Origin of the sequence: Marinococcus halotolerans DSM 16375, assembly GCF_000420725.1 — a bacterium.
Classification (GTDB): domain Bacteria; phylum Bacillota; class Bacilli; order Bacillales; family Marinococcaceae; genus Marinococcus; species Marinococcus halotolerans.
The window spans coordinates 1-55,506 of record NZ_ATVM01000006.1 but is presented as its reverse complement, the minus strand read 5'-3'; the positions used below and the strand labels follow the sequence as shown (position 1 = coordinate 55,506).

At 48.7% G+C, this 55,506-nt stretch carries 61 protein-coding genes and 1 riboswitch (1 of these 62 only partly in view); of the genes, 18 read left to right on the top strand and 43 right to left on the bottom strand.

All coding sequences use genetic code 11. The annotated features are described in order from the left end of the window. Positions 1-16 carry the beginning of an ABC transporter permease gene (locus G548_RS0106300; RefSeq protein ID WP_022793307.1) on the bottom strand. Its footprint begins 1,211 nt before the window's first position, so 16 of the gene's 1,227 nt are visible here — the first part of the coding sequence; the start codon lies at positions 14-16; the stop codon falls past the left edge of the window. Continuing rightward, positions 9-905, bottom strand: coding sequence for an ABC transporter ATP-binding protein (locus tag G548_RS0106295; protein ID WP_022793306.1), 897 nt, complete (start codon positions 903-905; stop codon positions 9-11). Before G548_RS0106295 ends, G548_RS0106300 begins: the two co-directional genes overlap by 8 nt. A 254-nt stretch (positions 906-1,159) precedes the next feature. On the opposite strand from G548_RS0106295, the gene G548_RS17460 reads away from it, so the two are divergent. Beyond that, complete coding sequence (locus tag G548_RS17460; protein WP_022793305.1) at positions 1,160-2,347, top strand: MFS transporter; 1,188 nt, start codon at positions 1,160-1,162, stop codon at positions 2,345-2,347. Positions 2,348-2,383: 36 nt separating this feature from the next. Here the strand turns inward: G548_RS17460 and G548_RS0106285 are convergent, their stop codons facing one another. Both G548_RS0106285 and crcB read right to left on the bottom strand, forming a co-directional pair. After that, positions 2,384-2,734 carry a fluoride efflux transporter FluC gene (locus G548_RS0106285; protein WP_022793304.1) on the bottom strand — a complete coding sequence of 117 codons (351 nt, stop codon included), beginning with the start codon at positions 2,732-2,734 and terminating at the stop codon, positions 2,384-2,386. Beyond that, a complete protein-coding gene (crcB, locus tag G548_RS0106280) occupies positions 2,734-3,108 on the bottom strand; it encodes a fluoride efflux transporter CrcB (RefSeq protein WP_022793303.1) in 375 nt (124 codons plus the stop codon). Before crcB ends, G548_RS0106285 begins: the two co-directional genes overlap by 1 nt. A gap of 52 nt (positions 3,109-3,160) precedes the next feature. Continuing rightward, positions 3,161-3,224, bottom strand: a riboswitch (Fluoride riboswitch). An 81-nt stretch (positions 3,225-3,305) separates the two neighbouring features. Here crcB and G548_RS0106275 point away from each other — a divergent pair. Both G548_RS0106275 and G548_RS0106270 read left to right on the top strand, forming a co-directional pair. Next, positions 3,306-3,587, top strand: coding sequence for a hypothetical protein (locus tag G548_RS0106275; protein WP_022793302.1), 282 nt, complete (start codon positions 3,306-3,308; stop codon positions 3,585-3,587). A 19-nt stretch (positions 3,588-3,606) separates the two neighbouring features. Continuing rightward, on the top strand, positions 3,607-3,969 hold the full coding sequence (locus G548_RS0106270; RefSeq protein ID WP_022793301.1) for a DoxX family protein: 363 nt from the start codon (positions 3,607-3,609) through the stop codon (positions 3,967-3,969). Positions 3,970-4,018: 49 nt separating this feature from the next. Here G548_RS0106270 and G548_RS0106265 read toward each other — a convergent pair whose 3' ends face one another. From G548_RS0106265 to G548_RS0106245, 5 genes are all read right to left on the bottom strand, one after another. Continuing rightward, a complete protein-coding gene (locus tag G548_RS0106265; protein ID WP_022793300.1) occupies positions 4,019-4,627 on the bottom strand; it encodes a VanZ family protein in 609 nt (202 codons plus the stop codon). A gap of 122 nt (positions 4,628-4,749) precedes the next feature. Then, positions 4,750-6,741 (bottom strand): penicillin-binding transpeptidase domain-containing protein, encoded by a 1,992-nt coding sequence (locus G548_RS0106260; protein WP_022793299.1) that lies wholly within the window; start codon positions 6,739-6,741, stop codon positions 4,750-4,752. 69 nt (positions 6,742-6,810) lie between these two features. Beyond that, positions 6,811-7,131 (bottom strand): YrhK family protein, encoded by a 321-nt coding sequence (locus G548_RS17455; RefSeq protein ID WP_022793298.1) that lies wholly within the window; start codon positions 7,129-7,131, stop codon positions 6,811-6,813. 70 nt (positions 7,132-7,201) lie between these two features. Continuing rightward, positions 7,202-7,411 carry a hypothetical protein gene (locus G548_RS0106250; protein WP_022793297.1) on the bottom strand — a complete coding sequence of 70 codons (210 nt, stop codon included), beginning with the start codon at positions 7,409-7,411 and terminating at the stop codon, positions 7,202-7,204. A gap of 40 nt (positions 7,412-7,451) precedes the next feature. Further along, complete coding sequence (locus G548_RS0106245; RefSeq protein WP_022793296.1) at positions 7,452-8,192, bottom strand: alpha/beta hydrolase; 741 nt, start codon at positions 8,190-8,192, stop codon at positions 7,452-7,454. A 194-nt stretch (positions 8,193-8,386) separates the two neighbouring features. On the opposite strand from G548_RS0106245, the gene G548_RS0106240 reads away from it, so the two are divergent. Next, the gene (locus G548_RS0106240; RefSeq protein WP_022793295.1) at positions 8,387-9,196 is read left to right on the top strand and encodes an alpha/beta fold hydrolase; all 810 of its coding nucleotides are present in this window, start codon (positions 8,387-8,389) and stop codon (positions 9,194-9,196) included. A gap of 39 nt (positions 9,197-9,235) precedes the next feature. On the opposite strand, the gene G548_RS0106235 is transcribed toward G548_RS0106240, so the two are convergent. Both G548_RS0106235 and G548_RS0106230 read right to left on the bottom strand, forming a co-directional pair. Then, a complete protein-coding gene (locus G548_RS0106235) occupies positions 9,236-10,090 on the bottom strand; it encodes an SDR family oxidoreductase (protein ID WP_022793294.1) in 855 nt (284 codons plus the stop codon). A gap of 12 nt (positions 10,091-10,102) precedes the next feature. Then, the gene (locus G548_RS0106230) at positions 10,103-10,432 is read right to left on the bottom strand and encodes a tRNA-binding protein (protein ID WP_022793293.1); all 330 of its coding nucleotides are present in this window, start codon (positions 10,430-10,432) and stop codon (positions 10,103-10,105) included. A 162-nt stretch (positions 10,433-10,594) separates the two neighbouring features. Between G548_RS0106230 and G548_RS0106225 the strand changes: the two genes are divergently transcribed. Next, positions 10,595-10,930, top strand: coding sequence for a hypothetical protein (locus G548_RS0106225; RefSeq protein WP_156847910.1), 336 nt, complete (start codon positions 10,595-10,597; stop codon positions 10,928-10,930). A gap of 242 nt (positions 10,931-11,172) precedes the next feature. Further along, positions 11,173-11,913, top strand: coding sequence for an SDR family oxidoreductase (locus tag G548_RS0106220; RefSeq protein ID WP_022793291.1), 741 nt, complete (start codon positions 11,173-11,175; stop codon positions 11,911-11,913). Between the two features lie 47 nt (positions 11,914-11,960). Here the strand turns inward: G548_RS0106220 and G548_RS0106215 are convergent, their stop codons facing one another. Then, positions 11,961-12,647 carry a YqjF family protein gene (locus G548_RS0106215; protein ID WP_022793290.1) on the bottom strand — a complete coding sequence of 229 codons (687 nt, stop codon included), beginning with the start codon at positions 12,645-12,647 and terminating at the stop codon, positions 11,961-11,963. Positions 12,648-12,818: 171 nt separating this feature from the next. On the opposite strand from G548_RS0106215, the gene G548_RS0106210 reads away from it, so the two are divergent. Continuing rightward, positions 12,819-13,109 (top strand): hypothetical protein, encoded by a 291-nt coding sequence (locus G548_RS0106210; RefSeq protein ID WP_022793289.1) that lies wholly within the window; start codon positions 12,819-12,821, stop codon positions 13,107-13,109. Between the two features lie 54 nt (positions 13,110-13,163). Here the strand turns inward: G548_RS0106210 and G548_RS0106205 are convergent, their stop codons facing one another. From G548_RS0106205 to G548_RS0106185, 5 genes are all read right to left on the bottom strand, one after another. Next, a complete protein-coding gene (locus G548_RS0106205; RefSeq protein ID WP_022793288.1) occupies positions 13,164-13,919 on the bottom strand; it encodes a hypothetical protein in 756 nt (251 codons plus the stop codon). Between the two features lie 95 nt (positions 13,920-14,014). Beyond that, complete coding sequence (locus G548_RS0106200; protein WP_027847239.1) at positions 14,015-16,609, bottom strand: YfhO family protein; 2,595 nt, start codon at positions 16,607-16,609, stop codon at positions 14,015-14,017. 15 nt (positions 16,610-16,624) lie between these two features. Beyond that, the gene (locus tag G548_RS0106195) at positions 16,625-16,999 is read right to left on the bottom strand and encodes a GtrA family protein (protein ID WP_022793286.1); all 375 of its coding nucleotides are present in this window, start codon (positions 16,997-16,999) and stop codon (positions 16,625-16,627) included. Next, entirely contained in the window at positions 16,996-17,931 is a 936-nt protein-coding gene (locus G548_RS0106190; RefSeq protein ID WP_022793285.1) for a glycosyltransferase family 2 protein, read from the bottom strand. Before G548_RS0106190 ends, G548_RS0106195 begins: the two co-directional genes overlap by 4 nt. Positions 17,932-18,034: 103 nt before the next feature. Further along, complete coding sequence (locus tag G548_RS0106185) at positions 18,035-18,718, bottom strand: spermine/spermidine synthase domain-containing protein (RefSeq protein ID WP_022793284.1); 684 nt, start codon at positions 18,716-18,718, stop codon at positions 18,035-18,037. Positions 18,719-18,881: 163 nt separating this feature from the next. Here G548_RS0106185 and G548_RS0106180 point away from each other — a divergent pair, with 163 nt between their 5' ends. The 3 genes from G548_RS0106180 to G548_RS0106170 all read left to right on the top strand — a co-directional run bounded on the left by G548_RS0106180 (position 18,882) and on the right by G548_RS0106170 (position 21,564). Beyond that, a complete protein-coding gene (locus G548_RS0106180) occupies positions 18,882-19,763 on the top strand; it encodes an ROK family protein (RefSeq protein WP_022793283.1) in 882 nt (293 codons plus the stop codon). A gap of 77 nt (positions 19,764-19,840) precedes the next feature. Beyond that, positions 19,841-20,383, top strand: a complete 543-nt coding sequence (locus G548_RS0106175; RefSeq protein WP_022793282.1) for a M15 family metallopeptidase — start codon at positions 19,841-19,843, stop codon at positions 20,381-20,383. A gap of 113 nt (positions 20,384-20,496) precedes the next feature. Beyond that, positions 20,497-21,564: an SDR family oxidoreductase gene (locus G548_RS0106170; protein WP_022793281.1), complete on the top strand. Its 1,068-nt coding sequence runs from the start codon at positions 20,497-20,499 to the stop codon at positions 21,562-21,564. 50 nt (positions 21,565-21,614) lie between these two features. Here G548_RS0106170 and G548_RS17450 read toward each other — a convergent pair whose 3' ends face one another. Further along, entirely contained in the window at positions 21,615-22,553 is a 939-nt protein-coding gene (locus G548_RS17450; RefSeq protein WP_022793280.1) for an alpha/beta hydrolase, read from the bottom strand. A gap of 155 nt (positions 22,554-22,708) precedes the next feature. Here G548_RS17450 and G548_RS0106160 point away from each other — a divergent pair, with 155 nt between their 5' ends. Together G548_RS0106160 and G548_RS0106155 are read left to right on the top strand one after the other, a co-directional pair. Next, the gene (locus G548_RS0106160) at positions 22,709-23,641 is read left to right on the top strand and encodes a daunorubicin resistance protein DrrA family ABC transporter ATP-binding protein (protein WP_022793279.1); all 933 of its coding nucleotides are present in this window, start codon (positions 22,709-22,711) and stop codon (positions 23,639-23,641) included. A gap of 17 nt (positions 23,642-23,658) precedes the next feature. After that, a complete protein-coding gene (locus tag G548_RS0106155; protein WP_022793278.1) occupies positions 23,659-24,483 on the top strand; it encodes an ABC transporter permease in 825 nt (274 codons plus the stop codon). A 9-nt stretch (positions 24,484-24,492) separates the two neighbouring features. Here the strand turns inward: G548_RS0106155 and G548_RS0106150 are convergent, their stop codons facing one another. The 11 genes from G548_RS0106150 to G548_RS0106100 all read right to left on the bottom strand — a co-directional run bounded on the left by G548_RS0106150 (position 24,493) and on the right by G548_RS0106100 (position 35,411). Then, complete coding sequence (locus G548_RS0106150; RefSeq protein WP_022793277.1) at positions 24,493-25,356, bottom strand: alpha/beta fold hydrolase; 864 nt, start codon at positions 25,354-25,356, stop codon at positions 24,493-24,495. Continuing rightward, entirely contained in the window at positions 25,337-26,236 is a 900-nt protein-coding gene (locus G548_RS0106145) for an alpha/beta fold hydrolase (protein ID WP_022793276.1), read from the bottom strand. The genes G548_RS0106150 and G548_RS0106145 overlap by 20 nt, the downstream gene beginning before the upstream one ends. Before the next feature lie 119 nt (positions 26,237-26,355). Further along, complete coding sequence (locus tag G548_RS0106140; RefSeq protein WP_022793275.1) at positions 26,356-27,096, bottom strand: SDR family oxidoreductase; 741 nt, start codon at positions 27,094-27,096, stop codon at positions 26,356-26,358. A 122-nt stretch (positions 27,097-27,218) separates the two neighbouring features. Continuing rightward, positions 27,219-28,205: a ketoacyl-ACP synthase III gene (locus G548_RS0106135; RefSeq protein WP_022793274.1), complete on the bottom strand. Its 987-nt coding sequence runs from the start codon at positions 28,203-28,205 to the stop codon at positions 27,219-27,221. Between the two features lie 172 nt (positions 28,206-28,377). Next, positions 28,378-29,880 carry a phytoene desaturase family protein gene (locus tag G548_RS0106130; RefSeq protein ID WP_022793273.1) on the bottom strand — a complete coding sequence of 501 codons (1,503 nt, stop codon included), beginning with the start codon at positions 29,878-29,880 and terminating at the stop codon, positions 28,378-28,380. 18 nt (positions 29,881-29,898) lie between these two features. Then, positions 29,899-30,459 carry a methyltransferase family protein gene (locus G548_RS0106125; RefSeq protein ID WP_022793272.1) on the bottom strand — a complete coding sequence of 187 codons (561 nt, stop codon included), beginning with the start codon at positions 30,457-30,459 and terminating at the stop codon, positions 29,899-29,901. Positions 30,460-30,564: 105 nt separating this feature from the next. Then, entirely contained in the window at positions 30,565-31,872 is a 1,308-nt protein-coding gene (locus tag G548_RS0106120; RefSeq protein WP_022793271.1) for a (Fe-S)-binding protein, read from the bottom strand. Next, entirely contained in the window at positions 31,865-33,268 is a 1,404-nt protein-coding gene (locus G548_RS0106115; RefSeq protein WP_022793270.1) for an FAD-binding oxidoreductase, read from the bottom strand. Before G548_RS0106115 ends, G548_RS0106120 begins: the two co-directional genes overlap by 8 nt. Positions 33,269-33,388: 120 nt before the next feature. Beyond that, the gene (locus G548_RS0106110; protein ID WP_022793269.1) at positions 33,389-33,778 is read right to left on the bottom strand and encodes a tautomerase family protein; all 390 of its coding nucleotides are present in this window, start codon (positions 33,776-33,778) and stop codon (positions 33,389-33,391) included. Positions 33,779-33,800: 22 nt separating this feature from the next. Next, entirely contained in the window at positions 33,801-34,667 is an 867-nt protein-coding gene (locus tag G548_RS0106105) for a class II fructose-bisphosphate aldolase (RefSeq protein WP_022793268.1), read from the bottom strand. A gap of 168 nt (positions 34,668-34,835) precedes the next feature. After that, positions 34,836-35,411 (bottom strand): hypothetical protein, encoded by a 576-nt coding sequence (locus tag G548_RS0106100; RefSeq protein WP_022793267.1) that lies wholly within the window; start codon positions 35,409-35,411, stop codon positions 34,836-34,838. Positions 35,412-35,607: 196 nt separating this feature from the next. On the opposite strand from G548_RS0106100, the gene G548_RS0106095 reads away from it, so the two are divergent. Then, positions 35,608-36,543: an aldo/keto reductase gene (locus tag G548_RS0106095; protein WP_156847912.1), complete on the top strand. Its 936-nt coding sequence runs from the start codon at positions 35,608-35,610 to the stop codon at positions 36,541-36,543. Positions 36,544-36,589: 46 nt separating this feature from the next. Here G548_RS0106095 and G548_RS0106090 read toward each other — a convergent pair whose 3' ends face one another. From G548_RS0106090 to G548_RS0106070, 5 genes are all read right to left on the bottom strand, one after another. After that, complete coding sequence (locus G548_RS0106090; RefSeq protein WP_169435228.1) at positions 36,590-36,868, bottom strand: peptidoglycan-binding domain-containing protein; 279 nt, start codon at positions 36,866-36,868, stop codon at positions 36,590-36,592. A 188-nt stretch (positions 36,869-37,056) separates the two neighbouring features. Continuing rightward, positions 37,057-38,295, bottom strand: a complete 1,239-nt coding sequence (locus G548_RS0106085) for a C40 family peptidase (RefSeq protein ID WP_022793264.1) — start codon at positions 38,293-38,295, stop codon at positions 37,057-37,059. Between the two features lie 318 nt (positions 38,296-38,613). After that, positions 38,614-39,681 carry a tartrate dehydrogenase gene (locus tag G548_RS0106080; protein WP_022793263.1) on the bottom strand — a complete coding sequence of 356 codons (1,068 nt, stop codon included), beginning with the start codon at positions 39,679-39,681 and terminating at the stop codon, positions 38,614-38,616. Between the two features lie 217 nt (positions 39,682-39,898). Then, on the bottom strand, positions 39,899-42,388 hold the full coding sequence (locus tag G548_RS0106075) for a rhamnogalacturonan lyase (RefSeq protein ID WP_022793262.1): 2,490 nt from the start codon (positions 42,386-42,388) through the stop codon (positions 39,899-39,901). Between the two features lie 164 nt (positions 42,389-42,552). Then, complete coding sequence (locus G548_RS0106070; RefSeq protein ID WP_022793261.1) at positions 42,553-43,572, bottom strand: hypothetical protein; 1,020 nt, start codon at positions 43,570-43,572, stop codon at positions 42,553-42,555. A 183-nt stretch (positions 43,573-43,755) separates the two neighbouring features. Here G548_RS0106070 and G548_RS0106065 point away from each other — a divergent pair, with 183 nt between their 5' ends. Next, on the top strand, positions 43,756-44,787 hold the full coding sequence (locus G548_RS0106065) for an LLM class flavin-dependent oxidoreductase (protein ID WP_022793260.1): 1,032 nt from the start codon (positions 43,756-43,758) through the stop codon (positions 44,785-44,787). 47 nt (positions 44,788-44,834) lie between these two features. Here G548_RS0106065 and G548_RS0106060 read toward each other — a convergent pair whose 3' ends face one another. Continuing rightward, entirely contained in the window at positions 44,835-45,452 is a 618-nt protein-coding gene (locus tag G548_RS0106060; RefSeq protein ID WP_022793259.1) for a flavin reductase family protein, read from the bottom strand. 143 nt (positions 45,453-45,595) lie between these two features. On the opposite strand from G548_RS0106060, the gene G548_RS0106055 reads away from it, so the two are divergent. Then, complete coding sequence (locus G548_RS0106055; protein WP_022793258.1) at positions 45,596-45,958, top strand: VOC family protein; 363 nt, start codon at positions 45,596-45,598, stop codon at positions 45,956-45,958. Between the two features lie 29 nt (positions 45,959-45,987). On the opposite strand, the gene G548_RS0106050 is transcribed toward G548_RS0106055, so the two are convergent. After that, positions 45,988-46,524, bottom strand: a complete 537-nt coding sequence (locus G548_RS0106050) for a GNAT family N-acetyltransferase (RefSeq protein ID WP_022793257.1) — start codon at positions 46,522-46,524, stop codon at positions 45,988-45,990. Between the two features lie 14 nt (positions 46,525-46,538). Continuing rightward, positions 46,539-47,549, bottom strand: coding sequence for a S66 family peptidase (locus G548_RS0106045; RefSeq protein WP_022793256.1), 1,011 nt, complete (start codon positions 47,547-47,549; stop codon positions 46,539-46,541). Positions 47,550-47,681: 132 nt separating this feature from the next. On the opposite strand from G548_RS0106045, the gene G548_RS0106040 reads away from it, so the two are divergent. Further along, positions 47,682-48,626 (top strand): DMT family transporter, encoded by a 945-nt coding sequence (locus G548_RS0106040; protein ID WP_022793255.1) that lies wholly within the window; start codon positions 47,682-47,684, stop codon positions 48,624-48,626. 33 nt (positions 48,627-48,659) lie between these two features. Here the strand turns inward: G548_RS0106040 and G548_RS0106035 are convergent, their stop codons facing one another. The 5 genes from G548_RS0106035 to G548_RS0106015 all read right to left on the bottom strand — a co-directional run bounded on the left by G548_RS0106035 (position 48,660) and on the right by G548_RS0106015 (position 53,216). After that, positions 48,660-49,493 (bottom strand): 1,4-dihydroxy-6-naphtoate synthase, encoded by an 834-nt coding sequence (locus tag G548_RS0106035; protein WP_022793254.1) that lies wholly within the window; start codon positions 49,491-49,493, stop codon positions 48,660-48,662. Continuing rightward, positions 49,490-50,146 (bottom strand): futalosine hydrolase, encoded by a 657-nt coding sequence (locus G548_RS0106030; protein WP_022793253.1) that lies wholly within the window; start codon positions 50,144-50,146, stop codon positions 49,490-49,492. Before G548_RS0106030 ends, G548_RS0106035 begins: the two co-directional genes overlap by 4 nt. A 134-nt stretch (positions 50,147-50,280) precedes the next feature. Beyond that, positions 50,281-50,829, bottom strand: coding sequence for a GNAT family N-acetyltransferase (locus tag G548_RS0106025; protein WP_022793252.1), 549 nt, complete (start codon positions 50,827-50,829; stop codon positions 50,281-50,283). A 108-nt stretch (positions 50,830-50,937) separates the two neighbouring features. Next, positions 50,938-51,780: an arylamine N-acetyltransferase gene (locus tag G548_RS0106020; RefSeq protein WP_022793251.1), complete on the bottom strand. Its 843-nt coding sequence runs from the start codon at positions 51,778-51,780 to the stop codon at positions 50,938-50,940. Between the two features lie 257 nt (positions 51,781-52,037). After that, complete coding sequence (locus G548_RS0106015; RefSeq protein WP_022793250.1) at positions 52,038-53,216, bottom strand: MFS transporter; 1,179 nt, start codon at positions 53,214-53,216, stop codon at positions 52,038-52,040. A 101-nt stretch (positions 53,217-53,317) separates the two neighbouring features. On the opposite strand from G548_RS0106015, the gene G548_RS0106010 reads away from it, so the two are divergent. Continuing rightward, positions 53,318-54,646, top strand: a complete 1,329-nt coding sequence (locus G548_RS0106010; protein WP_022793249.1) for a dihydrolipoyl dehydrogenase family protein — start codon at positions 53,318-53,320, stop codon at positions 54,644-54,646. On the opposite strand, the gene G548_RS0106005 is transcribed toward G548_RS0106010, so the two are convergent. Beyond that, entirely contained in the window at positions 54,643-55,143 is a 501-nt protein-coding gene (locus tag G548_RS0106005) for a YfcE family phosphodiesterase (RefSeq protein ID WP_022793248.1), read from the bottom strand. The two genes, G548_RS0106010 and G548_RS0106005, sit on opposite strands and share 4 nt — an antisense overlap. 101 nt (positions 55,144-55,244) lie before the next feature. Here G548_RS0106005 and G548_RS0106000 point away from each other — a divergent pair. Continuing rightward, on the top strand, positions 55,245-55,506 hold a 262-nt coding region (locus tag G548_RS0106000), incomplete at its 3' end, for a helix-turn-helix domain-containing protein (protein WP_022793247.1).

The following is a 55,506-nucleotide window of genomic DNA, read 5'->3' as shown; positions in this document are numbered from 1 at the left end:
TCCACGTATTACGCATCGCTTTCACCTATTTTCTCTTTGAAAATCTCTTCCAGCGACGGGGGTTCCATCCGAAAGACGCGGACGTCTCCATATGTAAACAGCTGCTGCAGAATGTCCTGGGATCTTGATTTTGTATCTGTATAAATGTGCATTTTTTCTCCAGAGGTACGCACCTCCTGCACCCCTTCCCACATCCTTACCTCTTCCGGCGGGCAGGGAGCTTCAGCAACAATCCGGTTACGGTCCATGCGCTCCTTGATTTCCCCGAGGCGTCCACTCAAAATATCCCTGCCATTCTTAAGCATAACGAGCTTATCGCAGATTTCTTCCACGTGCTCCATGCGATGACTCGAAAAAATGATAGTCACGCCGTCCCGGCGCAGGTTTTGAATGGCCTCCTTCAAAATGTCCGTATTCACTGGGTCGAGCCCGCTGAACGGTTCATCAAGAATAAGAAAATCAGGACGATGGACAAGGGCAGCGATCAATTGAATTTTTTGCTGATTGCCCTTGGAGAGTGTGTTTAATTTCTGCTTTTTTTCCTTTTCGAGTTCAAACACCTCCAGCCAGTAGGCCATCGAAGTCCTCGCTTCTTTCTTGCTCATGTTTTTCAGGCCAGCCAGAAACAGCAGCTGCTGCTCGACCTGTTCTTCGGCAAACAGACCCCTCTCTTCCGGCAGATAGCCGACCTGCTCAAGCGGCAGATGATGGGCTTTTTTGCCCTCCCATTCTATCGTTCCATCTGTACGCTCCATCAGACCGAGCAGCATGCGGAATGTGGTTGTTTTTCCAGCTCCATTCTGTCCAATCAAACCGAGACTTTCTCCCGGCTGAATTGAAAAAGAAAGCTCATCGACAGCCTGCTTTTCTAGAAAACTCTTTGATAAACGACTTACTTCAAGCATATACGGCCTCCTCGAGGGATGAAAACTTCTCTTCCATAATAAACAATATAATATCCATTTTATACCATAAATTCCGTAATAGTTCTTTCGAAGACAGACCCTGACCTTAAAATGTTCGACAAAAAAAGCCTGTTCCCTTTGCCATTGTTTACTGAAATTAAAGGTAAGCGCTTATCTTTCAGATGGAATTGGTTTATGATGGAAACAACTGCTTTTTACGCAAATGATTGACTTTTTACATAAGGATGATAGCTATGACCATTACAAAACGTGATCACGCCCTGTTTTTAACCGCTGTTTTTTGCTTCTGGTTTGCAACCTACGTGTACGTACCGGTATTTAGTTTGTATTTGGAAAACAGTAATTTCACCTACACTGCCATCGGTATTATTCTCGGTGCCTACGGGGCGACGCAGGTGCTTCTGCGCTATCCGCTCGGCATTCTTTCTGATGCTTTGAAGGGGCTGTTGAAAAAACTGCTGATTGCAGGATTTGTCAGCGGATTTCTCAGTGGCGTACTGCTCGTCTTCTCTGATTCTTTTGCGGCGGTTTTCACTGCCCGGCTGCTTGCCGGGGTGACCGCCTCGATGTGGGTAATGGCGACGATTATGTATTCCCGCTACTTTGCTGCCGATCAATCCTCGAGAGCGATGGGTATCCTGCAGCTTTTAACAGTTTTTACTCAATTTATCAGCATGATGTTCAGCGGCTATCTGGCTGATCTGTTTGGGTTTACAGCGCTGTTCTGGATTGCCGCGGCCTTTTCTCTGATCGGCATTGGATTTACGCTTTTCACAAAAGAAATTCCGGTCCAGACCAAAACAGAGCCATTGAAAATCCGTTCATTGTTCAGCCGTACTCTTCGGCTGCATGACCTGCGCTGGATCACCTGCGCCAGCTTTATCGGCCACTCTATTATTTTCATGACAATCTTTGGCTTCACCCCGCTGTATGCCTCTTCGATAGGCGCTACCGAGCGGACGCTGGTCATTATTTTTATTGCCTTTTTTATTCCTCACCTTTTAGCCTCTTTGTTTTTGTCGTTTTACACCGTACCGGTCCGTCTGCATAAGCCGCTTCTTTATGTTTCCTTTCTCACCGGAGCGGCAGCGCTTGTTTGGATGCCGTCTACTGCATCTTTATGGGAGCTGAGTCTGAACCAGGCGGTGCTCGGCCTCGCCCTTGGAATTGTGCTGCCGCTGCTTTTGGGAATGGTGGTCCAGGTGAGCCCCGGACCGCTGAAGGCGAGTGCCATGGGTTTTTACCAGTCCTTTTACGCGGCAGGGATTCTTCTCGGCCCGGTCGTCGCCGGTTCTGTCGCCGAACAGATTTCTCTTTCCAGTGTTTTTTATTTTGGGGCGCTGCTTGCACTCGCCGGGATTTTAGTTACCTGGCTGATCCATTTTCATATCCAGCCGGACGGGGAAAATGGAGCGGGATAAATAAAAAACCGTTTCCAGGGCGGGAAACGGTTTTATTCATACTAAGAAATATCCGGCTGCTGCTGCCAAAAGCCCCAGCGCGTAGCTTCCGCCCCCGTATAATAAAGCAGTTCTTCCTTCACCGGCTTCTATTTTTTGAATCATTTCCATGTTAAAAGCGGAAAAGGTAGTGAAAGCACCTAAAAAACCGATGCCAATGCCCGCTGTTTCCGTAATGCCGGCTCCCCGGGCCACGATCAGACCGAGCACAAATGACCCCGATACATTTACAAACATCGTTCCAAGCGGGAGTGTCCGGTCCCATCCATTTTCTTTGGACCATGATACCAGAGCCGCACGTGCAGCAGCACCGAGGGCTCCTCCAATAGCGACAAGCAGCCATGTCATCAGCTTTTCCTCCTTCCTGCACGGTAACCAATGCCCGCAGTTACAAGCCCTCCGGCAGCACTGACTAAAACATATATTCCAGCCGCAAGCAGAGCCCCGTTTTCGATTAATTGAATCGTTTCCATACTGAACGTCGAAAAGGTGGTGAAAGCACCAATAACTCCCGTTCCTACTACAGCCTCCCACATAGACGGCCACGCTTTTCGCTGTATAATTCTCGAGGTAAACCATCCAAGTAAAAAACACCCGGCAATGTTTGCCGCCATCGTCTCCCATGGAAATACACCCGGAGCCGCTGCAAACAACCGGTCTACAAGGTAACGCAGCAGACTGCCGAGCGCTCCGCCGGCTGCCATCCATACATATAGTCTCATTTCGTTTCCTCCTCATTTAACGCAAAAAATCCTGTCTGCACACGTATCCCGTGGACAGACAGGAGTCATCAGCTCTTTTCAGAGCGGTTTCGGCGAACTCCATCGCCCTCTTTTCCTCCGCCCAGTATACCACAATCCTACACAAGAGATTGATTTTTTTATGAACGGGAAAACGAAAATCAGGGAGCGTGGTGGCTATGTTTATTGTCTTTCAGCTCATTTTAATTTTTCCTTTTCTGCTGCTGTTGTTCGTCACTTTAATGATCGGACTGAAAGAAGACGTTAACACATTAACTTTTACCAGGCAGCAGGTAGAAGAAGACACTTCCGGCATTATGTTCGTCTTCCACGCATTCGAAAAAAGAGTGCACCAGTGGACAAGCGGTCTCTCTTCTTTTTGGCAGCAGATTACCCGACGCCTCGTGTTTCTCGTCCTCGCTCTTCTTTGTGCCGGGAGCATCTACCTTATCTTATTTTAATCCAGAAAGGATATTTATCATGAAGCGATGGTTTCTCGCAGCAATTCTTCTTCCTGCCGGCATTCTGCATTTCACTTCACCTGAAAAATTCGAGCGTATTCTGCCGCCAAAGGTCCCCGGGAGAAGAGCTGCGGTATACGTATCCGGAGCAGCAGAGCTGGTTTTAGGCACTGCTTTTACAATGCGGAAATGGAGTAAATATGCCGGCAGACCGGCAGCTGTCTTTTTTATACTTATTTTCCCGGCCAACGTGTATATGGCTGTCAATAAGATTCCTTTGCGTCCAAACGGCAGGTCCTACCCGCTTTTATACTGGCTGCGCCTCCCTTTGCAGCTGCCGTTAATCCAATGGGCACTTGAGTGCAGCAGAAATGAACCCTGATATACAGAAGAAGCCGCCCTCTTCACACAGAAGAACGGCGGCTTTTCGTTTACAGTTTTTTAGCCGTTGCCGAGCGGTCCCTCGGAGCAATAGCATCCGGCAGCACCGGTTTGTTCTGCTTTCGCCGTGACCGCCGGTAATACTTAAAGATGGCATAGCCAATCATCGCGCCGATCGTATTCAAAATGATGGAATCAATGTCGGCCACTCTCGTTGGATAGCCAATAATTAAGTTAATGCCAAACTCCATCAGCTGTATGGAGAAGGATAAAAGCGTACCGATGGCAAAGGCCCAGATAAAATGAATATCATCACTGATCAGTATGCCAAAAAAGATCGGCAGCAGCAGGTACAGCAAAATCTGCCCTCCTATTACGCCTAACCATGTTCCCTCCTGAAACGATTCTACAATCGTATAGAATGGGAGAAATTGATAATATTCCCCCAGCTGAAGCCCGGGACCAATCGATCCTTCATAAGGTGCTGGAATCAATGTAAAACGAACAATTGTCGCCAGGTAGATCATAAATACTGCAGCTAGAATTTTTCGCCCAATCGGGTCATAGCTGCGCCGGAACCAGAAAAACAAAAATGTTATCACAATCAAAATTAAACCAATGGTGATCCATAAAAACGGATCAATAAACAGCCCTGTCATTCTTTCACCCCCTAGTCTGACATACAAAGAAATCCTTTTCTGTCCATACCCTTAATCCGTCTGATGTATGAGAAAACAACTAAATTTTTTCTTTGTGTCTCAATGACAATTTAGTGAAAAGGTTATTCTTCAAACAATGGCTTCGTCTGTTCTACCACATATTCGCTGCCCCCGCGGTCTTCGACATTTTGAATCATCGAAGCAATCAATAAATCCTCCGCTTCATTATCGTACGCCACAAACCAGCCGTTTTCCGTTCCTTCTTCTTCCCCGGCCTGCTTTAGTTCCGCCGTGCCGGTTTTGCCTGAAATCGAAATGTTTTCATTCACAGGCTCGTATGCAGAGCCGCGCTCATCCTCTACTACGCCTTCAAGGCCTTCCTGAATCGTTGAAATGCCGCTTTCAGGTACGACGTTTTCCTCCCAAATCTCCCGGTCAGAAGAAGCAAGCAGCTGCGGAGCAAGCATGTCTCCTTCATTCGTAAAGGCTGTAAACGCCGAAGCCAGATGAACCGGAGACATCTGCATCTGTCCCTGGCCGTAGCCGGTGTCAGCAAGCAGCACTTCAGAATCAAGACCTTCAGAAGCAATCGTCGATTCTCCTATTGGAAAATCATATGGAATCTCCTGATTAAAGCCGAAGTCTTCCAGACCAGCAGTGAAATCCTCCGCTCCGGTATTGAGCGCTGTGCGTGCAAAATAAATATTATCTGACGTAATTAATGCCTCGCGCAGGTTCACTTCGCTAAGTTCATCATCCACCCGGGTCACCGAATAACCGCCCCAAGAGCTGTCAGGCTGCCACTCAAGGCCTTCGATCGTCATCTCTTCGTCCGGCGTAATCGCTTCGTTGCTCAGACCGACCGAAGCAGTGATAGGCTTCACTGTTGAACCGGGAGCGTAGGTGCTGTTAAATTTAGCAGCGCGCGGACGATTTTCGCTGTCGTTGAACTCATTCAGCTCGTCTTCCGGCCAGCCGTAAATGTAATTGTTCGGGTTGTAGGAAGGAGCACTGACCAGTGCCCGCGTATCGCCGTTCTGCGGATCCAGCGCTACTGTTGCCCCCACGTCCTCCTGTATCTGATCATAAGCACGCTCCTGCAGGGAAGTATCAATCGTCGTCTGCACGTCTTCGCCGGCGACTGCTTCTTCTTCTGCTATCACGTCGTCCTCCGAAGTCGAGATAAGCATACCCGGCTCACCCCGAAGCCGGTCTTCATACACGTATTCCAGCCCGGCCTTGCCGATTTGGGATGACTGCATATACGTGCCGTCCCGGTTTTCAAGCTCTTCTCCCGAAATATTTCCAATGTATCCCGTTAAATGGGCAGCAGCTTCCTTTTCCGGATAATACCGCTGGTCCCCGGCTTCAGAAATCTGGACTCCGGGGAGGTCCTCTACCTCCGAGGCTGCTTCTTCATTATCAGGGGAGAGTGTCTTCACCGGGACCGAGCTTTCGTCTGTGACCCAATCCTGGTCGAGCGCTCCGGTAATATCTTCTTCCGGCATATCCAGTTCATCTGCGATCGTAGAAATTGTCTCATCACGCTCTCGCTCTTCTCCCAGGCTGCCGGGCACAAGGCTGACTCTGGTCGTTTCCACGTTCGTCGCAAGCGGAGCACCGCCTTCCGCCAGAATTTCTCCGCGTACTGGCTTCGTCCGTTCGACATTTACCGTCTCTTCCCACCCCAGTTCTTCAAATATGTACGAAGGCGACCAGTCCAGCTGCCACTCCTCTCCATCTTCCGTCTCTTCAAGGACCCAGGAGGCTTCCTGCTCAAAGGAAACATCCCCCGCACTCGTTGCCATGCTTACAGAGAAAGGAAGCGTTGTTTCTTCTTCTCCCTCAGCTTCCTCGTCGACTTCGCCGGTTTGAATATTCAGTTCTTCTGCATTGGTCTCTTCATAAATCGTTTCATGCCGGTTAATGAACGTTTCCTCATCGATTTGTTCACGTGCTTCCGAGCTTAAATATTCATACATTTCTTCAAAATTTTGATTGTTCCATGCATCCGTAAATTCCTGCATTTTGTCTTCTGCACTCTCGCGGTTATTACAGGCACTAAGTCCTCCAATGAGCATTATGGCGCCCGCAGCTGCAGCCGTCTTTTTCATGTTTTTCCCTCCGTTCTCCATTTCTACAGCCATATTTTAACATAAGTCAGGTGCAGGCGCCCTCTCTGACTACAGCTTATAGGTCCGACTCCCTTTCCGGACACGGACAGCCCGCGTGCCCTGCTGCCCGGCCTCCTCTTTTCTTTGTTTTCTGGTCCTGTTCACATGAACCTGGTGCGTCAAAGCTATTACCGGACGGATAAACATCTGCAGACTCCCGATCACAAACAGCCAGGTGCCATAAAAAGTTGTCGCCTCTGAGAAAAATAAAAAACTCCCAACTAAAAAAACGAGAGCAAACAGCAGATCATTGATATGATAAATCAATTGATAGACTTTCGTGATACGCAGTTCATAGCCGCCAAATACGAGGTCAATATTTTTCCCCATTGTTTTCCTCTCCTTTGCTTCGTTCTATCTGCTGACACAACATAAAAATCACCTGCAGCAGTGCAGGTGATTAAATATAGAGCGAGAGAAACCATATAAAAGCAAGAAAACCTGTCAGTACAAAGCCGTTACGAACAATTTTTGCCTGGCGTGCATTTTTATTTTCACTCCGGCTGAACCTTCCTCTTTGATGCACCCAGAAAAGCGTCAAATAAAAAATCAGACAGAATATAACCACCGCCGGCATAAGTATGGACCGAAAGAAAAACTCTGCTTCCATTCCCAGCTCCTCCACATGTGCCATTTCTCTTACTATACCGCTAATGCAGGGGTGGAAACAACCATGTGCACGCCGCGGGAAACTGGGAAATAAAATACTTTCTTTCATGCATCGCTTTTGGTTTTATATGGAGCGCCACCTGATTTTCGAGCTGCTTACGGAGCAGTTCATACATCATCTGCGTTCTTGGCACCATGTAGGGTTCAATGAGCGGCTGGCCGCTCCCTTCCCATTCCCCCACGTACAGATATACGTAATGGCGCAGGGTAAGAGAGAGTCTGTCTTTAATAAAAGACCCCATTCCTTCATACCACAACGAAGCAGAAAGCAGCCCGATTTTATGAAACACGTGGGGATACAGATCGGCAATATAAATTGAAACAAGCCCACCAAGTGAAGCCCCGATCAACCCGGTATGGGCAGCCTCTGTTCTCACCCGGTATTTTTCGTTAATATACGGGCGGATCCCGTTGGTCAAGATATACGCGTACTCTGTACCAAGCCCCTTGAAATCCGGAAGACGCAAAGAAAGAGCTTTTGCCGGCCACGGCGTATATTCATGAATACGGCTTTTCGGCTCCACTCCGACCATCACTACCGGCTGCATATATCCTGATTCCATCAGCGCTTCCCACACACTTCCCGAGTCCCGGAATAAATATGCCCCGTCCTGGACGTAAATAACAGGATAACGCTTCTGTTTGTTCCGGCTGTAATCCGGAGGCAGATATACATATACGTCGCGGTCCATAATCTGATGGTGAATGATTGTTCCTCTCACGGCCTGACTCCTTTTTGGTCCAATCTTCCAATTAGTTCTTCTTTATTAGTACCTTTTGTCTTATTAGCAACAGATTAATTGAAAAAGATTATCATTGTCAAATGAAGCGCCCAAAGTTTATCATACGGGAAACAAGGGTATTTTAAGTTATCCTGATTATTATCTTTTTAGCCAGTAAAGGAGGATTTGCTTAGATGGGACATTATGTCGCTGTAGAAGAAGATGTGCATATCTATGTGGAGGATATCGGTGAAGGGACTCCGGTCGTTTTTGTACACGGCTGGCCGGTCAATCACAAAATGTACGAGTACCAGTTCAATGAGCTGCCAAAGCACGGATACCGGTTTATCGGCATCGACCTCCGCGGCTACGGCCAATCCGACAAGCCGTGGAGCGGATATGATTACAATCAAATGGCTGACGATGTTAAAGGAGTTATTGACGCCATGGGGCTCGACAGCTTTGTCCTGGCCGGTTTTTCCATGGGAGGCCCGATTGCTCTTCGTTACATGGCCCGCCATAAGCAGCAGGGAGTTTCTAAATTGCTTCTGCTTGCGCCGGCGGCGCCAAGCTTTACGCAACGCGAAAACTTTCCGTATGGCATGGAGAAAAAAGACGTCGATGGCATCATTGATAACCTGAACACCGACCGTCCGAAAATGCTCGAGGATTTCGGAGGCATGTTCTTTGGCAGCGACGACGTTTCCGATGTATTTAAAACATGGTTCCATGGTCTCGGCATGGAGGCTGGAAGCTATTCGACGATCCATTCAGCAGAGGCGCTGCGGGATGAAGATTCCTTTGAGGATCTTGCTTCCGTCACGGTTCCTGCTGAAAGCTTCCACGGGAGAAACGACCAGATCTGCCCGTATGAATTTTCCGGAGAGCTTCAGAAAGGAATCAAGGACTTGAAGATTGTGCCTTTCGAAAACAGCGGCCACGGACTGTTTGTCGATGAAAAGGAAAAGTTCAACCAGGAGCTGCTCCGCTTTCTCAAAGAGTAGTATAACGATTAAAGGACACGCCGGCAGCGTGTCCTTTTTCTATGATAAGTGCCGCTCGAGGTACGACCGCAGCATTTCCGGCGGCTTTCCTGTAAGTCTCTCGACATCTGATGTAACCTCCTCCATCAACCCCATAGAGACTGCTTCATACAGAGAAGCATTCACACTGCCGAAGCCGGAGCCGTCATCATACGTCCGGGCAAATTCCTGAACCCCCATTGGTTCATAACGAATGCGTTCTCCCGTAATGTTGGAAAGCAGTTCACACAATTCCTCCATCGTATATGCCTGTGTCCCAGTCAGCGTATAAACACCTTCGTGCCTCCCGGGTGCTGCAGCTGCGGCAGCTATTGCCTTAGCCAGATCCCTTCTTGAAATAAAGGAAACAGCCCCTCTGCCTGCAGGATAAGGAAGCCTTTTAGTACGAACCAGCTCCTCCGTATAAGGAATCAGCGGATCCGCATATACTCCGTTGCGGATAATGGTGCCAGCCATCGGGCTCATCGCAATACGACGCACTGCATAGCCGAAAAACGGACTCATATGAAAAGGATTGTTCCAATGATCCGCCATGAATCCGATAAATATAAACTGCTTTATCCCAGCCTTTTCCGCTGCTTCGACGGAAATCTTAAATTCTGTAATCCGCTGCTCGGACGGATGTGTAATACTCGGAATGTAAAGCACAACGTCTGCTCCCTGAAAGGCGCTCACCTGCTCATCAAACGAATAGTAATCCATTTTTGCCGTGCTCACATTCTGCTCTCTGAACACCGCTGCTTTTTCAGGATTGCGTACTCCCAGGACCATCTGTTCCTTTGGGACAAGTTCAAGCATCTCTTCCGTTATTTTTTCTCCGAGATGGCCTGTGGCCCCTGTAATAACATACTTCATATCTTCACCCTCTCAGCCGATTTTTTCCCCGATCTTCGTTTCATGATCTGTTTGCAGAAGAGTCACTCCTTCATCCGTATAGACGCCCAAAATTAAGCATTCTGAAGTGAACGAAGCAATTTTCATTGGGGGAAGGTTCACAATACCAATCACTTTTTTCCCTTCGAGCTCATTTATTTCATATAAATCTGTAATTTGAGCACTGGACTGCTTCACTCCCACTTCTTTCCCAAAGTCCACCCACGCCTTATACGCCGGCTTTTTCGCCTCTGGAAATTCCTTTACTTGTACAATCCTTCCTACTCTAACATCCAGGTCGTGAAAATTTTCAATAGAAGCCACCGAAATACCCTTCCTTTCTCTACTTTGATTATGTATCATCGTATCATAAGCGGTTATATTATTTGTAATATCCTGGTACATTTTAGCCGGGAAACTCATTCGAGGTGAATTGACGTGCGGCGTTTTCTAACATTTTTGCTCGGAATTATTTTAGGTGCCGCCATGAATATACCTATTATCAGCATTGCCCGCTTTTCTGCTGAATTATTTATCGGGCAGGGGTACTGGCTGATCGGCATCGGGGCATCGGTTGTCCTGTGGCTTGTATTTAACCTTCCATTCATTCAATGGTTCGCTGCTTTTGCTGTGCGCTGGAGATGGATGAACCGTATCGGCATTGGCCTGCTGATGATCGGTGTAGTTACTATGTTCCAGTTGAACAGCGGTGAACTGTTCTGGTATTACATAGAAATTGGAATTATTATGGCCGCTTCCCTCTGTCTTTTGGTGCAAATTATTTTTACTCCAAAGAAAAGACCCCCACATGTAAAGTCGTAAACTTCCGGCAAAAAGCCGGGAGTTTTTTAATCCTCAAACGGAGAACCGAAAAAATTTGCCCGGCGCGTCCCCTAATTACCTCCTGTCATAGGCGCCTCCACATGCACCTTTTTATTTTTAGAAAAAATTGGATGATTGAAACCAGACATAACGGGTATCATACATTCTGATGCCACTTATTATTTTAAAGTAACTAACGTTATGGCAGAAACAGCTTACAGGAAAAAGGAGCGATACACGTCATGACAGAACTTCAAGGTAAAACTTTTATTATTACAGGAGCAAGCAGCGGTATTGGCAGAGCAACTGCTAAAAAACTCGTCGAAAACGGCGCTAACGTAGCACTTGCCGCCCGCCGTCTTGAACGCCTGAACGAAATTAAAGAAGAGCTTTCCGATCAGCCTGGCGAGATTATCGTCAAAGAGACTGACGTTACTTCCCGTGAACAGATGGAAGAGCTCGGACGCGAAGCAGTAAATCATTTCGGCAAGGTATACGGCCTCTTTAACAATGCCGGCTTAATGCCACTTTCTTTACTGAAAAATCAAAAGGTCGATGAGTGGGACCAGATGGTGGATGTAAACATTAAAGGTGTTCTTTACGGCATCAATGCCATCCTTCCACACATGATCGAAAACAACGACGGCCATATTATTTCCACATCTTCTGTGGCTGCCCACCAAATCTTCCCTGGCAGCTCCGTATACAGTGGTACGAAGTTTGCCGTGAAGGCAATTATGATGGGCTTAGAACAGGAAGTAGCCCAGACTAATATCCGTACGACTGCCATCTCTCCAGGCGTGGTTAATACAGAGCTGACTGAAACTATTACAGATAAAGAAGTAATGGAACAGTTCGATTCAGTACTGAACGTACAGCAGCTGAATTCAGAGGATATTGCAGAAGCAGTATACTATGCACTTACCCAGCCGGCTCACGTGGACGTCAATGAGATTGTTGTTCGTCCGGTGGATCAGCCATAAAATCATGAACGTATTTAAGCCTCTGCTCCGTATTCGGAAGCAGAGGCTTATTTTTTTCGCAGTCTCGCAGCTCCAACGCTTACGCCGGGGCTGACCATCACATGAGCAGGACGACCGTCTGACTGTCTGAATCCGCCGGCTGCAAGGAGTCCGTTTTCTTCCTCTTCATACTCCCCGTAGTACAGCTCCCACGGCTCATGGGCTACATCGCCGTACCATATCTGTCCGTTTTTGGAAGTATAAAAACGGTATCTTTCAGCAAGCCAGTTTTCGAGCGAGCCTGCTGCAGCCGGCAGCTGTTCTCCTGTCGCCCGGTATCTGGCACGAAAGCGCACGTTTCCCGACCTCCGGTGATGATTCCAATACGTCCAGCTTTGATGGCGGCGGATTGAAAAGCGTGCCTGGTAGTAAGGAATAGCAAAATTCCGTCGCGCGATCCAGACGCCAAGCGGTGACGCGGCATCTAAATTATAAAAGTAAATGCCCGGCACCCCGTCCACACGTACATACGTGCGCAGATTCAATTCTGGGAAGTTCAGGCCGGTCCGTCCTGGAAGAAAAAACGGACGAATGTCATGCATTGAAAACGAAACCACACCTACATACGCTTTGCCTTGAAACGTATCTACACCCGTATGATCCGGCAGGCTGCGGGCCACTTCGACGGGATCTTTTTCCCAATGTGCAAACAATGCGTCTCTCCATTTCATGCGTATCAGCTGAGGTTCTCTCATCTATGCTCCTTCTTCCTCTTCGTTTTATTTCACCCAATATACTACGGTTTGCCGCTGCTTTAAACTTAAATGGCTTCAACCATACTATTTTTTCCTGCTTCTTATTTTCCTCTCCAACAGGGTATGTGATACATTGAAGGAAGTTTATTATTCGTAAAGGAGCTCATATATATGGAAGACGCCAGAATGAAAATGTTCAGCAGCATGCTTTTAGCCATCTCTGCATTACTCGTCATCACCACTGATATTCTTCTGATTGTGACAGCCATCGTAGTGGGGGGCGGTATTTCGTTATACGTATACGCCGGCCTTGTTATTACCGCTCTGTGGGGCGTTGGCCTGGCGGCTCATTTTAAAGCCCAGAGCCGGATAAGCTTTCTTATCTTTTTTATTTTAACGGTGCTTCTTTTGATCAACTTGTTCAGCGGCATTTTAACCGGGCCGGCAGTAGAATTTTCATAATAAAAAAGGCCGCGCGAACGGCCTTTTTTTATTTCCCGGGAAATATGCATGAAACTAACTTTTCTCGCGCTCCGGCTTTAAACTCATAATAATACCGTAAGCGAACGCAGCCCCGACAAGTACAATATAAGTGATTAGATTGTAAGGAAATGGCAAAAGATCCACCGCAGAAATCACGAGCCATACCACAATCAGTGAGGCAATAATTATGGTGTACGCTGGCAGAAAGCTTTTTTGGAGAATCCGGACCGCCAGGGCAGTAGCCATGATTGCAGCTGGCACAAACCACCATTTAAATATTGTTGGAAAAACCATGTCTCCCTCAGGCACGTTTGTTATAAGATCACGCACAGGAATAACCAGTACGAGCGTTGCCGCTTGAGGAAGATATTGCAGGGTCTGCTTCACCCGCTTTGAACGAAACGCCCGAAGGGGTCTGCCGTAAATCGTCAAAACACTGACTATTAAAGCTCCCGGACCCAAAATTATAAAATACCAGAGCGAAAACACCTGCATTCCCCGCAGCAAATCCCATGACCATAAAATTAAAAAAAGAATCCATGCAACCAGTACTAAAAATGATATATGTCCGCCTGCAGCAGGCGGCACCTGCTCTTTAAGTGCTTGACTGTAGAATCTCGGCTCCTTCGGCACTATTTCATACATGGAACTTCCAGCTTCTTCCTTCACCTCGACTGCTTTTTTGTCGGGCTGAATGGAAAGTTCTATGTCCTCCGTTTTTCTTCCGTATAAATAAAGATAATCCCCGACCTCCCGAAAATACTCTTCAGCTTGTTTGGATAAAGACATAAGCCCTCCTTTTACATCCTTATTTTTCCATCAAACTGTATCCACTGTCAATACACATAAAAAAGCCCGTCCCGCCAGGCGGAACAGGCTTTACTTCAGTATTGTTTTTTTTTTCTTTTAACTCCCCATAATACGGCCAATATCAAAGACACAACCGACACTGCAGTCATCCACCAGAAATAAGGAGGATAGTACGTAAGAGAAAGATTGTTTTTCCCTTCCTCAAGCGGCACAGCGGTAAACGCCCCGTTTGCTTTTTCGATTGGTACACGTTCACCGTTCACCTTGGCTCTCCACCCTTTTTCATATGGAATCGGCATTACAGCGTACGTATCTCCAGCGTCGTTTTCAATAACCGCATCAACTTCATTGCCGTTCACGTCTACATTCCGGGCGGCCTCCTCTGCCCGGGTGCTTGCCTCGTTTAATTGTTCATATGTTTCTCCGTAAACGGCCAGTTCTTCAAGGTGATATTCTCCTTCAGGCATCCGCACTTCTATCACGTTATCCTCCGGATTCTCCACGCGGAACGTTAAATCATTTTCATCGGTGCGGTACAGCGAATCTCTCGCCTTACGGGAAGTCTCAAATTCGTTTACATTCATCCGGAAAAAGCCGACGCCGGGCTCCTGGCGGAGGAGGAAGTCCACGTAGTACTCCTCCACGTCTTCACTCTCCGGCACTGTAATATTAATTCCGCCCTCTTCCCCGGTAACTGTAAGCATTTCATCCTCGTAAGTGCCATTTACCGCCTCGACATCTTCACGGGTGATAACCGACTCTTCCTGCGGAAATTCGGCTGCTGTGTCCGGATTCTCGAGAATAACGCCGTTTAGCATAGCATGCTCCTTCGCGAGCGGCGCCGCTTCCTTTGCATCTTCGTAAGCATATACCTGATCTGTCGTCCGTACAAACGGCAGCACGTTTTCATTCTGATAAATAATATAATCATCATTTTCGACAAACGGAGTAAACCCGTATGGTACGTTTTCGTCCCCGTCTTTTTCGAACATGGCGTACTCTCCGCGCAGCAGACTGTAAATGTTTGCCCTTCGCCCGAAATCGGAATACCGGCTGATGCTCTCCCGTCCGAGATCGATCTGAAGGTCATTGTAATAAAACATGAGTATTTCTTCATTCAAAATACTTGAGTATGCCCCTGCTCCGTAAAAATCCAAATACAGCGGCGTATTCGTACGCTGAGGGTCTTTAATCCAAGTGGTGCGGGACAGAGCGTCCGGATCCTCCTGCGCAGCTTCATCAAGCAGTTCAATTTGATCTGCGTCCATGTAATCCTCGCTCATAAGAAATTCCTGCGTCGTTTCACTCATGCTTCCGCGTTCAAACAGCTTTTCATACTGGTACTGATTGGCGACTACTACACTCGTCATAATAGCAAAAACAGCAGTAATGATTCTTTTGCCGCGTACATCCGTCAGTGTTGTCACAATAAATGCCGCGAGCGATATGACGATCATGCCAGGCGTGAGCCATCCGCTCCAGTGATCAATGGAAAAATCGTCATCCAGCAGATAAAACAGAACATACATGCCTGTCGCAAAAATAAGCGAAGGAACCAGTTCCCGCCAGTCGAGCTTTCGGATATGCTGGACGCCTGCTGCCACTGCGCCGGCAAGTAAAAACGCAGCGATATACTCAAACCGGTTCCGCGGCGCGGAAAAGCCGTTAAATACGCTTCCTATCAGCGGACTGTAATGAAATACGATAAATAACAGCGATAGGATGGTAAACAGCACAAAGCGTGGATCCTTATACAGCTGTTTCCAGGCTGCAAACACTAAAAAGATGGTCGGCACAATGAGAAAACGGCTGTCGAGCAGAATATTGCTTGTGTTATCAAACAATACGATCTCCTGTTCAAAATCCGGCCGGTAATTGTTGAAGTACCCGTACACGCCGGCAAAAAAGCCGGTCAGCCCGATGCCAAACCCGAGCAGAGCGCTGCCCCCGAAATAAAGTATCTGCTTTCCAATCGTTGTTTCCCCGGGCCCAAGACGGATCAGCCACCTGGCTAAAATGTAAATACCGATAAAAATAAGCACAATATAGGAAAAGTAGAAGTTTGAAAAAACGGTTGCTGCGAGTGCAAAAATAAACAGCAGCGGTTTTTTCTCCCGAATAATTTTTTCCACCCCGTATACGAGCAGCGGGAGCCAAATGAAGGCATCCGCAAAAAACTCCCAAAATGCCGCGTGGCGGAAATACATTACACACGTGGCATATAACAGGGCTCCTGTCAGGGCTGGAACACGGCCTAGCTTCATATAGCGAAAGCAGGCGTATGCTAAAAAGGAAACGAGCGTCATCCGGACCATGCTGATAAAAATGACGGCCTCGGTCCAAAAAGCTGCGTCCGGCTCACGAATCAGTCCCAAAAGCTCCAGCATATACACCACTGCTATCTGGAAATAAAAGAAGAGGTTCGTCGAATAATAGTACCCGAGCTGGGTAAACATACTGCCGCCAAGCCCAAGCTGAAAGGAATAAAAAAATTCACCGCTCGTATAATGATCATACAGCAGCTGCTTGAACGGCCCCATCTGGTTCAATCCGTCATTAGGACCGGCCATATACGTATCATTGGTCCATTGGTATAAGAAAAATGCGTGCGCTGCAATGACCGCCAGAATGACCGCTGCCGCGACCCCCCATATTTGCTTTTGTTTCAACATTCTCTCCCCACGCTATCTTTTTAGTATTTTCCCTGTGACAATGAATGTGATCGGTATAGTAAAGATCACCGCTCCCAATGGAGCGATAGTGCTGTTAATATCAAGCCATTCCACGAATATATAAGCAAAAACGGATGAAGCCCCCACATTTACTACCTGGGTCAGCGGAAATTGAAAAAACTTTTTCCATGTAGGCCGGACCTGGTAGGTAAAGTATGTATTCAAAAAGAAAGAAATGACAAAGCTGATAAAAAACCCGGTAATATGGGCGATCATATATGGCACCGAAAGTACCACGTGAAGCAGTAAGTAGGCGGCGTAGTAGTTTAACGTATTCATACCGCCCACTAAAACAAATCTGGTAAACTCATTATCCAACTGTTTCATGCATCTCGCCTTTTCGTATTAGATTCCTGCACTAAATAATGCGGGCGTCTTTTCGTTTCATAATAAATGCGTCCGATATACTCCCCGAGCACGCCAAGACTTAACAGCTGTACGCCTCCTAAAAACAGTATAGCGGAAATTGTTGTAAAATAGCCTGGTACCTCTATTCCCATCCGCACAATCTGGACAAACGTAATACCAATATAAACCAGCGCAAGCAGCATCACGATCAGTCCGGTATACAAACAGAGACGCAGCGGCCGGTTATTAAAGGAAATCATGCCGTCCACGCCGTAATTCAGCAGGCTTGAAAACGACCATTTGGTTTCGCCCTCCTGGCGCTGAACATTTTCATAGTAAACCGTTTTGGACGGAAAGCCGATCCATGAAAAAAGCCCCTTTGAAAAACGATTGGCTTCACTCAGGGAAAGCAGAGCGTCCAGCGCCCGGCGGCTTAACAGGCGAAAATCCCCCACGCCGTCTTCAAGCTTCACATCCACCATTCTGTTAATAAATTTATAATACATCGAGGCCATGCCGGAACGGAATTTCGAATCTCCCTCCCGGTTCCGTTTTGCGATCACCTGATCATAGCCTTCTTCGTATCCTTCAATCAGTTCTAAAATTACCTCGGACGGATGCTGAAGATCAGCGTCAATGATTACTACTGCATCTCCATTTGCATGATGCAGCCCGGCAATCAGTGCTGCTTCTTTTCCAAAGTTGCGGGTAAACGAAACGTAGCTTACATTTTCATGCATTCCAGCAAGCTCTCTCATTTTCGCCAATGTCCGGTCTGAGCTTCCGTCATCTATATACAGTGCCTCTATTTCATAGGGCAGATGCCCCAAATGGTTCTGCAGTGATTCATATACAGACACAATGTTGTCCTCTTCATTAAACGAAGGAATTACGATTGATATCTTTTTCATTCTATTTCCTCCCTGGTCCCTTCATCTCCCACTGTTTTCACAGTACTTTCATATCGTACCCTTCTCTGTATCTTTTGTATCACTGTAGAGGGCTAAAAAAATCTCAAAAATTGTGTGATGGATGGATGCGTTCTGCTTTCCGGGCGTAAAAAATAACGTCCGGACCGCCGCGTCCGACCTCCACCTCCTCTATCCATACGTTATCAAATAATGCTTTCAGACTGTTTTCAAAGGTCCTGGAATAAGAAGCGCTCCAAAAAGCTGCCACTCCCCCTCGACGGAGCACGCCGTAGATCGTCTGAAGACCGTCAGGTTCATATATATGGTGGTTGCCTTCCCGGACAAGCCAGTCCGGGCCGTTATCTGTGTCCATACATATAACGTCCCAACAGACGTTTGCTTCTTTTTCCAGAAACACCTGGAAATCTTCCTCTACGATTTTCGTTTTACTGTTTTCGAGCGCTCTGCCGTTCCACTGTTGAAAATAGAAGCGGTTCCAACCAATAATGTACTTTTCCAATTCCACAACAGTGACGTAAACTGTAGCTGCATGCTGCACTGCCTCGTCGAGCGAAAAACCGACGCCCAGGCCTCCGATCAGCACCGATTCTGCTGAGAAAGCATGATACAGCGCTTCCTGCACCATGCGCCGCTCCGACTCTCCGTTGTGGGTCGCCATCAAAAATGTGCCGTTGCAGATGACTTCGTAATGACCGCTGCGGCGCTGCAGCTGCAATTCTCCGCTTTGTCCCTGAACGTTTGCTATTATTTCTCTGTCGCTGCTCATTCAAGCTTACTCCTTTCCCGTCCGGCAAGTATATTTCATATTTGCAAAATCAGAAAAAAAAGGTACGATTAAAAAGTGTGCAGCATTTTATCAACATGAAAATATTCTCTTATTTTATAGAAGGCTGTTTAATATTTCAGAATAAGACCAGGAGGTTATTTATATGCTCGGCGCCATTGAAGCAGGAGGGACTAAATTTGTCTGCGCGGTCAGTGAAAACGGCCGTGATATCAAAGAACGCATTTCTATTCCAACCACAACACCTGATGAAACTATGCAGCACGTGTACGATTTTTTCCGTGCTTTTTCTATCGAAGCTGTTGGCATCGGTTCCTTTGGTCCGATTGACATTAATACAAAAAATGATACATACGGCTATATCACCACAACGCCAAAAACAGCATGGCAAAACTTTAACATTCTCGGAGACGTACAAAAACACCTCGCTGTCCCGGCAGGCTTCACCACCGATGTTAATGCTGCAGCGCTCGGAGAATGGAAGCACGGCGCGGGTGCCGGAAAGACGAGCTGCCTGTATATGACAGTCGGCACCGGGATCGGTGTTGGTGCTGTGATTAACAACAATATTCTTGAAGGCCTGAACCACCCGGAAGCCGGACATATTATAGTCCGCCGGCATCCGGAGGACCAATTCACCGGCACGTGTCCCTACCACAGCGACTGCCTTGAGGGGCTTGCTTCAGGACCCGCGGTGGAACAGCGCTGGGGAGAAAAAGGCAGCGAACTGACCTCCCGCCCGGAGGTATGGGACCTTGAAGCGTATTATCTCGCGCAGGCCATAATGAATTACATTCTGATTCTTACTCCCGAGCGGATTATTATCGGCGGCGGCGTAAGCAAACAGCCTTCCCTGCTCGCAAAAGTACAGGAACAGACGCAGCAGCTGCTTCATGGATACGTTCAGGATCCAATGATCACTCACAATATCGATCAATATATTGTTACTCCGGGCCTCTACGATGATGCGGGCATCACCGGCGGATTTGCCCTGGCTGCCCAGGCCCTCGAAAACACTCCCGCCTAAAGGCAGACGGTTCGGGGCCCCAAATACTCGTTTATACTTCCTATACGCAGGTTGAAAAAAGAAAGGAAATCAGCTGAGTGAAAAAACATGTCTTGCTATTTATAACCGGGCTGCTTCTCATTTTGGTCGTACTCGGATGGAACAGCAGGCAGAATCCCCTTCCCGAGGTGGAAGCAAGCGAAGTTGTTGAACAGAACAGCCTTCACCCTGTCGTGGAGGAACGAAAAAATGAATGGATTCAGCGTGCAGAGCAGCAGGGGATCGAAGTTGTAGTAACGGATGAATACCGTTCGGTGGAAGAACAGGATGCTCTATACGCCCAGGGCCGGACGACACAGGGAGAAATTGTTACTCGGGCCCGGGGCGGAGAATCATATCATAATTACGGGCTCGCCGTTGATTTTGCGTTACGTACACCAGACGGAGAGCTTGTCTGGGATATGGAACGCGATGATAATGGTAACGGGGAAGCAGACTGGACGGAGGCCTTGGAGATTGCTAAGGAGCTTGGTTTCAGCTGGGGCGGGGACTGGCCCGGGTTTAAAGATTATCCCCACCTTGAAATGACCTTCGGCCTGAGTCTCGAAGAGCTTCGTGCCGCTGAACAGCAGAATACGTAATGACTATCGTCCGGACAGTCGTCCGGGCGTTTTTTCCGGGCAGGGTGGTTAGGTCTCCGGCGATTTGTGGTATACAGCTGTATTACCGTATATTCCGAAAGGAGTTCTCTTAAATGACTAAAACCGCCCTTGTCGTAGGAGCGACCGGCATAATAGGCAGCAGTATTTTAAAACATATTTCATCACTCGAAGACTGGACCGCTATAGGCATCTCCCGGCATCAGCCGGAGGACACCCACGGCGCCGATTATTACCTGGAGGCCGATCTCTTAAAAGAAGAAGAAATCACACAGGCACTTCAGGACGTGCCTGCCGTCACCCATATTTTTTACGCAGCCTACCAGGACTATGATCCCCTCTCCAAAGAACAGATCACCGTTAATACTGATATGCTCCGAAGTGCCGTTCAGGCCGTTGAAACGGCATCTGAGCAGCTCCAGCGTGTTGTATTGATGCAGGGAGCCAAAGTGTACGGGGCCCATCTCAGTGCCTTTAAAACACCGGCACGGGAAAGCGATCCGCGTCATATGCCGCCGAACTTTTATTACAATCAGGAGGACTACCTGCGAAATCACCAGCAAGGGAAAAGCTGGTCCTGGACAATTTTGCGTCCTGACGTCGTATGCGGCTATTCGGTAGGCACCCCTATGAATTTAAGCATGGTTATTGCTGTCTATGCCTCTATTTCTAAAGAACTCGGTCTCCCGCTCCGTTTTCCGGGAAAAGATATTACCTACCGGTCGCTCGCCCAGGTTACCGATGCCGGCCTGCTTGCCCGCTGCTCCGTCTGGGCTGCGCTGCACGAACCGTGCGCCTTTGAAACGTTTAATATTACCAACGGAGACTTTTTTCGGTGGGAACACATGTGGCCGGTTATTGCCGGGGAGTTCCAAATGAACACCGGGCCTGTGCAAACAATTACACTCTCTGATTTTATGCCGCAGCAGCAGGAGCTGTGGGAGGAGATGCAGGAAAAGTACAGTCTGCAGAATATTCCGTTTGATAAACTGGCTGCCTGGCCGTTCGGTGATTTCATTTTCAACGTAGAATACGACGTTATGTCTGATACTAATAAGGTGAAACAGTTTGGTTTTACTGAAGTAGTAAACAGCGATGATATGTTCCGGGAACTGCTTCGTGAATTTCAGGAGCAACGGCTGATCCCGGACTTTTCAGACTGACCTCTGATATGCCTGAAACACCCATCCGTATGCTGCCGGATGGGTGTTCATTATTTTCCAATATGCTTGTGTACGAATGCCCGCATGTAGTTCATCGCTTCCTGGCCGTCCTCTTCAAGTGGAAAATGGCTGATAAACCCATGAATCGTACCGTCCACCCGGTGATGATGAACCTCTGCATTTGCTTCTTTCAGCTGACGGGCCAATTCTTCGCCTTCATCCCTCAAGACATCATACTCTGCCGTTATGATAAGAGTAGGAGGATTTTCGCGTTTATCTTCATCCTGCATCGGTACAGCCAGCGGGTCTCTGCGCTCATCCCAGGCCGATAGGTAATGCGCCCAAAAGTCGCCTATATTTTTGGCCGTCAGGCCATAGCCTTCACTAAAACGGTGATACGACACGTACGCAGGATCTTCCTCCCGGTTGTAAAAATCAGCGACAGGATACAGAAGCATTTGTCCTTCAAGATACGTCTCTTCTTTTCGAAGCAGCGTAGATGCTGCGTATACAATATTCGCCCCGGCGCTGTCCCCGCAAAGGTAAAACCGGTCCTCCGTGTTCGACCAGTCCCGGTACTCGGAAAGTACCCAGCGTACAGCATCGAGGCAGTCGTATACTCCTGACGGAAACGGGTGCTTCGGCGCGAGCCGGTAATCCACCGCTACCACATAAGCCTCCAATTCATTGGCCAGCACCCGGCAGAAAGCGTCATGAGTTTCAAGGCTCCCCACAGCAAATCCGCCACCGTGGAAAAAAATCACTATAGGAAGCGGTTCTTCAGAAATCGGCTTGTATCTGCGCACGGTCAAGGGCCTTCCCTCTAAATCAATATCCTTATCCCACACTTCAGCTACGGCTGGTCGTTCCGACGGAGCGAGTGTCATTTCATTTCTTCGTCTGCGTTCATCGACTACTTCTTCCACTGTTTCCACTTCGAAGGAACTGTTTTGGTTCAGATACTGCTTTACATGGTCTCGAAGTTCCATTATTTCCGCCCCCTTCTTCTATAATAGCCCATACCCTGAATTTCGTTCGCCTACCCCTCAGCTCCGGTTTTCGTTTTCGTATTCATTGACGATAACTGCCTGAAGTTATATAGTTACGCTAACATAATGACTATGGCTAAAGTAGGGGTAAATGTATGGAACCTATCATTCAGGTGCACGAACTGCGAAAATCATTCAAAGATATGGAAGCAGTCAAGGGTATTCATTTTGACGTCGCGCAGGGAGAGATATTTGGCTTTCTGGGCCCAAACGGTGCAGGAAAAAGCACGACCATCAACATGATCTGTACAATGCTCGCTCCCACTTCCGGAAGCGTTATCATTAACGGCTACGACGCTTTTAAGCAGAAGGCAAAGGTCCGCGAAAGCATTGGTATCATTTTTCAGGAAAATACGCTCGATGAAAAATTAAGCGCCCTCGAAAACTTAAAGCTTCACTGCCGGTTTTACCGTGTTCCTAAACATAAACGGACTGAACGTATTCAGGAGGTACTTGAAATTGTAGATCTGATCGACAATCAAAAGAAAAAAGTGGAGGAATTCTCCGGCGGGATGAAACGAAGGCTCGAAATCGCCCGTGGGCTGCTGCACTACCCGAAGGTTCTCTTTTTGGATGAACCGACGGTAGGCCTCGATCCCCAGACGCGGGCCCATATTTGGGAATATATTCTCCGCCTGAAGGAAAAAGAAAATATCACGATATTTCTTACCACCCACTACCTTGATGAGGCAGAAATCAGCCACCGGATCGCTATTATGGACAAAGGCACCATCATTGCCCTAGATACACCTGAGCGCTTAAAACAGGAGGTGGGCGGGGACGTCATTGAACTTGGAACCGAGGACAATGACACTGTTGCCACACAGCTGCAGTCAGCTATGCCGGAAGCAGAAATAAAACAGGAAGCAGGCCTTCTGCGCATCCAGGTGCCAAGCAGCGACCAGTTTATTTCTACTTTTCTGCAGCAGATTCACGTTCCGATTACGAGCCTGAACATACGCCGGCCTACGCTCAATGACGTATTTTTGTCCTATACTGGACGCGATATTAAAGCCGGCCCCGCCTAAGAAAGGAGATCAAACATATGGAAGGTATTTTTGCCATCTGGCAGCGGGATTTAATGAAATTCGTCCGGGACCGCCCCCGTCTGCTCGGCTCTTTTGCGATGCCTATTTTATTTTTAATTATTTTTGGCGGCGGCTTCAGCGGAACGATGGAAAATTTGGTGATGAATCAAACCTCTGAAATCGAAGATTTTAATTATCTTACGTTCATTTTTCCGGGTATTGTCGCCATGACCCTTTTAATGACTTCGGTTTTCTCTTCTTTATCAGTTATCCAGGATAAAGAATTCGGCTATATGAAAGAAATTCTCGTGTCCCCGGTTTCCCGGGTGAACATTGCCATCGGCAAAATGCTCGGGGCCTCTACGGTTGCTTTTATGCAGGGAGTGCTGATGTTTATTTTGATCCCTGTTCTCGGCGTAACCTACGAATGGAGCAACGTACTGGCTGTGCTGCCGATTATGTTTCTGCTTTCCTGCACACTTGCTTCCCTCGGCCTGCTGATAGCGAGCCTTCTTCGATCGACGCAGGGCTTCCAGCTGATTGTGCAGGTACTTGTATTTCCAATGGTTTTTCTTTCGGGAGCATTGTTTCCGGTAACTAACATGCCGGCCTGGATGGATATACTTGTTAAAGTCAACCCTGTCACCTACGGGGTAGACGCTATGAAGAAAGTGATGACCGGGGCCGCTGATTTGCCGGTTGCCGCCCAGGACGCACTCGGACTAAACCTCCAGCTGTTCGGACGTACAGTGACAATCGCAGAGGAGCTGTTCTTTTTAGTCGTATTCACTTCTATTTTAATTGCGCTTGCCACTATAAGCTTCCGCAGAGCCAACGCCTGAGCGGCGGTTTCACGTTTGTTCTATAAATTCCGTAATCAAATGCTCCACAATATCCGGCTGCTCATGAACCACCCAGTGCGTCGCATCGGATACAAAAATCAATTCTCCGGAGCGGCAGTATTCAAGGCTCGTCCGGGCAGAGGCCTTCGATAGAAAGGCATCCCCCACGCCCCATATGATCCGTACCGGCGGGGTCACATGGCTTGATTCCACAATATCCTTCGGCCCTTTTCTCATCCCTCTGTACCAATTGATCATGGTCGTGACCGCATTTGGCTGCGACCATGCTTCTTTGTATCTTTCCAGGTCTTCTTCTGTAAAGCTTCCCGGCCTGCTTGTTTTCACGAGACCGTTGGCAAACTCTTCAAAGTCATTATAGGCGAGCAGTTTTTCCGGCAGCCTGGGAAGCTGAAAAAACAGCATGTACGAGCTTCTCAAAAGCTGGGTCGGATCTTTTTTCATACTGGCCGGCATCGCCGGGAGATGTGGGATATTGATAGCAATAAATTTTTCTACATATTCCGGCCTTGATGCTGCCGTATACCAGCCTACCGCCCCGCCCCAGTCGTGGCCGATGATCACTGCTTTTTCCCTGCCCATCGCTTTGATAAGCCCTGTCACGTCGTTACGCAGCTCATCCAGGGCATAGGCTTCAATCTCAAGCGGCTTGCTGCTTTGATTGTATCCGCGCTGATCCGGCGCCGCCACCCGGTACCCGCGTGCTGCAAGCGGCCCGATTAGATGTCTCCACTCATACCAAAATTCCGGAAAGCCATGGAGAAGCACGACGAGCGGGCCCTCCTCCGGGCCAGCTAGTGCCGTGTGTAAGGAAACGCCGTTTACTTTTATTGTCTCAAAGCTGATACTCTGCATACGTATTGCCCCCTAGTTGGTTTTCCTGAATAAAGCTTTTAATGAACTGCGTGACAAGCTCTGGCTGTTCATGATGTACCCAGTGCGTCGCTTCTTCAATAAACACCCCGTCTCCATCGCTGCAGTATTTCAGGCTTTCTTTAGCAGCAGCGGTGCCCAAAAACCAGTCGTGCATGCCCCAGATCATCCGTACGGGCACATTGATGGTTTCTGTGCTCATCGCTTCTGCCGGTCCGAATGGGATAGCCCGAAACCAATTGAACATGGCCGTTACGCTGCCGGGCTGGGACCAGGCAAACTGATACCCGTCCAGCTCCTGCTTTGAAAATGCTCCGGGGCAGCTTGTCACAGTCAGGTGAGCCTTCAATGCAGCATATTGGAACATGGAAGCTCCTTTATCCGGAAGAGCGGGAAGCTGGAAGGCCGCCATGTAATACCCCTTGAGCAGATCCAATGGGTGCGTGAGCATCGTCTTGGGCATAGCCGTTAAATGCGGCATGTTAACAGGGATAAACAGCGAAATGTATTCAGGACGGGTAAGCGCCATATACCAGCCCGCTGCCCCGCCCCAGTCGTGACCCACTATTACAGCCTTTTCTCTTTTGAAGTGAGAAATGAGCCCGATGATATCGTCCCGGAGGGCGTCCATCGTGTAGGGTGCTGTGCCGGAGGGCTTGGCGCTCAAATGATAACCCCTCTGATCAGGGGCCACGACAAAATATCCCTCCTCCGCCAGTTTATGCATCTGCTTTTCCCACGCCCGCCAAAACTCCGGGAAGCCGTGCAGCAGAATGATCATTTCCCCGTCCTTTGGTCCCGCAGTGGCGATATGAAGACGAATGCCGTTTACGTGTACATATTTAAATGATAGCTCTGCCATCAAAAACCTCCTTCACTCTATGAGTTTCTTTACCCGGAAACGCACTGATTCAATGGTGAAATTCGGTACGTCTCTATAAATGACAATGGCACCTGCCCAGGTGGACAGATGCCGTGGTTTTACATTTGCGCGGTCGGGCGTACGACAATCTCATTAACGGATACTTCCGCCGGTTCTTCAATCGCGTAACGAATGGTGCGTGCAATGCTATCTGAAGAGATGGCGTTTTTATACAGCTCATCTACGCGTGCTTTCACCTGATTGTCCGATATCGTTTCGGTAAGCTCCGATTCCACAGCCCCTGGTGAAATGATGGTGGAGCGGATGTTATTTTCCGGCGATTCCTCTTTACGAAGTCCCTCCGAAATAGCACGCACAGCGTATTTCGTGCCGCTGTAGACAGCGCCACCCGGAGACACCTGATGGCCCGCTACCGAGGAAACGTTAATAATGTGCCCTTCTTTTCTTTCCCTCATATAGGGAAGAACGGCGCCAATACCATAAAGTACGCCTTTAATGTTCACATCGATCATCTGGTTCCAGTCTTCAAACTGCCGGTTCCGCAGCATCGAAAGCGGCATCAGCCCGGCATTGTTTACGATAACGTCAATTTGGCCGTACGTTTCATTGGCAAACTGGGCGAGTTCGTCCATCTGCTCCTGGGAGGTGACATCCACTACTTTATAGGCAGCCGTGCCGCCGTCCTGTTCAATGTCCTTTTGAAGCTGCTGAAGACGTTCCTCCCGGCGGGCAGCCAGCACTACTTTAGCCCCTTTGCCGGCTAATTCTTTAGCCGCTGCTTCACCGATACCACTTGAAGCGCCGGTAAGTATAACTACTTTTCCTTCAACCTCTGCCATGCTATTTCCTCCAATGCTGTTCTGAATTGATTACGTACTCTCTATACCCGCCGCACTATAATCATAACCTTCGCTGCTCATCAAAAAAAGAGCCCCCGGCCCCGGGAGCTCCTTCAGTTCAATTATTCTGCATGCCAGCGTACTAATAACGCGGACTGTGCCAGACCGCCACCAAATCCGTAAATAAGCACGAGGTCGCCGTTTTTCAGCCGTCCGTCCTTCTGCGCTTCCCGGAGAGACAGCGGAATCGTAGCGGACGAGGTGTTGCCGTAATACTCCAGGCTCGTCAGCGTCTTTTCCACCGGAATACCAGTACGTTCGCAAATGGATTCGATCATTCTCATGTTCGCGCTGTGCGGGGCAAACCAGTCGATATCCTCAATCGTCACTCCCGCATCGTTCAGAAGCTTATCGATGCCCTGGGGCACGGTCTTAACCGCCCACTTGTAAACCTCCCGGCCGTTCTGGACGACATAGCCGTCCGGGTCCACTTCCTGTCCGCCAATTTGATTGGACAAATCCGTACAATACAGGTATTCCCCTTTTTTGCCGTCCGAGTCTGTGAGAGCAGCCAGAAAGGATGGATTGCTTTCATCCGCTTCCACAAGAGCTGCTCCGGCCCCGTCCCCGAACAAAATACATGTTGCCCGGTCCGTATAATCCGTGATTTTGGACAGTGTTTCAGCACCGATCACCAGCACTTTACGGTGAAGACCAGAGCTGATCATGCCATCGGCCATATGCAGCCCGTAGGAGAAACCGGCACAGGCAGCGTTTAAATCAAAGGCACCGGCTCCGGAAATGCCGAGACTCGCCTGTACCAGAGAAGCGACACTCGGCGTTTTGTGGTCCGGTGTCAGCGTACACACAATAATCAAATCCACATCGTCAAGCGTCTTCCCGCTTACCTGCTGCAGCTCCTCCGCTGCTTTCACGCAGATCGTGCTGGTGAACTCATCCTCTTCCGTGATCCGGCGTTCCTTGATGCCGGTACGGGACGTAATCCACTCATCGTTTGTTTCCACCATTTTTTCCAGATCATCATTTGTCAGTCGTTTTTCCGGAACAAAGGATCCTAATGCTGTAATTGAAGCTTTTGATTGTACCATCGGTATGTAACCCCCGTTTTATGTATAATTACCGCCTATGCGCTTTTATTTTCGTTGAATCTCATACTTAATTTATATTATCACAAAACTAAGGCTTATGCCTCCTTTGCTTTGTTCCCCCCTCGTTTTGAACAGACAAAAACCCTCCCTGGTTCAGGGGAGGGTTCACGGGTCATTTTTTTACTTCTGCCTGCTCGTGTTTTTGAATCAGATCTGCTGTCAGCTGGCCGGACAGCGTAACCATTGGTACACCGCCGCCGGGATGCGTGGAGCCTCCGGCAAAATACAGATTGTCATAAATTCTGCTTTTCGCCGGCACTTTGAATCCGCCGTTTACTTTTTGGTCAGAGGCTACGCCGTAAATCGAGCCTCCGTTGGCGCCGTAGAGTTCTTCAAGGCCTTCCGGGGTGAAGCGGTATTCAAATTCGATTGACTCCCGCAGGCCATCCAGGCCATTTCGTTCTAATTTATTCAAAATTGTCTCCCGGTATTTGTCCCAGTCAAAGGATTTTTTCTGTTTGGCGTCCATTGGAGGAACATGCGTCAGCACGAACAGGTTGTCTTTTCCCGCCGGCGCCTGCGTTTCATCCGAACGGGCGGAGATGCCGATATACACTGTCGGGTCATCGGCCGGAACCTTTTCTTCGAATACCTGCTTAAACTCAAGCTCTGGATCCTCGGAGAAAAAGAAATTGTGGTGGTGCAGCCCGTCGAATTTTTTATTCACTCCAAGCAACAGCACAACTCCGGAAACAGTGGGAATAAACGTTTTGCTTAGTTTTTTGGATTCTTTTTTCGCTTTCGCTTCCGGAGGAGCAATCGTGTTATAGGCAGGGATTGCTTCAAGATTCGACACGACCACATCTGCCTCATACGTTTCTCCGTCCTCTGTTTCCACACCGTGCACCCGGTCGTTTTCCACCAGGAGCCGGCTGACCGGACTGTTCAGATGAATATCAACCCGGAGCTCCTGCATCAGGCGCTCCATGCCTTCGGCAATTTTATACATACCGCCCTTCACATAATGAATACCGAGTCCAAGCTGCACATAAACGAGCTGGTTTAAAATGGCCGGGGCTGCGTATGGATTAGAGCCAACATACATAATGAAAAAGTTGAACATCTGCTCGAGGTATTTGTTGTCAAACTGTTTATGCGTCGCTTTGGCCACCGTATTCAACGGGTCCATTTTCATTAAGTCGCCCAAAGTGTGGTGGCTTTTTAAATCCTTTAAATCTTCGATGCTGTATTTATAAAAGCTTTTCATGCATAATTCATACATTTCTTCGGTATAGGATAAAAATTCCGTAATTTTACGGCTCGGCTGATCCGTTACTTTCGCTGCTTCTTCAATCATGCCGGGCAGATCACTCGTCACATTCAGCGATGTCCCGTCCTCGAAAAATGTCTTCCACTGCGGCTCGACCCGCTCTACCTGTATGTAGTCATCAAGGTAACGGTTCGCGCTGTGAAACAGCTGTTCAAGCACCCATGGCATTGTCAGAATAGACGGCCCGGTGTCAAAGGTGAATCCTTTCCCGCTGCGGCGGTTTAGTTTCCCGCCAAGGTTTTCATTTTTCTCCAGTAACGTTACCTCATATCCATCCGTCTGCAGCCGGATCGCTGCGGACATGCCTCCAAGACCTCCGCCGATGACAATTGCTTTTTTCTTCAAATAGCACACCTCCGTGAATTAGTACAAAAATGGGATCAACCGGTTTCTCTGCCGGCACCATAAACGATACGTATCGCCGTGCGTCTGGCGCAGCATTTCTTCTTCAATGCGGATACGGTAAAGAAGCGCCGGCACCATGACTCCTGTACTTATGACTGCTGCTCCGGGGCTATTCATGAATAAGCAAAAGCCAAGTACAATGAAAAATAAAGCGGTATACAGCGGATGGCACAAACGACGGTACGGTCCGCTGCTTACCAGGCGGTCCCCGTTTCTGACAGAAACGTCTCTGCTGAACTGGTCCCGCAAATGGAGAATTCCCCAATACCGCAGGGCAATGCCGGCTCCGTACAGACAAAGGCCGGCGGCCTGCAGCCAAACTGATGAGAGACTGAGAAAACCAGTCTCGCCAAATACCACCGCGGTCCCCACCGACAGAATGATGGCCGCAAGTATCCAGCGGAATGAGCGGCGCTCAGTACACTCCGGTTCCTTTGAAGGGGCTTTCCGCCTGAATAAAAAAAATTCGGCGATCCAGAAGAAGGTAACAACCACAAATATTGTATCAATCAACACCATGGTTTTACCTTCTCCCTTCACGCCTCGTTTCTTTTTACACTCGTTACCATTTCCCCCTTCTTGGCTGCCGCTAAACCAAAAGCCCCCTCCTGTTGTTTTTTCCTTTTACGCCTTCACCGTCTTTTTAGTTACCGGCTTTGCTTTCATCAAAAGATCCACAATATGCACCGTATCAATTTCTTCTTCAAGACCTTCCCGCTGCACTCCCAGCTTCATTTGAAGCATGCAGCCCGGGTTGGTCGTGACAATTCCTTCCGGGCACTGCCGTTTAACGTCTTTCATTTTCACATCCAGAATATCCATCGCATCCTCATGCTGCGTAATATTGTAGATGCCCGCTGAGCCACAGCAGAAATCAGGCCGGTCGAGTTCTTTAAGCGTAACCCCCGGCACGGAGCGGATCAACTGCAGCGGCGGTTCTTTTACCTTCTGCACATTCGTCATGTGACAGGAAGGCTGATACGTATAGGTTTCCTCGACTCTTTCGGTAAACTCCAGACCGTCAAGCTCCACCAGTACTTCAGTAATATCTCTAACCCTGTCGGAGAAAGCTTTTGCCCGCTCTTCCCACTCCGGATCACCGGCAAACAGCTCTCCGTATTTATGCAGCTGGGCTCCGCACCCCCCGGCATTGTTTACGATATAGTCAACCGGCTTCTCCTCAAACGCCTGTATATTTTGCTTGGCAAGCTCTACAGCTTCAGGCTCTTTGCCTGCATGGGCATGCAGCGCTCCGCAGCAGGTCTGCGTTTTCGGCAGCTGCACCTCTGCCCCGGAAAGCCGGAGCAGTTCCATCGTTTTCTCATTTTGTCTGAAAAATACACTGTCCATCACACACCCGGTGAAAAAAGCAACTACTGCTTTCGGTGGCCCGGCCGGGTGCAGGCGATTTTTCCTCGCATGCCTCTCTTTCGGGGAAGGGACCGGGGGCAGCACCTGCTCGAATTTACCGAGGTGAAGCGGTGCCGCAGACATTAAATTCAACCCCCGGGCCGCTTTTTGCAGACCGCTCACCTGATACAGCCACGTGGCATTTCCAAGCTGGTGCATCCATGCCGCAGAAGGAAAGAATGAGTGAAACAAAAAGTGCTCGGTTTTTTGCTGTACGAACGTTTTTTCTTCGTATTCATCAATTACATGCTTTGCACTTTCAAACAGCTGTCCATACTGTACATCTGTCGGGCATACAGTCGTACATGCCATGCATCCCAGGCATTTGTCGATCGGCTGTTTTAAATCCTCCACTGACGCTTTTCCCTCTGCTACCATTTTTATTAAATTAATACGGCCGCGCGGGGAGTGCGTCTCCCGCTCCATCGTTTCATAGGTCGGGCAAACAGGAAGACAGTAGCCGCACTGCACACAGTCAAAGGTCAAATCGTAGCGGAGCATGCCTTTAAGTGTATCAGCCATCACGCAGCACCAGCTTCTGCCCTTTTTCTGCGAAGATTTTCCCCGGATTCATAATGTTGTTGGGGTCCCAGGCTTCTTTAATCCGCTTAAGCATCGATACTCCCACCTCTCCCATTTCCTGTTCCATAAAGGGGGCTTTCATCGTGCCGATGCCGTGTTCTCCGGAAAGCGTCCCGCCAAGGTCCAGGGCCGCCCGGAAGATTTCTGCGACCGCTTTTTCAGCGCGGATCATTTCTTCTTCATCCCGCTGGTCACACATAATATCCGGGTGCAGATTGCCGTCCCCGATATGCCCGAATACGACGAGCTCCACCTGATACTCCTCCTTGATTTGCTTCAGCCGATCCATCATTTCAGGAATCCGGCTTCTCGGCACCGTAGCATCTTCAGAAATTTTTGTCGGTTTAATCGTCGCAATTGCCGGCGACACAAGCTTTCTTGCACTCCACAGCTTCTGTGCTTCCTCGTCGCTTTCCGCTGTAATAATTGGATCTGCCTGCAGCTCCTCGAGAATTTGTTTCACCTGTTCGGCTTCTAATTTAATTGTCTCCGGATGCCCGTCGAGTTCGATCAAAAGCAGTGCTTCCGAGGAGGTGGGAAGACCTGACGGGCGGTACCGCTCGACGGCTTCAATACAGGCCCGGTCCATAAATTCCATTTTTGCCGGAAGCACTCCTGAGGTGAGCGTTTTGGAGATAGCCTTCCCGGCTGTTGCCATATCTGTAAAAGCGGCCATCATCGTTTGTACGGCCGGAGGCTTTGGGACCAGCTTGAGCGTCGCTTTTGTAATCACGCCAAGCGTCCCTTCGGAGCCGACAAGCAGCTTTGTTAAATCGTAACCGGTTACATTTTTAATCGTTCGCCCGCCTGTATGCATAATGTCACCCTCGGGCGTAACAATTTCAAGACCGATCACAAAATCCTTGGTCACGCCGTACTTCAGCCCTCTCGGCCCTCCGGAATTTTCGGCCAGATTCCCGCCAATCGTTGACACGTGGGCACTGCTTGGATCAGGCGGGTACATTAAACCGTGATTTTCAGCGGCTGCATGAATATCAGCTGTCAGCACACTCGGCGTGACGACTGCAATCAAGTCATCAGCGAAAACGTTAATTTCCCGGGGCCATTGAGCCATGTCCAGCAGTATTCCTCCCTTAACCGGCAGCGGACCTCCGCTCAGACAGGTGCCCTGCCCTCTGGGCGTTACGGCCAAGCCGAACTGATTGGCAATTTTCATGATTGTCTGTACTTCTTCTGTCGTTTTGGGCTGTACGACCACTTCCGGCAGATGCTCGCCAAAAGAAGCATCAAAGCTGTAGCTGTATCGGTCGGCAAGCTCTGTAAACACCCGTTTATTACTTAAAAGAGCGCGCAGTTGTTCTTCCCATTCGTGCAATGAAAGCAGCTCCTTTCTCCCTTCTCTTTAACAACTTATCATTATCGTACTCCCCCACCCGAATGAATGCAATATTCTGGCAAAAGAAGGCCGGAGCTGCCCGCAGACAGCCTCCAGCCTTCACAGCTTCCCGTTTAAAAACTGGGCTTCTCCCAGTCCGAAGCTCCAATCTGCTTCTGTATTTTCAGTAATCGACACCATCACGTCTGCCGGATCGATATAACAGCGGCTTTGCAGGTGTCCGGCAATTTTTTGATACAGCTGTTTTTTCTGTTCTGCTGTACGTGTTTTACTGATCACCTGGATAACCACAACATTATTCGTCCGTTCAAAGCCGAGCCCGGTGTCTTCGATATACATTTCATACGGCTTATGCTGAGTAATTGTCTGATAGCGGTCCCTGGCCGGAACTTCAAAGCTTTCAACCACTGCGTCATGCACAGCGTCTGCGAGCAGCTTTAACTCCTCTTCCGTGCGCCCCTCGATAACATCAATCCGTATTAAAGGCATCTTACCCCTCCTTTAGGGAATTTCATTTCATTTTGACTTCAGAAGCTTTGCCTGCGCTGCCAAAAATATTCATATGCTTTAAAACGTTCGCCCTCGCTCCCTTCACTTCATCCTGGTGCAGATCAAAATAGTTTTGATAAGCTCCCTTCGAGGCGAATGTGTCGTTTACCTGCTCTGTCACCTGATTAAATGTCGATGTCGCTACATTGATCTTCCGCACTCCGGCCCCGATACACTGCTGAAACACCCTTTCACTGATCCCCGAACCCCCGTGCAGCACAAGCGGGACTGATGTGCAGGCCTTAATTTCCCGCAGACGGTCCACTCTGATGTCCGGCTCGCCTTTGTACATGCCGTGCGCATTTCCTATAGCTACTGCAAGCGCATCCAGACCAGTTTCCTTTTCCATCCGCTCTGCGTCCCCCACACTTGTCAGCTGCATTTCGATATTCTCGGAACCATCTTCGCTTCCACCCACTCTGCCTATTTCAGCCTCCACAGTGGCACCGTATTTTTCAGCCCTTTGAACAATTCTGGCCGTATTTTCAATATTTGTTTCCAGCTCGTGATGAGAGCCGTCGTACATGACAGAGCTGAAACCAATCTCGAGGGCCTGTTCAATGACCGGTGTACTCATTCCGTGATCAAGATGCACTGCTACCGGCACGTCCGACTTTCTGGCAGCTGCCACCATCAGTGGGCCAAGCAGATGCAGCGGCGAATGGTTCAGACGCACCTCAGCCACCTGCAGAATCAGCGGAGACTGCAGCTCTTCCGCTGCCTGCACAGCTCCCATTACCATTTCCATATTAGCTACGCTAAATGATCCAACTCCATAATTCCCTTCCTCCGCCTGTGATAATATTGTTTTCATCGGCACTAAACCCATTGGCCTCTTCACTCCTCCGCGTGTACTTATCGCATGTTTGATATCGCTTTCAAAATTAAACAAAAAACTAGTTAAGCGCTTAACTTATTATAAACATATTCAATTAGTGTTTCAATACTTCCATCTGCATATAAAAAGACTCCGAAGGAAATCTTCGGAGCCCGGGCATTATTCTCTTGCCGATTTGTTAATGTCTTCATCCATGTTTCCAGTGGAACCGATCGTTGGAAGATCGCTGTCGCTGTACTTCGAAGCATCGGTAGCGCTCTGATACTCTTTTGTTTTAGTATCATCGTCGTCAGAACCAGCAACCTCATCTTTGGCTTCTTTTACCTGGCTGCCGGCTTCTTTTAATTCTTCCCCGGCATCTTTAGCCGTGTCGCCTACGCCTTTCAGTTCTTCACCGGCTTCCTTCGCCGTTGACACCACTTCTTCTGAGTCGTCCTTCACTTTTTGAACCTGGGCGATTAGATCTTTGCCGTAATTATTGTATACATCCTGAAGCTGGGTACCAATGGTTTTGGCCAGCTCTGTAGCGTTCTGGATACGTTCCATGAAGTCATCCTTATTCACTGCGTCGCTGTTTTTGGCGTTTTCCTTATACTGACTGGCAGTTTCTTTTGCTTCTGAAGACTTTTCCTTCACCGTGTCACGCGCTGAACGATTTAGAAATACTGCCCCAATACCTGCAATGATTACAGAAGCTATAATAATTGGTAATTTACTGTTTTGCTGTTCTGGCATATGTTTCTCCCCTTTATTCTCAGTATCCTTCGTAATAGAACCTATCTATTCCTTACCTTTATCTTTTCTTTAGTAAACGTGAATTTCTGCGAAATTGTACACTTATTCATACGAACCAAAAAATGTTTAGCTTCTGGTTACAGGTGAAATATGAATAAGTGTGCTGAAATTACAAAGGAGTGACGTTTATATGGCAATGAATCGTGTAACACTTGGAAAATCTGAAGTCACTGTAAATCCTCTTGGACTTGGAACCAACGCAGTGGGCGGACATAATATTTATCCCGACATGCTCGATGAAGAGCAGGGAAAAGCGTTAACCGCCACTGCCATCGATAACGGTGTGGACCTGTTGGATACAGCGTTTATTTACGGACCGCGCCGTTCCGAAGAACTCGTCGGTGAAGTAGTAAAAGAAAAAAATGCCCGTGAACAGGTTGTTATCGCTACAAAAGCAGCCCATAAATTTCTCGACAACGGCGACACTGTTATGGACAACTCTCCGGAATTTTTAAAACAGTCCGTAGATGACGCACTCCACCGCCTGCAAACGGACTATATTGATTTATTTTATATTCATTTCCCGGATGAAGACACGCCGAAGGATGAAGCAGTCGGCGCCCTGCAGGAAATGAAGGAAGCCGGAAAAATCCGCTCTATCGGCGTATCGAATTTCACTCTGGATCAGTTGAAGGAAGCAAACAAGAATGGATATGTGGACGTAGTGCAGTCTGAATATAATCTGTTGAACCGCGAAGTGGAAAAAGACATTCTTCCATACACTGCAGAAAACAACATTACCTTCGTACCTTATTTTCCACTTGAGTCTGGCCTCTTAGCCGGAAAATACGATGAAAATACTACATTTAACGATATCCGTGCCCAAAAGCCTAATTTTCAGGGAGAGACATTTAAAGAAAATCTCCGCAAAGTAAACGAAGTGAAAAAAATCGCGGAACGTAAAGGTGAAGAAACAGCTCACGTCGTTCTCGCCTGGTATCTGCATCAGCCTTCGGTAGACGTTTTGATTCCTGGAGCCAAAAGCTCCGATCAAGTGGTTAATAACCTGAAAACCTCCGAAGTGGAACTGACGAAAGAAGAAGTAGAGCAAATCAGCAGCATTTTTTCCTAAAACAGAAAAGAAGCTGAAGCTACGTTGGCTTCAGCTTCTTTTTTTATCAGGAAAGCTTTCCAAGGGTCGCCTCTCCGGCCACACCATCTGTTGTTAATCCTTCATACTTCTGGAAAGCTTTCACCGATGAGGTGGTGACTGAACCGTAAACCCCGTCCGTTTTCCCGCTGTGAAATCCTTCCTGCTGGAGGGCTTCCTGAAGCTCTTCCACATCTTCTCCGCGGTCTCCCGGATGCAGGGTTTCACTACCTAAAGCGGCATCGGCATCGGCAGGCACAAATAATAATAAAACAGCGAGCATGAACGCTGACATTCTTCTTTTCATTGCAATCCCACGCTTTCTATCTGTTGATGCTCTTTTATTGTAAGCACCGGGCATGGGCAGAACAATGGCTATTACAGAGTTGTAAACAATACGTAACTCCCTGTTCATACGTGTAATTTTATAAACTTTTTCTGCAATCCTGAATAAGAGGCCGCCGTTTCTGCTGAACGGCGGCCTCTAAGTATAAGTCAGAAGCTTCCGGCCCCTATGTAGCGCGGAGCCCAGTATGGATTACTCATGCTGCTAATAGTAACGCCTGTTGAGGATCCTGCGTGAATAAACTGGTTGTTTCCAATGTATATTCCGTTATGCGATGCTCCCGCCTTGTAGGTGGTGAAAAACACCATATCCCCCACCTGCGGGCTAGATACCTTTTTACTTGCAGCATACTGCTGGGCCACCGTACGTGGAAGACTTGTGCCGTTTTGCTTGTATACATACTGGGTGAATCCGCTGCAGTCGAATCCTCTCGTCGTCGTGCCTCCCCATACATACGGAACACCTATAAACTGCTTCGCTGTACTTATCAGCCCTGATACACTTCCTGAAGATCCTGAGCTGACTTTTTCCGGAGAGGAGCTGGTTCCATTTTTCACAGAAGAATCGCTTAATGCTTTCCATGTATTAGGACCGACGATCCCATCAGTGCTCAAACCAGCTGCCCGCTGCAGGGCCTTCACTGCCCCTGCTGTCTGCGGACCGAACTGGCCGTCGACTGCTCCTGAAAGGAATCCTTTGCTTTTAAGCGTCTGCTGCATGCTTTTCACACTATTGCCCGTATCTCCCTGCCGGAGCGTTTTGGTTCCGGTTTCCGAAGAGGAAGTATCCGACTTGGCAGGGTTTGAATCATTCGTACTGCCTGAGGATGATTTAAAGTTGCTTAACGCTTTAAATGTATTCGGGCCTGCCACACCGTCAACACCGATTCCCACTGCTTTTTGAAACGCAATAACTGAAGACTTCGTGACCGGGCCAAATTCTCCGTCAAGCGATCCGGTATGGAATCCTTTGCTTTTCAGCTTTGCCTGGAGATCCCGGACATCGCTGCCCGAAGCACCTGCCTTTAATACACTTGAAGACGAGCTGGTGGAGCTGTCAGAAGCTTTAGAGCTTTTTTCGGGTGAAGCTTGTTTTTGGTTTAAACTCATTTTGGAAAATGTGTTCGACCCGGCTATACCATCCGAGGTAATACCCGCTGAACGCTGAAAGGCCTGCACGGATCCCGCGGTGGCCGGTCCATATATTCCGTCCACTGCTCCGTTATGATAGCCGTTCCCCTTTAACCAGTCCTGCAGTTCTTTAACTTCCGAACCCTTCGAGCCCTGACGTAGTGTTTGATCGCCTAACGCAGCATCTGCTGCAGCCGGCGCTGCAAAAACTACTGTTGCCGCAGCAACAATCGCTGCTGGATATGCATATTTTTTCATACACGTTCGCCCTAAGCTTCTGGCACCGCTGCGCTGAATAAGCGTAATGCGAAAAACCCCGGCGAATCCACCCCCTATTTGATCATGTGCTGCGATGTCTGACTCTACTGTTGTGTATAAAGTAGTATATAAGTGCCAGGGGGTACAGACAATATACTCACTACATTTGTATTAAAACTGTAACATTGAGCATAATAATCATAAAATGGAAATTAATCACTTCTTCAGTATCAAAAATCGTTAACTATCAAGGAGTTTCACGATTTACAAGCTGCGGGTGAGCGTCGTATTTATTATTAAATACCTATTAGTTAGTTCCTATTTTATGTTTTCAGATGTTAAGTATTCTTCCACTGCATTCACTACGTCTTCAGTAGAAGCATCGCCTCCAAGGTCTTTCGTGACCGTTCCCTGTTTGATGACATATTCAATAGCGTTCATTAGTGTCTGCGCTGCCGTACTTTCTCCGAGATGCTCAAGCATCATTTGAGCTGTCCACAGCTGGCCGATCGGATTGGCCAGTCCCTGGCCTTCAATATCCGGGGCAGAGCCGTGCACTGGCTCAAACATGGATGGATATTTTCCATTTATATTAATATTGGCGGCCGGTGCAATACCGATGCTTCCCATCAAAGCCGCGCCGATATCTGTCAGAATATCTCCGAATAAGTTGCTGCCGACGACGACATCCATGGTTTCTGGTTTAGTAACAAAGGCTGCCGCCAGAGCATCAATGTGTTCTGCCCTGGTCTCTATATTAGGATAATCTTTCTTTACCTCGTTAAACACTTCATCCCAAAATGGCATGGAAAAGACGATTCCGTTAGATTTCGTAGCAGAGGTCACATGACCGCTGCGATCTTTTGCCAGCTTAAAAGCATACTCCATGACTGCTTTTACTGCCCTTTTGGAAAATACGTTGTTTTGAATCGCAATTTCGTTCTCCCCGCTGTACATCCGGCCGCCGACTTCGCTGTATTCCCCCTCACTGTTTTCTCTGACCACCATCAGATTAAACTGATTTGGATTGGCGAGCGGAGAAGCAAGCCCTTCAAACTGGCGGGAAGGACGAACATTGATCTGCTGCTCAAAGCCGCGGCGTATATTAATTAAAAGTCCCCACAGAGAAACATGGTCCGGCACGAGGTCCGGGTGCCCAACCGCACCTAAAAACACGGCATCGAAGGCTTCAAGCTGCTCTAAACCATCCTCCGGCATCATTCTGCCATGCTCAAGGTAATAATCACAGCTCCAGGGAAAGTCTGTGACACGAAGTTCGAAGTCTCCCTGCACCCTCTCAAGCGTTTTTAGTACTCTCCAGGCAGCCGGTACTACCTCTTTACCTATTCCATCTCCAGCAATTGATGCAACCGTATATGTATTCATTTCTTCATCTCCTTTTTAGTGTATGCACTTTCATTTTTCCATTTCTTTTTGTGTTTGTCATCTTTTTTTTCTTCATCTCTCCTTATGCTTTTAGTCGAAAATGCCTTTTTTGGATAAAAATAAACTCATAAGCTCTTTGCGTGCTCCCCGGATAATATCCCGGCGCCGCAAAGCTGCTTATGAGTTTTGTGCGTTTTCTTGGCTGAATAACTTCTGCTTACTTTTCCCCTAAAAGGGTTTCTGCCTGCTCAGTGAGATCTTCCGCTGCTTCGTCGGACAAATGGTTCTCTTGTTTACTGAGCTGCTGTTTAAATTTTTCAAGAAAATCCACTGCTCTGTCTTCCCTGCCCTTTTCCTGATGACGGACAGCCTGCTTCAATGTATTTGATAGCTGCTTATCCGCCGGCCGTTCTACTTGTTCATTTTCTATATACTGCGACAGCGATTTCTCCAGACTTTCATATGAAACAGAACTGCTCTCAGTTAGTGGGACCTGCTCCCAGTCCATATCCGAGCCGAAATAAAAGCTTGGATAAGCCGGCTGATTGTAGGCCGTGTTCTGCCAGGCGATGCCGGTACGGTACTGCGCGTCCTCCATCAGACTGTACATTTTCGTCTCCGTTAGGCTCGTGTTGGTATAAATACGCACCGCCGAGCTGTCCTCTGTTCGTACAAGCATTTCTTCACGCCAGTCCCCATAGACATCTGCCACCAGTCCCGGGTTCCCTTTCGTGCCGTTATTAGTTCTTGTACCTTCCGCTTCCAGCACCGTTTCCCCGTTTCCATCTACAATACTTGGCGCCTCTTCTCCGGATCCTTCAATGATCTGTGTGGTGCCGTCACCTGCCCATTTGATATTCATATTTGTACCAGGGATCTCGTCATCCAATACTTCACCATCCGCAGCTCGGAGGTCCGTGGCCCACGTTTCCATTCCTGGGGAATCAGGAACTATATCTCCAATCATTCCACGGCCGGTGTCTTCACCGGTATATTCTCCGTAAAGCACTTCTCCGTTTTCTGCCGCGCGCAGCGCATAGCCGTAAGGAGCATTCGCTGCCCCTTCAAACACGGAAAAGATTTCAAGACCGTCACGTTCCGGATCGATATCTGCCACGTGCATTGCATCCCCGTGACCAAGCTTAGCTTCTGTGCCCGGATCTGCACTTCCCTCCGGAAGCTCGGCGGAAGAGCTGTACAACAATGAACCATCATTGTCTACGGTTGCTCCCCCGTAAATGATTTCCTGGCTGCCATCACCGTCAACATCGGCAGTGCTGAGTGAATGGTTGCCCTGTCCCGCTAAAGTACCCATTTCTTCATCAGTGCCGTCCGTACCGTGTGGAGACGCATTAAATGGGTTATCCATCGGCGTAAAGCCGCTGTCTGCTTCCCAGTGCTTCGTTAAAGAGCTTCCGTTCCATTCATAAGCGGTGATGCCAGCCCGTGTGTAATAACCTCTTGCAAACACTGCATAAGGCTTATCCTCTTCCAAATAAGCCGGAGCTGCCAGAAAGCGGTCCACCCGGTTTCCCGGTTCAATACGCTCCATCGCATAGTCTCCCCAGCGCAGTCCGTCATCCTCGCGCCCAGGCTCGTAATCGACGGTATCCATTTCCTCTCCCGTTTTGCCATTAAATACGGTTAAGTATTCAGGGCCGTCTACAATAAAGCCTTCAAATTCCCGCAAATTATTCCGGTCACTTCGGTCCGGAGCATATTCATCCATAAAATAGTCTGCCAGTTCTTCAGCTTCTTCACGTTCGAGTGGATAATCGTACCGCTGCTCAATACCGAAGGCTTTTTCAAGTGTTTCCGGCCACTGGCCGCTTTTTACTTCTTCATACTCCGGCCACTCCATAAACATGTCCACCACATGTTCATAATAATTATCACTGCTCAGCCGGTAATCATCGTCATGGGAATAACCGGCCTCTTTATCCTTTTCAGGCATAGTAATAAATTCTTCCGAAACCTGCTTTCCATCTTCATCGTACTGCAGCACCTTAGTTCCAGGTGCTGTTTTCATCATCAGCTCTGCCTGGCCATTTTCATCAAAGTCGTACGCTAAAAACTGTGTATAGTGGGCCCCTGAGCGGATATTTTTCCCCAAATCCACACGGTAAAGCAGCTTCCCTTCCATGGTATATACATCAATGTAGGTATTTCCCGTATAACCGTTCTGTGACACGTCTTTAGAATTGGTAGGATCCCACTGGACCACGTATTCATTTTTTCCGTCATTGTTCATGTCAGCTACGGCCATATCATTAGCTGTGTATTCATAATCCTCTCCGGCCGGGGTTGTTCCGCCTGCCGGTTTTTGCAGCGGAAGTTCATAGTATTTTTCATTTTCAGGGACGACCGCTTCGCTTTTTTCATCTGCAGTTTCTGCTTTCACACTATATTCAGCATCACTGTTTCCTTGTTCATCAACAAAATTAGTGCTGTTCTTCACTTCTGCAATCTTTTCACCGTCGCGGTAAACAATGAAATTCTCGCCCTCCAGGCCATTTTCAGCTGCAGCTGTGGCTTCTTCCTGAAATAGTCTCCAGCTTAAAAATACTCCTTCTTCTGTTTCATGGGCAATCAATCCCCGGTCTGTGCTTTGAGCTTCCTCTGCGCCCTTTGCAGAGACTGTTTCTCCACCTGCAAAGGCTGCAGCGCAGGCAGTGACCGCTGCAAGTCCTAATACGCGAAACTTCATCTAATCCCCCCGTATAATTGTAATCGCTTACATTTTTTATCATATAATTTATCCAGGGATGAGTCTTATTATTTAAAGAAATTATTTCTCAATTCAGGAACGATATTCCTCCTATTACTTACACAGGACTTTTCAGCCATTTGCGCGTAAAAAAGAGCCTTTTCTCAGGCTCTTTCACGCGCAAGGTGAATGACATCTTTCCAGACCGCGGCGGCTGCCCCCGTAGGCGATGACGCTCCACCGGAAACGAGAACGTTTCCCATCGTGTCTGTAGAAAAAAGCACTGCTTTCTCGGCCCCATCAACGTGGAAGAAAGGATGCTCTGCCGTGAGAAGCCTGGGCTCGACAGAGACCGCTGTGCCCTGCGCCGTTTTGTGTGCGTGTCCGACCAGCTTCCACTTTGTTTTCCCTTGTTCTGCCTGCCTCCATTCAGCATCGGAAAGCTCGTCCAGCCCGCGTATCGTAATACTCTTCCAGTTTACTTCTGTCGTGAGGCAGGCTTTTGTAAGAAAATACATTTTCAGCGCCGTATCTTTTCCCCCAATATCCTCAGAAGGGTCTGCCTCGGCTTTTCCTTCTTTTTTTGCTGTTTCCCACGCCTCCTGCAGCGCAATATTTTCAGCGGCGACCCTTGTCGCAATCATGTTGCTTGTTCCGTTCAGCAGTCCTTCGATTGTATGTATTTCCGCCCCTGCCAAGCTGTACAGAGCTGTGTCCACAGTCGGAAGGGCAGCAGCAGCCGCACCGCTGTATTTTATTGATCTCCCGGACGCCTCAGCAAGCTCGTGCATCTCATCCCAGGCATAGGCAAGCGCTCCCTTGCTGACACAGACGACGTCCACCCCGTGCTTTAACGCCGACTGCATGAGCGGCAGTCCCGAGCCCCCGGTTAATGTATTTGTTTCTGCTGCATCAATAAATATATCCGCCTGGCTGTCCGCCCATAACTGATCTACATTCCTTGGCGGCAGCGATCCGTCATCCAAACCGCCGGTTTCCGCTTTTGTCTGAAGCAGCTGCTCGGGATCCAGCCCGTCGCTATGCACTACGACCCCGCTGCGGTCGAGCACAGCGGTAATTTTTATATGCACCCCGTACGTGCGCTCCCATTCTTTTTCTTTATTCATTAATACACGGGCTGCTGCCTGTCCGACAGCCCCGAACCCGGATAAAACGATATTCATATACTCCCGTCCCTTCCCTGGCTTTAAAGCCCAGACCCCCGTGCTTTTGCCCACAGGGCACCTTTATTATACTAGAGAATTTTTCAGTATTGAGCACCTTTTTTGAATAACAGTACGCAGGAGGAGTATAATTTTTTATGACTCAATTACCAGCAGGACGTGTCATATAAAGGAGAGATTTTCATGCCAGCATTTAAAGATATGCCGCTTTCAGTATTAAATTTATCCCCTGTAAACGAAGGGGAAACAGCGGGGGATTCATTTACAAAAAGCCTCGAGCTGACTCAGCATGCCGAAAAACTCGGCTACAACCGCTTATGGGTCGCAGAGCACCATAACATGGAAGGGATCGCAAGCTCGGCCACTTCTGTACTACTCAGCTACCTGGCTGGAGGAACGTCGAACATTCGTCTGGGTTCGGGCGGTATTATGCTTCCCAACCACGCCCCGCTCGCAATTGCCGAACAGTTCGGTACACTCGAAAGCATGTATCCGGGACGCATTGATTTAGGACTCGGCCGGGCGCCAGGCACCGATCAAACAACAGCGGCAGCTCTTCGCCGTCATGTAAACAGCGGCGAGGACTTTCCAGCACGCCTTGAAGAACTGCAGAGATATTTTCAGGACCCAGCCAATATGGCCGTCCCTCCGCAGGTAAAAGCCGTGCCGGGCGCAGGTCTGGATATTCCTATCTGGCTGCTTGGCTCCAGTGGATTCAGCGCCCAGCTCGCCGGACAGCTCGGACTTCCATACGCCTTCGCCGGCCACTTTGCGGCTGAGAATATGAAGGCAGCCCTGCAGCTGTATCTGGATTCATTCCAGCCGTCTGAAGTGCTCGATGAGCCATACGCTATGACCGGCATCAACGTAATCGCCGGCGAAACAGACGAGGAAGCCGATTACCTCGGTACGACGATGAAACAGCAGTTTCTCAGCTTAATCCGCAACCGTCCGGGCAAAATACAGCCGCCGGTAGAAGATATGGACGCGCTTTGGACGTCGCAGGAAAAAGCGATGATGGCACGCTGGGACGCCGGTACTATCCAGGGCGGCCCCGAATCCGTACGCCAGCAGCTTGAAGATTTTTCATCGAGCGTTCCGGTTCATGAAATCATGATCAGCGGCAGTGTGTACGATCAGGCCAAACGCCTTCGTTCCTATGAGCTTATTAAAGAAGTACAAAATCAATCAACCGCCACTGCAGCCTCTATCTAATAAAAAAGACCGCGTCTGTTTGCTTCAAGCAACAGGCGCGGTCCTTTTTATTTCGGTCGTTCAAGCGTAAATAATTCCCCAAGCTTGGAGTAGTCGTTACCCGCCAGACGCGCGACCGGCTTCAGCTTATCGGGCAGAATATAATTGTGTTCACTATCATATACGCCCTCTGAAACGTGAATACAAACAATTTCTGCTAATATGACGTCCTGAGTAATTTTCCCTTCGGCATTTTGAAGCGGCACGTGCTTATGCAGCCGGCATTCAAAGCGGATATTTGCTTCCTCAATACCCGGCACCTCCACTATTTTGCTCGGCACCGTATGTAAGACAGTATGCTCCAGCTCATTTTCCTCCGGAGGAAGCGTTGCCGCCGTAATGTTTAAATCCTCTACAATACCTTCATCGCTTATGTGTACCACCAATTCTTCGCGGTCTAAAATATTTTTTGCACTGTCCTTTGGTTTCCCGTCTTTTCTCGTAATGGATATCATTAATACCGGCGGATCCGGGCTTACCGCATTAAAAAAGCTGAACGGTGCTGCGTTTAATGTTTCATCTTCTGCCATTGTAGTAACGAAGGCTATTGGACGGGGGACGACCGAGCCTGTGAGCAGCTTATACACTTCTTTTACCGGCAGATCATCTGGATGCAGTTCATGCATAGTATACAGTCTCCTTTTTTCGAATATTTTATATGTATTCCCCGCAGGGCTCCAATTCAAAAGAATGAGCGGAAAATAATTTCACTTGGAATTTTGCGTGCAGTTGATATAATAAAACAGTGCGTCTAAAGGAGAGTATAAAAATGATAGGAAAAATTGCCTCTACGGCTGTATATGTAGAAGATCAGCAGCGAGCAAAAGAATTCTGGACAGAAAAAATAGGATTTGAAGTCCGGAGCGAAGACCCCCTCGGGCCAAATGCCTACCGGCTGGAGGTCGCAGCTCCAGGGGCTGAAACAGCGCTCGCCATCTATCCTAAGTCATACGTTTTGAACTGGCAGGAGCTGAAGCCGTCGATTGTTTTTGAATGCGACAACGTGCACGCCTCCTACCAGTGGATGAAAGCTCAGAATATTGTTTTTGACGAAGAACCAACAGAGATGAACGGCATTACTTATGCCAGCTTTCGCGATGAAGACGACAACGTATTTCTGTTAAAAAGCTGAGAAGCGCTGCCAATACGGCAGCGCTTATTTTATGCATTCGTCCAGTCATCTGCAGTCATGCCGTACATGTCTACGTCCTCGTAGCTGCTCCATTTCCAGATGTCCTGGCGCAGCGTGCCTTCATAGCGCATCCCGATTCGTTTTAACACCCCGGCCGAAGCCTGATTTTTACTCATAACAGGAGCCGTCAACCGGTTCGCCTTCAATGTGTGGAAGCTGAAATCCCTTACCAGCGCCGCTGCTTCACTCATATAACCGTTGCCCCAGTAGTCCGTTCCGAGCCAGTACCCAAGCTCGCCGCGCCGATGTTCAGGCTGCACGCGCACCGTAATGTTTCCTATTAATTCGTCTTCATCCTTTTTAGTGACAGCAAACGGAAAACGGGACCCTTCTTCAATCCAGCCTGGATGATGCCCAATCCACCACCATGCATCTTCTTCTGTATAAGGATACGGGAGCTCCAGGGTTGTTTTTGCAATACGGTAGTTATTTGCAAGCTCCGCTAACACATTTATATCTTTTTCTGAAAATGGTCTTAAAAGCAGGCGGCTGCTTTCCAGCTGCACGAGGATCCCTCCTTCTATGATTTTCTCATTGTCATCTCAGCCTGGCCGCGGTCAAAACGAAGGTTGGCAAATGCCCCATTGATAAACGTCCACTGCGGAGGCATGTGGCCAATATCAGCGTCGTACCATACAGGAAGGCGGCCGCCGAACAATTCCTGCAGGCTGTCCTCCATGGTAAAACCTTCTGTATGATTGTATCCCTCAGGCCGCCCTATAAGTAAGCCGGCAGCATTATCCAGCCAGCCGGCCTGCTGCAGCTGCCACAGGGAGCGGTGGATCTCTACAGCATCCATGCCTGTGGATTCCAGGTACCAAATGACCTTTTCCGAACGCCATTCCTGTACCCGATCGAGAGGGGTGCCGACAAGACGCGGCAGCGTATTCAGACACCCACCGAGCAGACGACCGCTCAATTCATCCGTATTCGCGCCTTCAAGGTGCTTCCAGGACGTTCGCGTATCAAGTACAAACCCTGAACCGGGCTTCTCAAACGCCTTCTCCCAGGACGACTGGTAATAGGAGCTTGAGTGCTGGTAAATGGCTTCGCCCTGCGGAGTCTTTAAAGCCCGCTCCCATTTTTTTGTCACGTCGTCCCAGATCGGCGCGGCAAGATCAAAAAGATTCGTGCCATGAGCTGAAGCCGCTCCGGTCATCATCGTGTAGGCAAAGGCGAGTGTGCTCGTATCAGAATAGCCAAGAATCCAGGTGGGCGGCAGCTCACGCAGCCATTCCCATTCCAAAAGCGGAAGAATATCTACGATTCTTTCTCCGCCCCACGGAGGCATCACTACTTGAACTTCAGGGTCTGCCAGTGCCATCATCAGTTCCTCGGCTCTTTGAAAACGATCGGCACTCGCTGCCTTTTGCTGCCTCCAGGCCGTTTCTCCCACCCGGACGTGAAACCCTCTCGTTTGTACTTTTTCCACCGCCTGCTGAAGCACCCCGTGTAAAGATGCAGGTACTCCGCTCGATGGTGCTGTTACATAAATTGTATCTCCCTTTTTTAGAGCTTCAGGGTACTTCATACTCCACCTGCTTTCTTTACCTGATTTTTTGCAGAAGCACTGGGATCCGCCATTTTTATTCAACAGAATATTGGGAAAAATTTTTAGCTGTGATACAATAACCAAATATTGCATCGAAGGTGGTCCTCGTAAATGAAAGCTATTTTGCTGGGCCTTACAGCAGCCCTCTTTTTTTCTGTCACATTTGTTTTAAATCGTTCGATGGAGCTTTCTGGCGGCCATTGGGCCTGGAGTGCGTCGCTTCGTTATTTTTTTATGCTTCCCATGCTTATCGCCATTGTCGGAGCGCAAAAACGGCTTCGCCCCGTCTTCCATCATCTTCTCGCCCGTCCTTCAGAGTGGCTCCTCTGGAGCACAGTCGGATTTGGACTCTTTTACGCGCCCATCGCCTTTTCTACCGTATACGGGCCCGGCTGGCTCGTCGCCGCCACTTTTCAAATTACTATCATTGCCGGATCGCTGCTTGTGCCTTTTTTACATAAAAAATCTGGAACTAAGCAACGCATCCCTATCCAGAGCGTACTGATCTCTTTAGTAATTCTGGCGGGGGTGTTTATTATGCAGGCTGAACACGCTTCGGCGGTCCCGCTTCTGAACGTGTGGCTTTGCGTGCTGCCACTGCTTCTGGCTGCCTTTGCCTATCCGCTTGGCAACCGGAAAATGATGCACGTGGCCGGAAACGGGCTCACTACTTTCCAGCGGGTGCTTGGCATGACAATTGCGAGCATGCCCTTTTGGATTATTTTAGCATTGTACGGAGCTTCCGTACACGGACTTCCCGCAAGATCTCAGATTTCCCAGTCCTTTATTGTTGCTGTTTCCTCCGGCATCATCGCTACTGTCCTGTTTTTTTATGCCACAGAACTGGTGAAAAACGATACCGCTAAATTAGCCGGCGTCGAAGCCACTCAGTCAGGTGAAGTGCTCTTTGCCCTTATCGGCGAAATGCTTCTGCTTCACACGGCAGCGCCTTCAGCCTTAACGTTCTCCGGCATTGCGCTCGTGCTCGCCGGCATGGTTCTTCACAGCCTCCGTGCCGCTTTGGCAGCGAGGAAAATGAAAACGGCAGATATATAAGAAGCTTCACCTGGAAACAGGCGAAGCTTCTTTTTAGTACAGCCTGATTTTTTTCAAATCAAAGGAAGGGATTAATTCTTCTTCCATCGCCCGTCCGAGCAGGGTTTCCACAGCGGCGTACCCGTCTTCACCGAGGTTGCGGGTGAATTCATTAACATAAAGCTCGATGTGGGACTGAGCCACCTCCGGCGACATCTCCTGGGCATTTTCCATGACAAAATCACTTGATGCCTCCGGATGCTCCCAGGCGTATTCTACAGAGCGCCGGGCATTAGCTGCAAGTGTCTGCGTATCTAAATGGCGGCGGACAATAATCGCTCCAAGCGGAATCGGAAAGCCAGTGTCTCTTTCCCACCAGCTGCCCATGTCCTCTACAAGCGACAGCCCGTAATTGTGATACGTAAATCTGGCTTCATGAATGACAAGGCCGGCATCTATTTCGCCGTCCCGGACCGCCGGCATAATATCATCAAAGGGCATTACCTTAATTTCCCCGACACCTTCAGGAATCACTTTGGATGCCCATAAGCGGAACAGCAGATAAGCCGTGGACCGTTCACTAGGCACTGCTACCGTTTTTCCGATTAAATGCTCAGGCGTTTTTTCGCCTTTTGTTAATACTAAGGGGCCACATCCGTACCCGAGGGCACCGCCGCTTGGAAGAAGGGCATAATCTTCAAGTACCCACGGAAGGGCCGCGTATGAAATTTTCATTACTTCCGGTCCTTCTTTATTTGCGGCCCAATGATTGGTGATATCAATATCTGCAAATGTGACTTCCGGTGCTTCTGTATCTTTTAACAGCCCATGCGTCCACGCATGGAACACAAATGTGTCGTTGGGACACGGGGAAAAAGCTATTTTCATGATGACGTAACCTCCTGCAATATAAGTATAGCCGACCGCAGAGAATCCAGCGCTCCCGGGATGTCCCAGGCGTCCCTGTCCCTCGGCCCGACTTCATTTGAAATGGCGCGTATTTCCATTACCGGAACCCCGAAGTGGCTGGCGGCCGCGGCCACACCGTAGCCTTCCATTGCTTCTGCCGCGGCATCTTCATATAAAAAAGCCCGCTGGTTCACCGTTGCCTGTGTACCGGTCACGGTCGACACGGAAAGCACCGGAGCTTCAACAGCCGAAATTCCCTGCTCCGCAAGACGCCGGACTAACTCAGGCGTGTACTTTTTTTCTGCCGGAAAACGTGTCGGTCCAAGCCCAAGTTTTTCGAGCGGAGCGAACCCTTCCTCTGTTTCTGCGCCCATATCCGCGGCGACGATTTCACTGGCTGCCACAATATCACCCAACCAGGCTTTATCCGGAAAAGCTCCCGCAATCCCGGCATTTATAACTAAATCATAGTCATGCTCAGCAAGCAGCAGCGATGTCCTGACACTCATCTGTGCAGCCCCGACACCGCCTACCTGCACCTCCCAGGCATTCTCTGCTTCAGCTGCTGCCTCCAGGGCTTCTTTTTCTGCCTCTACAGAGACCATTATCAGTACAGATGGTTTTTTCTTCATGCGCTTCCCTCCAACCCATAATCAAGCCTCTGCTGCCCGCTGATAAAAAAAGACACGAGCGCAGAGGGCTCCTGTCTTTTTATTATGAACCCTTCCTGATTAAATTTCCAGAAATGCGGTAACAGCCGCGATAATTAGCGCAGCTTTTCCCACTCCTCTTCGAGCATGCTCATCTCCACAAGGGACCAATAGGTGTTTCCTACGAGACGAAGATCCCGTTTTACCCCCTCGCGCTGAAAGCCGGCACGCTCATAGCAGCGCAAGGCGGAAGCGTTAAAATCAAAAACTCCGAGCGCTACCCGGTGCAGCTGCAATTCGTCAAAGGCGATCCGGCAAACCTCCCGTACCATCCATTGCCCGAGACCCGTCCCGCGCATCGTTTCATCTCCAACGAGCACCTTGCCTATCCGTGCGGAACGATCGCGGTAATTAATGGCCCCAAGCGATATGTGACCAACCGGGGCTTCCGTTGTCTGGTGCAGAGCAGTATAGACCAGCCGTTTGGGATGGTCGCCTTCCTGCTGCATGCGGTAATCATCGAGTTGTTCGGCATCCAGCGGGTGTGTAAACGCTTCTCCGCTCCACTGCTTTAAAAAATCGGCCGACGGCACCCATCCGATTAGCTCATCATAATGCTCCCGCTCAAAAGGGACCAGCTTTACCTCAGCAATCGCGCTATTCAATCCGAACACCTGCCCTATGTTAATGTTATCTGTCTATCATATGCGATACAGATAACCGGCCGCAACCGTCTGCACACAAAAAACCGGCGCTGCCTGCGCCGGTTTCACTTAAGATGCTTCTTCTTTATTTAAGGAGGCAAATACATCGATTCCTTTAGCCTCGAGGTATTCGACCGCTTTTCGCACGGGCAGTTTTTCGAGTCCGAATTCATGCTGAACCACTTCTTCGATCTCTTCAATCGACTGAAGCTCTCTTTTTTCCGTGGTGCCGCCCGGATGATAGATACGCATCCGGTTATTTTTCAGCGTAATGTTTCGCGTCGGCTGCCACATCTGCAGTCTCAGAATTGACATAAACATAGCGTCTTCCCGGTGGGAATGGCTTACCATATCATCAAGGTATTTCTGGCTTCTCGGCAGCCCCGCATCAAACACCCACTGATCTTTTGTCAGCTTTCCTTTTATATAGCGTTTGAATTCATACAAGTGGTTTTCTTTATCCACCGGACTGATGACAATCTTTTCGTCGTGATACATATAAATGTTCCGGTCAGACCTCTCCAGACGCACCGGCGAAAAAATCGGTGCTGAAACGGCACAGTCCACGAGGATATGCTCGCCCTGCAGCCGGACGACAGTCGCGATATGCTCCGGCCCCATATTAATGTTATAAGCATCAAAGCCTAAATCCTGAAGCACAGCCGCCACCTTTTGATTAACGGTGAAGCACGTTCCGCCAAATTTGTATTTTTCGAAGTTATCGACGAAGCTCTGCGTGTCCGGCGTATGATTTTTCCAGGCATTTTCCTCGTGGTATATTAGTTTGCTCGCATTTTCAAACGGAAAGGTAAACAAATGAGCGTTCATAATTTTGGCCAGATAAGAAAAAGAAGGTTCCTCCACCGTTAAATTCAAGGCTCTCAAATACCGCTTCGTACTGCTTTTAACCATGTTCACCACTCCTGTTCATCTGAATTATCTAAAGGTATTATCGATTGTTCGCCTGTTCAGGTTTCTATCGTATCATAATTTTCTGAAAATTTAGAGTAATTAAGTACTTATATAGAAATTACTTTGTTATATTTTCTGTCATTGCCCTCTATTATTCATAATATTCCTGCGTGTTTTCCCAATAAAACCTATCCGAAAGAAAAAATATGTTAAATAACCTAACGTAAAAGCAGTAAAGAAGCCGATTCACGACTTCTTTACTGCTTTTGCACACGTATTCCTAAAGCTGTTACAAAACTGGCAGCGTAAATCATAGCGAGAACGCCGAAGGCCCACTCGACAGACACAGCCTGACTTACTACAGTGCTTAGCACCGGCCCGATGCTGGCCCCGATAAATAAAATAAATGTATAAAGCGAAGTTGCTACGCCTCTCACTTCAGCCCCCACCTGATTGATGAGCGCAATAATCGCCGGAACGATTAAACCGGCTCCAGCTGTAAACAGCACGCTCCATGCCACCAGCAGCCATAGGCTGTCCGTAACGAGCATCAGCAAAAGTGAAAGTGCGCCGATACCAAGACCAGCACGCAGGATAAACGGACTGCCGACACGCCGGCTCCATTTCCCCGTAAAAAAAGCAACACTGATACCAATGAGCCCGGCAGCGCGGACGTATAAAATGTCACCCTGGCTTAGCTGGAATGCTCCTTGCAGATACTGGCCGAGCGAAGAGTACATCCCCACAAAAACCATCAGCACCGAAAGAGTGACGATAAAACAGAGCATCAGGCTTTTATTTCTGGCCGCTGTCTGCAGCTGCGAGAAAAAAGAAGGTTTACCCCCCGCTTTTCCTTTCGAAGGATCTACCGGAAGCAGGCGCCACATCAAAACAAAGGTGAGGACGTAGACAATGCCAAGCAGCAAAAAGGCCCAGTGCCAGTTGGCTGCCTGAATGGCGGCACTGCTCCACGTCTGGCCAAAAATCCCGGCAATTAAAAAGCCGGCACTGATAAACCCGATGACCGAACCTCTCTTAGCCGGCGCAAACATATCGCCAATGTAAGCAAGCGCTACCGGTGAAAATGATGCCGCCGCCAGTCCCTGAAGAGCTCGGCCGACAAGCAGCATAGAAAAGGTCGACACCATCCCGAGCACAAGGGTGACGACAGCGAGCACAAGCAGGCCCGTTACGATCGTACGTTTTCTTCCCGCGCGTTCCGATAAAGGTCCGTACAGCAGACAACCGGCCGCGAAAAAGATTGAAAAAATACTTCCTGCCCAGGCGGCCTCTCCGGCAAAAATATGAAATGCTTCTGAAAAAGCTGGTATGAGCGGTATCGTCATGTACAAACTCGACATAACAATCAGTCCTGACCAGAACAAAAGGCCGGTCGTCAGTCGTTCTGAATGAAATTCCCCTGTTTCATACTGCATGCGCTGTTCCTTCTTTCAAGTAATAGTTTTCCATTTCGGACTTCGTTTCATTTCTTAGAGCAAAAGGAATAGGAACGAAGAGATTAAAGGAGGTATGATTTATGTATGATGCGATCGTAATCGGAAGCGGTTCAGCGGGTATGACCGCTGCCGGGAACTTAAACGGGGCCGGATGGAAGACGGCAATAGTGGATGAACGCCCTTACGGCGGCACCTGTGCCCTGCGTGGATGCGATCCGAAGAAGGTGCTCATCCATGCTTCAGATGTGCTCGAGCAGGCCCAGCGTCTGAAGGGCCTTGGTCTTGAAGGCAGTTTATCCATCCGCTGGGAAGATTTAATGAACTTCAAACGAACCTTCGTTGAAGGGGTGCCGGAATCTATCGAACAAAGCTTAAAAGACAGCGGCATCGACACTTTGCACGGGCGTGCCCGTTTTATCGACCGTGAAACTCTTGAAGTGGACGGACGCCCCATTAAGAGTGAAAAATTCGTACTAGCCACTGGCGCAAGCCCCACCAGTCTTCCAATTGAAGGCTCTGAACATCTGCTCAGCAGCGATGATTTTCTTGAACTTGATCAGCTGCCATCAAGCATTGTTTTTATCGGCGGCGGCTATATTTCCTTTGAGTTTGCCCACCTTGCCAAGCGGGCGGGAGCCGATGTTCATATTCTACAGCGCGGAGAGCATGCATTAAAAGGATTTGATACTGAGCTTGTCCAAAAGCTCATTGATTATTCTGAATCAATCGGTGTACATGTACACCTGCACACCGAAGCAGCCGAAATACGCCCAGAGGGAAAAGGCTATCAGGTTTATACCAAAACGAAAGACTCCTTTTACGGCGATATTGTCGTTCACGGCAGCGGCCGTACACCGAACGTGCAAACGCTGGATCTGGAAAACGCAGATGCTGCCTATGATAAAAAAAGGGGCGTTACTGTAAATGAATATCTGCAAAATACAACCAATGAAAATATTTATGCCGCCGGCGACTGCGCCGATACGTCCGGGAGCCCGCTAACCCCGTTAGCCGGCTTCGAGGCAGGCTACGTATCCACTAACCTGCTTGAAAACAACAGCAGTCCCGTGCATTATGGACCAATCGCTTCTGCAGCGTTCACAGTGCCCGGGTTAACAGCGGTAGGCCTTACAGGCGACGGTGCCTCCTCCCGCGGAATGTCTGTAGTGACCGAAGACGTCAGCTCGTGGTTTACGTACAAGCATAAAAATGAAAAAACGGCTTTTGTAAAATTAATTATTGATAAGGAAAAGGATACCGTCGTCGGTGCTCACGCATTAAACAGTGATGCCGCCTCGTTCATCAACTACATGACGCTCGTGATTCAACACGAAATCCCGGCGAGCTCCTTATCCGGGACGATGTTTGCATATCCGACCAACGCTTCGGATCTTCAGTATTTTGTTTAGCTTTTCCGGGAGAAAAACACATGACGGGCTTCAACGTGGTCGTGGGTGAGATCGATCAGCCCGTAGGAAAACATCGCCGCCTTTCGCTTATCCGTTGGCGATCCCGGATTAAACATCAACGTTTTCCCTGCATACCGCAGGTAAGGAATACGAGAATGTCCGAAAATGATAATATCTTTCTGGCCGGGGGCAAATGCTTCTCCGGCCCTTTTTTCAGTCGTCCCTTTCTCTCCATGACCGTGCACGATACCAATATGCCATCCTGCAAGAACGACTTCTTCTCTTTCATTCACGACAGCTTTTATATCATCCCCGTCCACATTTCCGTATACACCGGTAAGCGGGGCATATTGTCTTAAGTCTTTCCATACGTCCGGGCTCTGCCAGTCTCCAGCATGAATAATATAATCGGCTTCTGTAAATGCTTTATAAAGCGCCTCCGGCCACTCTTTTGCCTTCTTTGGCATGTGGGTGTCAGCAATCACCAGTACTCTCATGTCATCCTCCTCATAAAAAAGAGCTCCGAGTTTCTGATATGCTCCCCTTTAAGTAGACAGATGAAATAAATCATCTGTTTTGCTTAGAGGGGAGCATTTTTATGCCTTATCGAGGATATACGACCGAGCAGAAAATAGAAATCATCCACGCTTTTGATCAGAGGACAATGAATATGGCTGAGTTTTGTCGTCATTGGGACATCAACGAAAAGACGTTAAGGGGATGGATCGATCGGTACGAACGCCATGGAGCCGAAGCGCTGACGAAAGCCACCCAGTGGAAGCGGTATCCCCCGGAATGGAAACAAGAAGCTGTGGAAGCGTACCTGAATGAGGGGATATCCCAGCGGGATATTATTAACC

What these genes read in the sequence shown, in the direction of transcription:
- G548_RS0106295 (WP_022793306.1), bottom strand. Translation starts at nt 905, where the DNA reads ATGCTTGAAGTAAGTCGTTTATCAAAGAGTTTTCTAGAAAAGCAGGCT.
- G548_RS17460 (WP_022793305.1), top strand. Translation starts at nt 1,160, where the DNA reads ATGACCATTACAAAACGTGATCACGCCCTGTTTTTAACCGCTGTTTTT.
- G548_RS0106285 (WP_022793304.1), bottom strand. Translation starts at nt 2,734, where the DNA reads ATGACATGGCTGCTTGTCGCTATTGGAGGAGCCCTCGGTGCTGCTGCA.
- crcB (WP_022793303.1), bottom strand. Translation starts at nt 3,108, where the DNA reads ATGAGACTATATGTATGGATGGCAGCCGGCGGAGCGCTCGGCAGTCTG.
- G548_RS0106275 (WP_022793302.1), top strand. Translation starts at nt 3,306, where the DNA reads ATGTTTATTGTCTTTCAGCTCATTTTAATTTTTCCTTTTCTGCTGCTG.
- G548_RS0106270 (WP_022793301.1), top strand. Translation starts at nt 3,607, where the DNA reads ATGAAGCGATGGTTTCTCGCAGCAATTCTTCTTCCTGCCGGCATTCTG.
- G548_RS0106265 (WP_022793300.1), bottom strand. Translation starts at nt 4,627, where the DNA reads ATGACAGGGCTGTTTATTGATCCGTTTTTATGGATCACCATTGGTTTA.
- G548_RS0106260 (WP_022793299.1), bottom strand. Translation starts at nt 6,741, where the DNA reads ATGAAAAAGACGGCTGCAGCTGCGGGCGCCATAATGCTCATTGGAGGA.
- G548_RS17455 (WP_022793298.1), bottom strand. Translation starts at nt 7,131, where the DNA reads ATGGGGAAAAATATTGACCTCGTATTTGGCGGCTATGAACTGCGTATC.
- G548_RS0106250 (WP_022793297.1), bottom strand. Translation starts at nt 7,411, where the DNA reads ATGGAAGCAGAGTTTTTCTTTCGGTCCATACTTATGCCGGCGGTGGTT.
- G548_RS0106240 (WP_022793295.1), top strand. Translation starts at nt 8,387, where the DNA reads ATGGGACATTATGTCGCTGTAGAAGAAGATGTGCATATCTATGTGGAG.
- G548_RS0106235 (WP_022793294.1), bottom strand. Translation starts at nt 10,090, where the DNA reads ATGAAGTATGTTATTACAGGGGCCACAGGCCATCTCGGAGAAAAAATA.
- G548_RS0106225 (WP_156847910.1), top strand. Translation starts at nt 10,595, where the DNA reads ATGAATATACCTATTATCAGCATTGCCCGCTTTTCTGCTGAATTATTT.
- G548_RS0106220 (WP_022793291.1), top strand. Translation starts at nt 11,173, where the DNA reads ATGACAGAACTTCAAGGTAAAACTTTTATTATTACAGGAGCAAGCAGC.
- G548_RS0106215 (WP_022793290.1), bottom strand. Translation starts at nt 12,647, where the DNA reads ATGAGAGAACCTCAGCTGATACGCATGAAATGGAGAGACGCATTGTTT.
- G548_RS0106210 (WP_022793289.1), top strand. Translation starts at nt 12,819, where the DNA reads ATGGAAGACGCCAGAATGAAAATGTTCAGCAGCATGCTTTTAGCCATC.
- G548_RS0106205 (WP_022793288.1), bottom strand. Translation starts at nt 13,919, where the DNA reads ATGTCTTTATCCAAACAAGCTGAAGAGTATTTTCGGGAGGTCGGGGAT.
- G548_RS0106195 (WP_022793286.1), bottom strand. Translation starts at nt 16,999, where the DNA reads ATGAAACAGTTGGATAATGAGTTTACCAGATTTGTTTTAGTGGGCGGT.
- G548_RS0106190 (WP_022793285.1), bottom strand. Translation starts at nt 17,931, where the DNA reads ATGAAAAAGATATCAATCGTAATTCCTTCGTTTAATGAAGAGGACAAC.
- G548_RS0106185 (WP_022793284.1), bottom strand. Translation starts at nt 18,718, where the DNA reads ATGAGCAGCGACAGAGAAATAATAGCAAACGTTCAGGGACAAAGCGGA.
- G548_RS0106180 (WP_022793283.1), top strand. Translation starts at nt 18,882, where the DNA reads ATGCTCGGCGCCATTGAAGCAGGAGGGACTAAATTTGTCTGCGCGGTC.
- G548_RS0106170 (WP_022793281.1), top strand. Translation starts at nt 20,497, where the DNA reads ATGACTAAAACCGCCCTTGTCGTAGGAGCGACCGGCATAATAGGCAGC.
- G548_RS17450 (WP_022793280.1), bottom strand. Translation starts at nt 22,553, where the DNA reads ATGGAACTTCGAGACCATGTAAAGCAGTATCTGAACCAAAACAGTTCC.
- G548_RS0106160 (WP_022793279.1), top strand. Translation starts at nt 22,709, where the DNA reads ATGGAACCTATCATTCAGGTGCACGAACTGCGAAAATCATTCAAAGAT.
- G548_RS0106155 (WP_022793278.1), top strand. Translation starts at nt 23,659, where the DNA reads ATGGAAGGTATTTTTGCCATCTGGCAGCGGGATTTAATGAAATTCGTC.
- G548_RS0106150 (WP_022793277.1), bottom strand. Translation starts at nt 25,356, where the DNA reads ATGCAGAGTATCAGCTTTGAGACAATAAAAGTAAACGGCGTTTCCTTA.
- G548_RS0106145 (WP_022793276.1), bottom strand. Translation starts at nt 26,236, where the DNA reads ATGGCAGAGCTATCATTTAAATATGTACACGTAAACGGCATTCGTCTT.
- G548_RS0106140 (WP_022793275.1), bottom strand. Translation starts at nt 27,096, where the DNA reads ATGGCAGAGGTTGAAGGAAAAGTAGTTATACTTACCGGCGCTTCAAGT.
- G548_RS0106135 (WP_022793274.1), bottom strand. Translation starts at nt 28,205, where the DNA reads ATGGTACAATCAAAAGCTTCAATTACAGCATTAGGATCCTTTGTTCCG.
- G548_RS0106125 (WP_022793272.1), bottom strand. Translation starts at nt 30,459, where the DNA reads ATGGTGTTGATTGATACAATATTTGTGGTTGTTACCTTCTTCTGGATC.
- G548_RS0106120 (WP_022793271.1), bottom strand. Translation starts at nt 31,872, where the DNA reads ATGGCTGATACACTTAAAGGCATGCTCCGCTACGATTTGACCTTTGAC.
- G548_RS0106110 (WP_022793269.1), bottom strand. Translation starts at nt 33,778, where the DNA reads ATGCCTTTAATACGGATTGATGTTATCGAGGGGCGCACGGAAGAGGAG.
- G548_RS0106105 (WP_022793268.1), bottom strand. Translation starts at nt 34,667, where the DNA reads ATGGGTTTAGTGCCGATGAAAACAATATTATCACAGGCGGAGGAAGGG.
- G548_RS0106100 (WP_022793267.1), bottom strand. Translation starts at nt 35,411, where the DNA reads ATGCCAGAACAGCAAAACAGTAAATTACCAATTATTATAGCTTCTGTA.
- G548_RS0106095 (WP_156847912.1), top strand. Translation starts at nt 35,608, where the DNA reads ATGAATCGTGTAACACTTGGAAAATCTGAAGTCACTGTAAATCCTCTT.
- G548_RS0106090 (WP_169435228.1), bottom strand. Translation starts at nt 36,868, where the DNA reads ATGAAAAGAAGAATGTCAGCGTTCATGCTCGCTGTTTTATTATTATTT.
- G548_RS0106085 (WP_022793264.1), bottom strand. Translation starts at nt 38,295, where the DNA reads ATGAAAAAATATGCATATCCAGCAGCGATTGTTGCTGCGGCAACAGTA.
- G548_RS0106080 (WP_022793263.1), bottom strand. Translation starts at nt 39,681, where the DNA reads ATGAATACATATACGGTTGCATCAATTGCTGGAGATGGAATAGGTAAA.
- G548_RS0106075 (WP_022793262.1), bottom strand. Translation starts at nt 42,388, where the DNA reads ATGAAGTTTCGCGTATTAGGACTTGCAGCGGTCACTGCCTGCGCTGCA.
- G548_RS0106070 (WP_022793261.1), bottom strand. Translation starts at nt 43,572, where the DNA reads ATGAATATCGTTTTATCCGGGTTCGGGGCTGTCGGACAGGCAGCAGCC.
- G548_RS0106065 (WP_022793260.1), top strand. Translation starts at nt 43,756, where the DNA reads ATGCCAGCATTTAAAGATATGCCGCTTTCAGTATTAAATTTATCCCCT.
- G548_RS0106060 (WP_022793259.1), bottom strand. Translation starts at nt 45,452, where the DNA reads ATGCATGAACTGCATCCAGATGATCTGCCGGTAAAAGAAGTGTATAAG.
- G548_RS0106055 (WP_022793258.1), top strand. Translation starts at nt 45,596, where the DNA reads ATGATAGGAAAAATTGCCTCTACGGCTGTATATGTAGAAGATCAGCAG.
- G548_RS0106045 (WP_022793256.1), bottom strand. Translation starts at nt 47,549, where the DNA reads ATGAAGTACCCTGAAGCTCTAAAAAAGGGAGATACAATTTATGTAACA.
- G548_RS0106040 (WP_022793255.1), top strand. Translation starts at nt 47,682, where the DNA reads ATGAAAGCTATTTTGCTGGGCCTTACAGCAGCCCTCTTTTTTTCTGTC.
- G548_RS0106035 (WP_022793254.1), bottom strand. Translation starts at nt 49,493, where the DNA reads ATGAAAATAGCTTTTTCCCCGTGTCCCAACGACACATTTGTGTTCCAT.
- G548_RS0106030 (WP_022793253.1), bottom strand. Translation starts at nt 50,146, where the DNA reads ATGAAGAAAAAACCATCTGTACTGATAATGGTCTCTGTAGAGGCAGAA.
- G548_RS0106020 (WP_022793251.1), bottom strand. Translation starts at nt 51,780, where the DNA reads ATGGTTAAAAGCAGTACGAAGCGGTATTTGAGAGCCTTGAATTTAACG.
- G548_RS0106015 (WP_022793250.1), bottom strand. Translation starts at nt 53,216, where the DNA reads ATGCAGTATGAAACAGGGGAATTTCATTCAGAACGACTGACGACCGGC.
- G548_RS0106010 (WP_022793249.1), top strand. Translation starts at nt 53,318, where the DNA reads ATGTATGATGCGATCGTAATCGGAAGCGGTTCAGCGGGTATGACCGCT.
- G548_RS0106005 (WP_022793248.1), bottom strand. Translation starts at nt 55,143, where the DNA reads ATGAGAGTACTGGTGATTGCTGACACCCACATGCCAAAGAAGGCAAAA.